The sequence below is a fragment of the Streptococcus hepaticus genome, assembly GCF_043656315.1.
Taxonomy (GTDB): Bacteria; Bacillota; Bacilli; order Lactobacillales; family Streptococcaceae; genus Streptococcus; species Streptococcus hepaticus.
In genome coordinates this window covers 57,672-115,342 of the sequence record NZ_JBINIY010000005.1, presented here as the reverse complement: position 1 = coordinate 115,342, position 57,671 = coordinate 57,672, and the positions used below count along the sequence as shown (strand labels likewise).

The 57,671-nt window shown below is 41.0% G+C and carries 55 protein-coding genes and 1 pseudogene (2 of these 56 cut by a window edge); 9 read left to right on the top strand and 47 right to left on the bottom strand.

Going from position 1 to position 57,671, the window contains the following annotated elements; translation table 11 throughout:
• From ACHUFA_RS06145 to ACHUFA_RS06125, 5 genes are all read right to left on the bottom strand, one after another.
• A protein-coding gene (locus tag ACHUFA_RS06145) for a BglG family transcription antiterminator (RefSeq protein ID WP_394405202.1) crosses the window boundary here: on the bottom strand, positions 1-786 show its 5' portion. The gene continues 1,167 nt to the left of window position 1, outside the view; 786 of the gene's 1,953 nt are visible here — the first part of the coding sequence; its start codon is at positions 784-786; the stop codon falls past the left edge of the window.
• Positions 787-819: 33 nt separating this feature from the next.
• Positions 820-2,565 carry a PTS mannitol transporter subunit IIBC gene (locus tag ACHUFA_RS06140; RefSeq protein WP_394405201.1) on the bottom strand — a complete coding sequence of 582 codons (1,746 nt, stop codon included), beginning with the start codon at positions 2,563-2,565 and terminating at the stop codon, positions 820-822.
• 289 nt (positions 2,566-2,854) lie between these two features.
• Positions 2,855-3,694, bottom strand: a complete 840-nt coding sequence (locus tag ACHUFA_RS06135; protein ID WP_222348904.1) for an amino acid ABC transporter substrate-binding protein — start codon at positions 3,692-3,694, stop codon at positions 2,855-2,857.
• A gap of 10 nt (positions 3,695-3,704) precedes the next feature.
• Positions 3,705-4,337 carry an amino acid ABC transporter ATP-binding protein gene (locus ACHUFA_RS06130; protein ID WP_222348905.1) on the bottom strand — a complete coding sequence of 211 codons (633 nt, stop codon included), beginning with the start codon at positions 4,335-4,337 and terminating at the stop codon, positions 3,705-3,707.
• Between the two features lie 8 nt (positions 4,338-4,345).
• Positions 4,346-4,987, bottom strand: a complete 642-nt coding sequence (locus tag ACHUFA_RS06125) for an amino acid ABC transporter permease (protein WP_222348907.1) — start codon at positions 4,985-4,987, stop codon at positions 4,346-4,348.
• 121 nt (positions 4,988-5,108) lie between these two features.
• Here ACHUFA_RS06125 and ACHUFA_RS06120 point away from each other — a divergent pair, with 121 nt between their 5' ends.
• Both ACHUFA_RS06120 and ACHUFA_RS06115 read left to right on the top strand, forming a co-directional pair.
• Positions 5,109-5,486 (top strand): transposase, encoded by a 378-nt coding sequence (locus tag ACHUFA_RS06120; protein ID WP_394405200.1) that lies wholly within the window; start codon positions 5,109-5,111, stop codon positions 5,484-5,486.
• Positions 5,483-6,370 (top strand): IS3 family transposase, encoded by an 888-nt coding sequence (locus ACHUFA_RS06115; RefSeq protein ID WP_394405199.1) that lies wholly within the window; start codon positions 5,483-5,485, stop codon positions 6,368-6,370. The genes ACHUFA_RS06120 and ACHUFA_RS06115 overlap by 4 nt, the downstream gene beginning before the upstream one ends.
• A gap of 86 nt (positions 6,371-6,456) precedes the next feature.
• Here ACHUFA_RS06115 and ACHUFA_RS06110 read toward each other — a convergent pair whose 3' ends face one another.
• The 4 genes from ACHUFA_RS06110 to ACHUFA_RS06095 all read right to left on the bottom strand — a co-directional run bounded on the left by ACHUFA_RS06110 (position 6,457) and on the right by ACHUFA_RS06095 (position 11,535).
• The gene (locus ACHUFA_RS06110) at positions 6,457-7,986 is read right to left on the bottom strand and encodes a hypothetical protein (RefSeq protein ID WP_394405198.1); all 1,530 of its coding nucleotides are present in this window, start codon (positions 7,984-7,986) and stop codon (positions 6,457-6,459) included.
• Between the two features lie 3 nt (positions 7,987-7,989).
• Positions 7,990-9,195: a hypothetical protein gene (locus ACHUFA_RS06105; RefSeq protein WP_394405197.1), complete on the bottom strand. Its 1,206-nt coding sequence runs from the start codon at positions 9,193-9,195 to the stop codon at positions 7,990-7,992.
• Between the two features lie 105 nt (positions 9,196-9,300).
• Complete coding sequence (locus ACHUFA_RS06100; RefSeq protein WP_222350008.1) at positions 9,301-10,575, bottom strand: PTS sugar transporter subunit IIC; 1,275 nt, start codon at positions 10,573-10,575, stop codon at positions 9,301-9,303.
• Between the two features lie 36 nt (positions 10,576-10,611).
• The gene (locus tag ACHUFA_RS06095) at positions 10,612-11,535 is read right to left on the bottom strand and encodes a DUF7916 family protein (protein ID WP_222350009.1); all 924 of its coding nucleotides are present in this window, start codon (positions 11,533-11,535) and stop codon (positions 10,612-10,614) included.
• Positions 11,536-11,698: 163 nt separating this feature from the next.
• Between ACHUFA_RS06095 and ACHUFA_RS06090 the strand changes: the two genes are divergently transcribed.
• Positions 11,699-12,418 carry a GntR family transcriptional regulator gene (locus ACHUFA_RS06090; protein WP_222350010.1) on the top strand — a complete coding sequence of 240 codons (720 nt, stop codon included), beginning with the start codon at positions 11,699-11,701 and terminating at the stop codon, positions 12,416-12,418.
• A 189-nt stretch (positions 12,419-12,607) separates the two neighbouring features.
• Positions 12,608-12,721 (top strand): annotated as a pseudogene (locus ACHUFA_RS06085) (transposase); the annotation flags it as partial.
• A gap of 206 nt (positions 12,722-12,927) precedes the next feature.
• Here the strand turns inward: ACHUFA_RS06085 and ACHUFA_RS06080 are convergent.
• The 5 genes from ACHUFA_RS06080 to ACHUFA_RS06060 all read right to left on the bottom strand — a co-directional run bounded on the left by ACHUFA_RS06080 (position 12,928) and on the right by ACHUFA_RS06060 (position 16,986).
• Positions 12,928-13,233 (bottom strand): PTS sugar transporter subunit IIA, encoded by a 306-nt coding sequence (locus tag ACHUFA_RS06080; protein WP_394405196.1) that lies wholly within the window; start codon positions 13,231-13,233, stop codon positions 12,928-12,930.
• 1 nt (position 13,234) lies between these two features.
• On the bottom strand, positions 13,235-13,549 hold the full coding sequence (locus tag ACHUFA_RS06075; protein ID WP_394405195.1) for a PTS sugar transporter subunit IIB: 315 nt from the start codon (positions 13,547-13,549) through the stop codon (positions 13,235-13,237).
• A 131-nt stretch (positions 13,550-13,680) separates the two neighbouring features.
• Complete coding sequence (gene glmS, locus ACHUFA_RS06070) at positions 13,681-15,492, bottom strand: glutamine--fructose-6-phosphate transaminase (isomerizing) (RefSeq protein WP_222350013.1); 1,812 nt, start codon at positions 15,490-15,492, stop codon at positions 13,681-13,683.
• A gap of 267 nt (positions 15,493-15,759) precedes the next feature.
• Complete coding sequence (gene lepB, locus ACHUFA_RS06065) at positions 15,760-16,302, bottom strand: signal peptidase I (RefSeq protein ID WP_394405194.1); 543 nt, start codon at positions 16,300-16,302, stop codon at positions 15,760-15,762.
• A 66-nt stretch (positions 16,303-16,368) separates the two neighbouring features.
• On the bottom strand, positions 16,369-16,986 hold the full coding sequence (locus ACHUFA_RS06060) for a GDSL-type esterase/lipase family protein (protein WP_394405193.1): 618 nt from the start codon (positions 16,984-16,986) through the stop codon (positions 16,369-16,371).
• Positions 16,987-17,061: 75 nt separating this feature from the next.
• Between ACHUFA_RS06060 and ACHUFA_RS06055 the strand changes: the two genes are divergently transcribed.
• A complete protein-coding gene (locus ACHUFA_RS06055; protein ID WP_394405192.1) occupies positions 17,062-18,174 on the top strand; it encodes an NAD(P)/FAD-dependent oxidoreductase in 1,113 nt (370 codons plus the stop codon).
• A 24-nt stretch (positions 18,175-18,198) separates the two neighbouring features.
• On the opposite strand, the gene nox is transcribed toward ACHUFA_RS06055, so the two are convergent.
• The 5 genes from nox to ACHUFA_RS06030 form a co-directional block, all read right to left on the bottom strand.
• The gene (gene nox / locus ACHUFA_RS06050; RefSeq protein ID WP_394405191.1) at positions 18,199-19,572 is read right to left on the bottom strand and encodes a H2O-forming NADH oxidase; all 1,374 of its coding nucleotides are present in this window, start codon (positions 19,570-19,572) and stop codon (positions 18,199-18,201) included.
• A 190-nt stretch (positions 19,573-19,762) separates the two neighbouring features.
• The gene (locus tag ACHUFA_RS06045; RefSeq protein ID WP_394405190.1) at positions 19,763-20,596 is read right to left on the bottom strand and encodes an SDR family oxidoreductase; all 834 of its coding nucleotides are present in this window, start codon (positions 20,594-20,596) and stop codon (positions 19,763-19,765) included.
• Positions 20,597-20,605: 9 nt separating this feature from the next.
• Complete coding sequence (locus tag ACHUFA_RS06040) at positions 20,606-22,129, bottom strand: ABC transporter permease/substrate-binding protein (protein ID WP_394405189.1); 1,524 nt, start codon at positions 22,127-22,129, stop codon at positions 20,606-20,608.
• Entirely contained in the window at positions 22,122-22,850 is a 729-nt protein-coding gene (locus ACHUFA_RS06035; RefSeq protein WP_222349987.1) for an ATP-binding cassette domain-containing protein, read from the bottom strand. Before ACHUFA_RS06035 ends, ACHUFA_RS06040 begins: the two co-directional genes overlap by 8 nt.
• A 9-nt stretch (positions 22,851-22,859) precedes the next feature.
• A complete protein-coding gene (locus ACHUFA_RS06030) occupies positions 22,860-23,303 on the bottom strand; it encodes a MarR family winged helix-turn-helix transcriptional regulator (protein WP_222350000.1) in 444 nt (147 codons plus the stop codon).
• Between the two features lie 300 nt (positions 23,304-23,603).
• On the opposite strand from ACHUFA_RS06030, the gene ACHUFA_RS06025 reads away from it, so the two are divergent.
• On the top strand, positions 23,604-24,053 hold the full coding sequence (locus ACHUFA_RS06025) for a NusG domain II-containing protein (protein WP_394405188.1): 450 nt from the start codon (positions 23,604-23,606) through the stop codon (positions 24,051-24,053).
• 370 nt (positions 24,054-24,423) lie between these two features.
• Here ACHUFA_RS06025 and menA read toward each other — a convergent pair whose 3' ends face one another.
• The 5 genes from menA to ACHUFA_RS06000 all read right to left on the bottom strand — a co-directional run bounded on the left by menA (position 24,424) and on the right by ACHUFA_RS06000 (position 30,087).
• Entirely contained in the window at positions 24,424-25,380 is a 957-nt protein-coding gene (gene menA / locus ACHUFA_RS06020) for a 1,4-dihydroxy-2-naphthoate polyprenyltransferase (RefSeq protein ID WP_394405187.1), read from the bottom strand.
• The gene (locus ACHUFA_RS06015; RefSeq protein ID WP_394405215.1) at positions 25,370-26,410 is read right to left on the bottom strand and encodes an FAD:protein FMN transferase; all 1,041 of its coding nucleotides are present in this window, start codon (positions 26,408-26,410) and stop codon (positions 25,370-25,372) included. The genes menA and ACHUFA_RS06015 overlap by 11 nt, the downstream gene beginning before the upstream one ends.
• A 138-nt stretch (positions 26,411-26,548) precedes the next feature.
• Positions 26,549-27,058 carry an FMN-binding protein gene (locus ACHUFA_RS06010; RefSeq protein ID WP_222349991.1) on the bottom strand — a complete coding sequence of 170 codons (510 nt, stop codon included), beginning with the start codon at positions 27,056-27,058 and terminating at the stop codon, positions 26,549-26,551.
• A 94-nt stretch (positions 27,059-27,152) separates the two neighbouring features.
• Positions 27,153-28,136: a polyprenyl synthetase family protein gene (locus ACHUFA_RS06005; protein ID WP_394405186.1), complete on the bottom strand. Its 984-nt coding sequence runs from the start codon at positions 28,134-28,136 to the stop codon at positions 27,153-27,155.
• A 97-nt stretch (positions 28,137-28,233) separates the two neighbouring features.
• Positions 28,234-30,087 (bottom strand): FAD-dependent oxidoreductase, encoded by a 1,854-nt coding sequence (locus ACHUFA_RS06000; protein ID WP_394405185.1) that lies wholly within the window; start codon positions 30,085-30,087, stop codon positions 28,234-28,236.
• A 146-nt stretch (positions 30,088-30,233) separates the two neighbouring features.
• Here ACHUFA_RS06000 and ACHUFA_RS05995 point away from each other — a divergent pair, with 146 nt between their 5' ends.
• Entirely contained in the window at positions 30,234-30,782 is a 549-nt protein-coding gene (locus ACHUFA_RS05995) for a Gx transporter family protein (RefSeq protein ID WP_394405184.1), read from the top strand.
• 430 nt (positions 30,783-31,212) lie between these two features.
• A complete protein-coding gene (locus ACHUFA_RS05990) occupies positions 31,213-32,700 on the top strand; it encodes a DUF1846 domain-containing protein (RefSeq protein ID WP_222350003.1) in 1,488 nt (495 codons plus the stop codon).
• A 43-nt stretch (positions 32,701-32,743) separates the two neighbouring features.
• Here the strand turns inward: ACHUFA_RS05990 and ACHUFA_RS05985 are convergent, their stop codons facing one another.
• From ACHUFA_RS05985 to pyrR, 8 genes are all read right to left on the bottom strand, one after another.
• Positions 32,744-33,328: a sortase gene (locus ACHUFA_RS05985; RefSeq protein WP_222349998.1), complete on the bottom strand. Its 585-nt coding sequence runs from the start codon at positions 33,326-33,328 to the stop codon at positions 32,744-32,746.
• A 1-nt stretch (position 33,329) separates the two neighbouring features.
• Complete coding sequence (locus tag ACHUFA_RS05980) at positions 33,330-33,593, bottom strand: hypothetical protein (RefSeq protein ID WP_394405183.1); 264 nt, start codon at positions 33,591-33,593, stop codon at positions 33,330-33,332.
• Positions 33,594-33,921: 328 nt separating this feature from the next.
• Positions 33,922-34,278 carry a DUF1304 domain-containing protein gene (locus ACHUFA_RS05975; protein WP_222349907.1) on the bottom strand — a complete coding sequence of 119 codons (357 nt, stop codon included), beginning with the start codon at positions 34,276-34,278 and terminating at the stop codon, positions 33,922-33,924.
• A 72-nt stretch (positions 34,279-34,350) separates the two neighbouring features.
• A complete protein-coding gene (locus tag ACHUFA_RS05970) occupies positions 34,351-36,885 on the bottom strand; it encodes a M1 family metallopeptidase (RefSeq protein ID WP_222349904.1) in 2,535 nt (844 codons plus the stop codon).
• A gap of 127 nt (positions 36,886-37,012) precedes the next feature.
• On the bottom strand, positions 37,013-40,189 hold the full coding sequence (gene carB / locus ACHUFA_RS05965) for a carbamoyl-phosphate synthase large subunit (protein WP_394405182.1): 3,177 nt from the start codon (positions 40,187-40,189) through the stop codon (positions 37,013-37,015).
• A 356-nt stretch (positions 40,190-40,545) separates the two neighbouring features.
• Positions 40,546-41,634, bottom strand: a complete 1,089-nt coding sequence (locus ACHUFA_RS05960; RefSeq protein ID WP_222349898.1) for a carbamoyl phosphate synthase small subunit — start codon at positions 41,632-41,634, stop codon at positions 40,546-40,548.
• 48 nt (positions 41,635-41,682) lie between these two features.
• On the bottom strand, positions 41,683-42,609 hold the full coding sequence (locus ACHUFA_RS05955; RefSeq protein WP_222349896.1) for an aspartate carbamoyltransferase catalytic subunit: 927 nt from the start codon (positions 42,607-42,609) through the stop codon (positions 41,683-41,685).
• A gap of 41 nt (positions 42,610-42,650) precedes the next feature.
• The gene (pyrR, locus tag ACHUFA_RS05950; RefSeq protein WP_222349894.1) at positions 42,651-43,175 is read right to left on the bottom strand and encodes a bifunctional pyr operon transcriptional regulator/uracil phosphoribosyltransferase PyrR; all 525 of its coding nucleotides are present in this window, start codon (positions 43,173-43,175) and stop codon (positions 42,651-42,653) included.
• 291 nt (positions 43,176-43,466) lie between these two features.
• Here pyrR and ACHUFA_RS05945 point away from each other — a divergent pair, with 291 nt between their 5' ends.
• Positions 43,467-43,742 (top strand): hypothetical protein, encoded by a 276-nt coding sequence (locus ACHUFA_RS05945; RefSeq protein WP_394405181.1) that lies wholly within the window; start codon positions 43,467-43,469, stop codon positions 43,740-43,742.
• 22 nt (positions 43,743-43,764) lie between these two features.
• Here the strand turns inward: ACHUFA_RS05945 and ACHUFA_RS05940 are convergent, their stop codons facing one another.
• The 15 genes from ACHUFA_RS05940 to rpmA form a co-directional block, all read right to left on the bottom strand.
• Complete coding sequence (locus tag ACHUFA_RS05940; protein WP_394405180.1) at positions 43,765-44,391, bottom strand: Pr6Pr family membrane protein; 627 nt, start codon at positions 44,389-44,391, stop codon at positions 43,765-43,767.
• A gap of 41 nt (positions 44,392-44,432) precedes the next feature.
• Entirely contained in the window at positions 44,433-44,768 is a 336-nt protein-coding gene (locus ACHUFA_RS05935; protein ID WP_394405179.1) for a zinc ribbon domain-containing protein YjdM, read from the bottom strand.
• A gap of 78 nt (positions 44,769-44,846) precedes the next feature.
• On the bottom strand, positions 44,847-45,470 hold the full coding sequence (locus tag ACHUFA_RS05930; protein ID WP_222349887.1) for a TVP38/TMEM64 family protein: 624 nt from the start codon (positions 45,468-45,470) through the stop codon (positions 44,847-44,849).
• Positions 45,471-45,614: 144 nt separating this feature from the next.
• A complete protein-coding gene (locus ACHUFA_RS05925; RefSeq protein WP_222349884.1) occupies positions 45,615-46,502 on the bottom strand; it encodes an RluA family pseudouridine synthase in 888 nt (295 codons plus the stop codon).
• On the bottom strand, positions 46,486-46,950 hold the full coding sequence (gene lspA, locus ACHUFA_RS05920; RefSeq protein WP_222349882.1) for a signal peptidase II: 465 nt from the start codon (positions 46,948-46,950) through the stop codon (positions 46,486-46,488). Before lspA ends, ACHUFA_RS05925 begins: the two co-directional genes overlap by 17 nt.
• Position 46,951: 1 nt before the next feature.
• Positions 46,952-47,857, bottom strand: a complete 906-nt coding sequence (locus ACHUFA_RS05915) for a LysR family transcriptional regulator (RefSeq protein WP_222349880.1) — start codon at positions 47,855-47,857, stop codon at positions 46,952-46,954.
• Positions 47,858-47,940: 83 nt separating this feature from the next.
• On the bottom strand, positions 47,941-48,756 hold the full coding sequence (locus ACHUFA_RS05910) for a formate/nitrite transporter family protein (RefSeq protein ID WP_394405178.1): 816 nt from the start codon (positions 48,754-48,756) through the stop codon (positions 47,941-47,943).
• Between the two features lie 107 nt (positions 48,757-48,863).
• Positions 48,864-49,724 carry a GNAT family N-acetyltransferase gene (locus tag ACHUFA_RS05905; RefSeq protein WP_394405177.1) on the bottom strand — a complete coding sequence of 287 codons (861 nt, stop codon included), beginning with the start codon at positions 49,722-49,724 and terminating at the stop codon, positions 48,864-48,866.
• A gap of 171 nt (positions 49,725-49,895) precedes the next feature.
• Complete coding sequence (aguB, locus tag ACHUFA_RS05900; protein ID WP_222349874.1) at positions 49,896-50,771, bottom strand: N-carbamoylputrescine amidase; 876 nt, start codon at positions 50,769-50,771, stop codon at positions 49,896-49,898.
• Between the two features lie 11 nt (positions 50,772-50,782).
• The gene (gene aguA / locus ACHUFA_RS05895; RefSeq protein ID WP_222349871.1) at positions 50,783-51,865 is read right to left on the bottom strand and encodes an agmatine deiminase; all 1,083 of its coding nucleotides are present in this window, start codon (positions 51,863-51,865) and stop codon (positions 50,783-50,785) included.
• Positions 51,865-52,992 (bottom strand): carboxynorspermidine decarboxylase, encoded by a 1,128-nt coding sequence (gene nspC / locus ACHUFA_RS05890; protein WP_394405176.1) that lies wholly within the window; start codon positions 52,990-52,992, stop codon positions 51,865-51,867. The genes aguA and nspC overlap by 1 nt, the downstream gene beginning before the upstream one ends.
• Entirely contained in the window at positions 52,992-54,251 is a 1,260-nt protein-coding gene (locus ACHUFA_RS05885) for a saccharopine dehydrogenase family protein (RefSeq protein ID WP_222349856.1), read from the bottom strand. Before ACHUFA_RS05885 ends, nspC begins: the two co-directional genes overlap by 1 nt.
• The gene (speE, locus tag ACHUFA_RS05880; RefSeq protein ID WP_394405175.1) at positions 54,248-55,108 is read right to left on the bottom strand and encodes a polyamine aminopropyltransferase; all 861 of its coding nucleotides are present in this window, start codon (positions 55,106-55,108) and stop codon (positions 54,248-54,250) included. The genes ACHUFA_RS05885 and speE overlap by 4 nt, the downstream gene beginning before the upstream one ends.
• 2 nt (positions 55,109-55,110) lie before the next feature.
• On the bottom strand, positions 55,111-56,568 hold the full coding sequence (locus ACHUFA_RS05875) for an aminotransferase class I/II-fold pyridoxal phosphate-dependent enzyme (RefSeq protein WP_394405174.1): 1,458 nt from the start codon (positions 56,566-56,568) through the stop codon (positions 55,111-55,113).
• Positions 56,569-57,631: 1,063 nt separating this feature from the next.
• Positions 57,632-57,671, bottom strand: partial view of a 50S ribosomal protein L27 gene (gene rpmA / locus ACHUFA_RS05870; RefSeq protein WP_222349845.1) — the 3' portion only. Its footprint extends 254 nt past the window's final position; the window shows 40 of its 294 coding nt (coding positions 255-294); its start codon lies off the right edge, out of view — the gene reads right to left on this strand; its stop codon occupies positions 57,632-57,634.

Below are 57,671 nucleotides of genomic sequence, written 5' to 3'. Positions count from 1 at the left end.
TTCATCCAAGATATTAGCAAAATAGACAATTTCCTGAATATTATAGAAATGTTTGGTCGTCTTTGCCAAATCTGCAAACAACTTCTGAGAAATATCTAGCGCATCTTTGGAGACATTGACCTGTGAATGCAAATCTCCTTGATTGTCTGCTAAAGCCAAGAGAATAATCAAAAATTCTTTTAACTTGACATCCAACTCTCCCAAGGCTACTTGATGTTCTTCAAATACCTGTCGAATTTGTTTGGTAATTGCTGGATGGAGCACTGCAAAATTTGGAAATTCATCATGCCAAAAATCATGTACCGAGATAGCATTTGTCAGAAGATTTGCTAGAAAACGTCTGCGAGCAGCAACTCCCCCTTCAACCTTGTAGCCCTTACCACGAACCAATTGCAATTCAAAATCGCCCATGCGTTTCTCCAAGGTCGCCATGTCTTGAATAATGGTCACATTGGAGACTAGGAAAATATCCTGAAGTTGCTCGTTGGTCATAGGATAAGGATTAGTCAGAAGAGTGTAGGCAATCCGCAACTGCCGTTCACTAGCTGAAAATTCTTCTACAGATGAAGCCAGCTGTAAAGTATCCAAGTTTCCAGACAGATGGTATTTTTTCCCTTCCTTGACGATAAAAATGTCTTCTGTTGCCAACGTCACTGTCAAATCTGACAAGGTTCGATAAACCGTCCGACTAGAAACTTGCAAAATTTCAGCCATTTCTTTCAACGAAAGCTTTCCCACTTCTAGGAAAGCTTTCAATAATTGTTCTTCACGTTTTGTTAATAGCATAGTTACATTATACTATATTTTGCTTGCTAAGTCTTAGAGCGTAGCTACCAACTTGTCATAGTCAGGTGTCGTCACAAGACTGTCAACTGCAAGGATACGAGTTGCTGGAGCGATTGCTTTGACATCTGCTTCTTTGTCAGTTGTTACAACGACCAAGACAGATGAGTTGTTCAATTGAGCCAAGTCAGTGTAGGTTACTGTTTCAACTGGGATCGCAACATTTTTGTTTTTGAAGATAGCTTTCAATGTTTCACTACCCATCGTTGCTGAACCTTGTGCTTTATCGTAGGCAAAGACAACTTTTTCCACGCCAACCAGGCTTACTTCTGCTGTCGCTCCACCTACTGCTTCAGACTTTTTTTCAACTGGTACCTTATCTGCCAATTTTGCAACGATTTCATCGTATTTTGGTGAAGTTAAGAAATTATCAACGGATACGTGAATGGCACGTGGAGTGCGTTGTTGTGCACGTGGAGTCAATTCTTCTTGGGTAACAATCAAGGTCAAATCTGTATCTTCAAGTGTTGAGATAGCTTTATTTGTAACAGGAATATCAAGGCCTGCTTCTTGTACTTTTTTGCGAAGAAGAGATGCCCCCATTGCTGAGCTACCCATACCCGCATCACATGCAAAGATGATTTGTTTTACTGCATCAGCTGAAATTTCTGCTGAAACTGGAAGAGCTTGACCTTTAGATGCTGCTTTAGCTGCTTTTGTTGCTGCTTGTGCTTTTTGCAAATCATCGCCTTCAGATTTGTCTGCTTTCAAGATCACTGCTGCTACAAGGAATGATACCACTGCTGCGACAAGCACACCAAGGAAGACATTAACGTGTGGCCATGCGCCTTTTGGTGCCATCAATTCAATCGCGATGATTGAACCTGGTGAAGCTGGACCTGACAAACCAGAACCAAGAACAACGTTTGTAAATGTACCAGCAATACCACCGGCGATTGCTGCAAGGAAGAGAGCTGGTTTCATCATCACATATGGGAAGTAGATTTCATGGATACCACCGAAGAAGTGGATAATCATAGCACCCCATGAAGAAGATTTTGCTGAACCTTTACCAAATACTGCGAAGGCAAGAAGAATACCAAGACCTGGACCAGGGTTTGCTTCCAAAAGGAAGAGAACTGATTTACCAGTGTTTAATACTTGTTCAGTACCAAGCGGTGTGAAGATACCGTGGTTGAGGGCGTTGTTCAAGAAAAGAACTTTAGCTGGTTCAATCAAGATATTTGCAAGAGGCAAGAGGTGGAGATCAACCAAGAATTGTACACCATGACCGATTGCTTCAGTCAATGTTGCCACAACTGGACCAACCAATTTGTTAGCAATCAAGAGAAGAGCGAAACCAATCAGACCAGCTGAGAAGTTATTGACCAACATTTCAAAACCTGCACGGATTTTTGATTGGAAAGCATCGTCAAATTTCTTAATGCACCATGCTCCAAGTGGTCCCATGACCATCGCACCGATAAACATTGGAACGGATGAACCTGAGATCGCACCAAATGTTGCAATAGCACCAACAACCGCACCACGTTGTCCGTAAACAGCGTGACCACCAGTATAACCAATCAAGAGTGGCAAAGCATAGGTCAACATTGGACCAACTGCTTCAGCAAAGTGTGCATTTGGCAACCAACCCGTTTCGATGAAGAGCGCTGTCAACACACCCCAAGCAATGAATGCCCCAATATTAGGCATAACCATGTTTGATAATGTCGTTCCGAGTTTTTGAACCCGAACTTTCCAAGAAGAACCATTTCCCATGTCTTCTCTCCTCCTAAATAATAAGATGTGAGCCCGTGAAAACTCGAAGGAAAAATAGGAAACCTGACACAGTGCAGCCAACACTTGGAAGGTTTATCTTTTTTCCAATGAGTTTAGGGCGAACTCAATTCCCCAAGTGAGCCCGTAACAACTCACTCATTTTGATAAGTCTATTATAGCTTGCTTTTTCTGTCAAAAACACTCAAACTTTGTCACAATTTTTGTGCCAAACAATATCTTGTCATAAAATGGCATGAGAAAAAGACCAGACATAGTCCAGTCTTTCCTATTATTTCTTAATATCATCTGCAGCGACGTCTTCTCCAAACCATTTGTCAGAGATTTTTTGAAACTCACCAGCTGCATATAATTCTTTGAAAGCCTTGTTGATGTTTTTCACCAAGGTCTTGTCTGCTTTACGAGCACCGACTGCGAAAGCTTCACTCTCATAACCAGCTTCTGCTACATTGTAATCTAAAAGAATGCCTTCTTCTTTCAAATAATAGTTTGCATAAACACGGTCAATCAGAAGACCATCAATACGGTCATTTTGCAGGTCAATCAAAGCTTCATTAAAGGTTGAATACTGAGTTGCATCATTGTCTTTAACAATGTCTTTCAAAATCGCAGTTTGATTTTCAAAAGCAGCATAGCCTGATGAACCAGCTTGGGCACCTAAAATCTTATCTTTCATACCTGACACCTTATCAATGCCTGAAGACTTTTTAGTGACCAATACTTGCGCATTTGCCATGTAATTATCAGTGAAGAGAACTTTCTTCTCCCGCTCAGCGGTTGCTGTATAACCATTCCAGATAAGATCAATATTACCGTTATTTAACTCGGTTTCCTTCAAATCCCAGTCGATTGGCTGCCAGTTTACCTTGATATCATACTTAGCAAATACTGCTTCTGCAAGATCAATATCAAAGCCAACATTCTTACCTGACTTATCTTCATAGCCCATTGGAACAAAAGTATTATCAAAGCCAATGGTGATCTTCTTAGCTGATTGGATAGTTTCCCAGCTATCTTTTTTTGTATTCGCTGATTTGGAAGAACCGCAGGCTGCTAAGGCAATACCCGCAATAAGTACCGTAGCACCTAATAAGATTTTTTTCATGTTCATAAGCAAACTCCTAGTGTTTGGGTTCAATTTTGATGATTTGATCTGCAATCGTTTCAGCAAACTGCATATCATGTGTGACAACAATTTGGGTAATCCCTGTGTCCTTATTTTTCAGGATAAGATTTTCTACTTCCTTGCGCAATTCAGGATCCAAAGCTGAAGTTGGCTCATCGTATCCAATAATCTCTGGATCAATCATCATGGCACGCGCCAAGGCAACACGCTGTTTCTGTCCGCCTGATAAGGAGAATGGATAAGCAGTCGAATGATTGGCCAAACCTAATTTTTCTAGCAGAGTCTTGGCTTTTTTCTCCGCTTCTGCTACCGTCATCCCCATCGTTTTAATAGGAGACAAGGTCAGATTTTCCAACACGGACAAATGTGGAAAGAGTTGAAAATCTTGGAAGACAAAACCAAGCAAGTTCCGTTTTTCCAATTCATCCAGTGACAATTCCTCACCATTGTAAAGAATTTGCCCCTCATCAATGGTTTCTAAACCAGCCAACATACGAAGGAGAGTCGTCTTTCCTCCACCAGATTGACCAACAATGGCAATGATATTTCCCTCTGGAATGACCAAGTCATAATGGGAGAAAATCTGCTTATTGCCAAACTTTTTTGAAAGATTTCGTAATTCTAACATATTTCCTCCTACTTATAATAGTCAAATTTCTTCTCAACCCATCTTGAGCCCAAAGTTGCAATCCCAATCATAATCAGATAAATAGCTCCTGCGATAAACATAGGTGCTAGACTAGCATCGCGATTGGCAGCTGTCTTACTTGCCTGCAGCAAGTCACCCACACCTAGGATATAAACCAAGGAAGTATCTTTGACAAGAGTAATCACTTCATTGAAAACACTTGGTAAGACAACCTTGATAACCTGTGGCAAGATGATGTAACGAATTGTCTGTAAATGGCTAAACTTCAAGACTTTCGCCGCTTCATACTGACCAGCTGGAATAGCCTCAATTCCCCCGCGGAAAATCTCTGAGAAATAAGCCGCGTAGTTGAGGGTAAAAGCAATGATCACTGCTGGCATACGGTCAAAGGTCACTCCCACAGTTGGCAGAACATAGTAAATGAAAATCAACTGCAAAAGTAAAGGGGTCCCACGCATAATCAAAACATAAATATTGAGTAGCCAGTGTAGGGGGGGAAAATGAATCCGCATCAAGAAAGCAACAACTGCTCCCAATGGTAAGGAAAGTACCAAAACCATGCAGAATACTTGAATTGTCACGCTTGCACCACTCAACAATCTCGGTAAAACTTCTAAAATATACTCCATAATAACCTCTTCATTTTATACAAAGTTTATTATATCACACTTCTCTCATTTTTTGTCTACCAACTTGTTTTTTTGTATATATATGCAAAAAAGAGAGAACAACTGAAAAGAACCGCTTATAATGGACAGTATAAAAAAGTTATATACTGCTCTTATAAGGATAAAGAGGTTCTTTTCTCATGGAAAAAAAGGAAGCAAGTTCACCAAATATCCACCCGAGTTCAAACTACAGGTAGTTGAAGACTACCTCAGCGGAAAGAGCGGAGGGATGCCTTCTATTGTCAAAAAATATGGGTTAAAATCAGACAACCAAGTTTTAACTTGGACAAGAAAATACCGAGAAGACCCTACTTTACTCTCCCAAGATTTACGAGGTAGAAAGTCCACTGGTCGTCCCAAAACAAGGAATCTAGAAGAGATGACCCTTGAGGAACAGAATACTTATCTACGAATGGAGAATGCAATTTTAAAGACCTTAAGGACTCTCCTCAATCCGTGAGAAGAGTCCACCTCTATCAAGTCGTGGAGCAGTTGAAAGATTGTTACTCTGTCTCCTCTTTATGCGCCTATTTCGGCTTCCCCAGGTCTTCTTACTACCTTTGGTTGAGCAAGGGGAGACCGGTCTATAAACAGTTTGATGCAAACTTAGCCCAAAAGATTACAGCTATCTTCCATGACACTCAAAAAGGCTATCGCTTCATCTCTTATCAACTGAGAAGACACTATCAACTTTCTCCTAACCCTAAGACTGTCTTGCGTTATATGCGTATTCTTGGTCACCAGTCTCCGATTCGGAAGAAGCGGTATCAATCCTGCACGCAACGAGAGATAAATGAAAAGGCAAGACATGTCCACTACAACGTGCTTGCCCGAAACTTTAAAGCAGAACGTCCTCTCCAAAAACTGACGACAGATGTCAGCTACGTTTACCACAAACAAGGGAGGAGGTTCTTAAGTGTCATAAAAGATTGTTATGACAATTCCATTTTAGCCTATACGCTATCAGATTTCAATGATAACAAGTTAGTTTTTGACAATATAGACCTGGTTTTTCACGATTCTTGGGATTCAACCAAAGTCTGTATCCTTCACTCTGACCAAGGTTTTCAATATACTAATCAACAGTATCTTCGAAAATTAGATCAATATGGTGTAACCATTTCTCATTCTGGCAAGGGAAATTGTTATGATAATGCGGCATATGAGAATTTCTTTTCCCACTTGAAGAGTGAGTCCTTGAGACTGTTTCCGCCTGAGGATAGAGAAACCCTCGTCCATCAAATCAGGAAATACATCGACTGGTATAATGACCACAGACCACAAGAAAAATTAAAAGGTATGACTCCCTTAGAATTTAGGGAAGCATACCTTCTAAAAAACTAACTTTTTTTAACTGTCCATTTTATCTGGGGCTTGACAGAACGGTCACTCTCTTTTTACATTTTATTCAACTGTAACAATCAGAATGACTATGGTAATTGTACGTCTCCTAAAATAAACCATTCATCTGTTGTCTGTTCATTAAAATTTGCTAACCGAATATACGGTTGAAAATTTTTCTTCTCATTTACTAAAGCGACCGCCAGCTTATATTGCCCATTTTCAATATCTAGACCTAATTTCATAGTATGACTATGTTTGATAATTTGGTCTCTTTCAAAATCACCAACATTTAACTCATCGGTTGATAAAATATCCTTATACGCTACACTCCCATCCTGATTCAAGAGGGCAAACGCAATTTTTATTTTATTGCCCCATCTTTTATTTTTATTTGGGACAATTCCCTCGCCTAAGTTTTCCCACTCACTATCGATGGCAATATTTCTCTCATTTTCAGAGTGTAACGCATATGATAATTCATGCAAGGAGATACGATATCCTCCCTCACTCGTAAATTTATCTAATAAATCTTTACCATAGTAAGTGAAAAGTTTACAATCCTCCAAGGTGCGTAAATCCAATGTATTGGCCCTTAAATCAACAGCGTCATCCACTACCTTCTTCATCATAGCATGCATTGTATAAAATGGATCATCACCACCATACTCCCTAGGACCTCCACCAGTCGGAAGGTCAATCGCAGTTGACCATCGAAAATCACGTGATTGAAAATGGTGGTAACAATTCTCAGCAAATAGAGGTATTCCCTTACTACGCAAATCGCGAATCACCTGTTTATGGGGGTTCAAATAAAGGTCCGAACCAAAAGCATCACGTCGCATCACAAAATTTGCACCATCTATATCGAATGATTTTTGAATAGTCCTTTGACCCTTCAGACTCATCAGTTGTCCACCAAGAAGAACATGATGAAAGGAGTTTTCATAAATACTTTGCAGTCTTGCAACTACTTTATTCATATCGGCAAACGTAGAGGTATACATTTGGTTATTCATTTCCCCCCACTCTCCATGACCATGACCATCAATAAATGCCGTATCTTCGTTATCAAATTGATTTGCAAATGCTTGAATAAATCGCTCAAATTTCTCTATAAAAATCGGATCATCTAAATAGGGTTCATTAGTTCTACCGATATAGGCTCCTGCATCCACATTGGTCCAACGGGCGCCACTATCAAAAACAAATTGGGGCGTTGCCTGACGACCTCCACTCGCAGAATTCGTTAAAACTCGAAAAGCTAATTGGATATTCCTCCTCCTAGCGCCTTCAATCAACCCTGATAAGGCGCTGTCTGGATTATCCCAAGCATAATGACCTTCTGTTGGTTCAAACCACGACCATGGTTGACGGATATAAAGTATATTAAGAGGCATCCCTGCATCAACTAGTTGATCCATTTGGCGCCAATATTCTTGAGCATCGCTTGCCGTGTCAATCTGTAAACTCAGTCCTTTATTTCTTGCATTGGGATTGTGTACAGTCGTTCCATATAAATTATAAACAGAAGATTCAAATCCCTCCACATAGGCAACCCAACCAGTTGCAGGATTTCTTAGGAAACTTCTCCTATCGCTCATAAGTTTTGCATACACTTTTCAGTCATCCTTTGCGGGAACAGTGACGGTTATCTCATTCGTCTCAGACTTTTGACCATCTGAGGCAGAAACTTCATAAATAAGTTTGACTTGCTCCTCATTCGTCGAATGATGGATTTTTTGATCAAGAGAAATCACATTTTCTTTGGATGATGACTTTAGATGAAAGTGATAATTTTCTAATGGAATTCCTTCATTTTTCAACCAATTTAGCTGTAAGCTTTCTGAATCTGTAAATATTTGATCGACATGATCAATGCTATCAGCTACAGAAACCGAATTTGTTTTCTGTAGGCCAATTGCGTTGAACTCTGTGATGATTCCCTTGTTCCATGTCCCATTAAAACTGATGCTAGCCTTTATCTTATTTGTAAAAATATTAGGCAATTGAATCATGAAACTCTGACGTCGCTGGGCTTGTTCTGGAGCATAATTAGCCAAACTAATCCACTCTTTGGTTCGTAAATCTTTATAAGATAGCTGAATTGTTTTAATCCCCTGACCATTTGAAAAGTTTGAGGCGATAGCCAATTGAGTCAATTCGTAAGCTTGACCTATCGGTGCTGTAATCTCTAGAGTTGTTTCCGTTGGCAATTCAACAGCCGTTTTTATAGTTTGATCCAACATTGGATAAACATCTACTATTTGACTATTTATTTGAAAATTAGCATCCCGAAAAACATTCTGACGGTATACTTGTCCGAACACCTCAACTTTATTGATTGAAATAGTATTTGCAAAATTTATTTTAAAAGCATGTGATAAATAATTTCCTGGGATAACTATTTCATAGAACCTCCCAGTCGTATCTTCAACTAATTTATAGTCAAATTTTTGTATTTCATGGTAGCCAGTATCTTGACGTAGATCTACAGCTATACTAAATCGAGGTCTCGTCGTTACATTCCCGCTGTCAGCAAATATTTTTATTTTTTCAAAACTTGCTAAGACTCCAACATAATGATTGATGGTTGAAAAATGCAGTACCTTGGTCTCAACAGGTTCTCCTCCGTCTTTTAATAATTCTAGCTGGTGCTCTCCATTTTCTAGGGTAAGATCTAATCCTTCATTAATTAATCCAGAGATATTTTCTTTGGGTAAGGTCGCAGGATCAATCTCTGTCGCTCCCCCCTTTGGAGCAAATACAGCCACTGAACTGAGTAACAATAAAGCAATAGAGACAGCATATAATATCTTTTTATTCATAGAATTTTTCCCTTATTTAGCAAGATTTCTGCAAAAAATTCACCCTATCCTCAGTAACTCTACTAAAAATAGGATGAATTTTGAGCTTATTATGAAAGGATACGCCTATTTATTTTGGGCTGCTACTTCTTGCTCTTTGTGTAATTTTTCATTATCATCCATCTTAAAGAACGGATAATAAATCAGCATACTTACAAGAATAGTCACGATTTGGATAACCGCTCCGCTAATTTTATTTCCTGAAGCCAGGTAACCAGCAATAACTGGCGGTGTTGTCCATGGTACCACAGCACCAATTGGTTTAGCTACCCAACCAAAGTACATTGCGTAATAGGTAATGAGAGTTGTTACAACTGGTGCCATGACAAATGGAATCACCATGCGGAAATTCAAGATAGTTGGGAAACCGAAAAGAAGAGGCTCTGCAACTTGGAAGCTGACTGGCGCAATAGAAAGTTTCCCAAGTGCTTTATTTTCCTGACTCTTAGAACGGAAAAATACTAGAATTGCAAGCGCCATAACACAACCAGCACCGCCAGAAAATACGAAATTGTAAAGGAACTCATATGTAATAATATTTGGAACTTCTTGACCTGCTTGGAAAGCTACACGGTTGGCATCTGAATTTAGAATCAAAAGTGGTTCCAAAATTGGACCTGTTACCTGAGCTCCGTGGATACCAAACATCCAGAAGAAACATTGAATCAAAATCACTACAAGAATACCAGGTAAGGTTTTAGTCAATACACTAAGTGGTTCTGCAATTGTGTTGGCAATAAGTGCATGGACATTGTCGATACCACAAGCTTTAAAAATCATCAAAATAACAAACCACATAGTAATGATAGCGCCGCCAGGAATAATAGCTGAAAAAGCTTTAGCAACATTTGGTGGAACGGTATCTGGCATCTTAATGACGATATTTCTTTTAACAAAGAATTTAAAGATTTCTGTTGATACCAAGGCCGCAATAATACCTACAAACAAACCAGAAGTACCGAGATAGCGAAGCGGGAAACCATTCCCAGCGTCACTAGTCAAGACAGGTGTTAACAATACAAAGGATGCTAACGAAATCATACCCGCTGACATACGGTCAATATTATAGTGCTTGGCCAAATGATAAGCCACTGCAAATGTAACAACCAATCCCACAATACCAAATGTAGCATCGGTAGCCTTGTTTAAGAAGGCAGAGATACCAATGGTTTCTAGCCATTTTGCAAAAGCTTCCACTGGGAAGTTTGCAATTAACATAAACACGGAACCGATAATGATGAGGGGCATTGCTGTTGCCATCCCATCACGTAGAGCAATCAGATGTCGCTGATTAGAAATTTTTCCAGCAAACTTCTGAATTTTACCAATGTTGAACTTCATGTGATTTCCTCCTAAATAATTTTTGAAGTGTAGTAATTACCGACTATTTGAACGGGCTAACATGGTTAATTGGTGACGACGCCCACGAATAGCTTGGCCCATGCAGAAAATATTTTCTGGAAGAGCCATCCCATTAAATGAATCACCAATGTGCTGAATATCTGCACCGCAAGCTTTGGCAGCTAGGGAAATTTGGCGGATAGTATCTATGTCTGCCGAATCTTGACTAGTCCCATTTGCTGACATGACGAGGACCTTTTCTTCAATCGTTTTTCCCTTATTAAATTCTTTAACATAGTCAACAATTTCTCGTAAGTCTTGCTCCATAAAATGTGGAACTGTATAAGGAGCTGGAACCAGTAAAATATCGATTCCTGATTCCACTAACTTTTCAGCAATTTCCAAATTCATCACAGGTTCATCCACTCCTGCACCATGCATTTTGCCAGCAATTACTAAACCTTTAAAATATTGTTTCGCTAAATCTATTGAATGGAAAATAGAGTCGTTAGATACTCCTGTTCCTGGATTTCCTGTTAAACAAATAAAATCAAAACCTAAATCATTTGCCATCTTCAATGTTTTAGGTGATACCAATCTTCCAATCGAAATTTCTGCCCTATTCTCGTTCATTGGCGCATTCGGATCAACCGGTTCCAAATTGATCCCGATACTACGACCAACTGCTTTTTTCACCCAAGCGATTGGATTCTGTTGCGCTTCTTCTGGTGCACCATTGATTTTTGGATGCAAAACATCTAAAGCATTAAACAAAATCAAGTCAGCTCCTGCTGCACGTTCTAACTCTGCATTCGTAACACCCATTAAAAATTGGGGATGTGTTGGAACATTTTCGGCCATAATCGTTCTGCCTTCTGAAGCAAGGATAGCTTGCTTCAATTCTATCGGACTAACTTCTAAAAAGTCTTTAGCAGAAAAATCTAATAATCGTTTTCCCATAATTCACCTCATTATTTGTTATAACAACTTATCTTTAGACAGATTGTACACCTTTCTGTAAGCGGTGTCAATATTCTTTTTTAACTTTTTTCAACTTTTTCTTGACTATTTTTTGTTTTTATTTAAAAATAATGTTATAACCATATACAAGGGAGTCTATTCAATGCTAGATAATTCCAATAAGCAGCCCTTATATTTTCAATTGTTTGAGAGTCTGCTAAGCTATATTCAAAATGAACTGAAACCAAATGATAAATTACCAACCGAAAAAGAAATCGGAGAAGAATATGCCGTTAGTCGGATGACTGTTCGACTTGCAATGAAAGAATTGGAAAAACGGGGCTACATCTTCCGTGTCCAAGGAAAGGGCTCTTTTGTTTCTCAAATAAAAAATGAACACTCCAATACCTTCCTAATGTTAGATTTAGAAAACCATTTTGATAATACAAAGCAAGATGATTTTTCATCCGTGGTATTTGGCTATAGTTTAGAAACAGCTAATCAAAAACTGCAACAACAAATGCGACTTTCAAAGGGAGCCAAGGTTCTTCGCATAAAAGTCCAACACAACTTGAAAGACACAGCCATTGCTACTGAAGATCTCGTCTTAAAAGATGACCTCTTTCATAACATATCTCCTGAAACCATTGAAAAACATACACTAGATACAATTCTGAAAGAAAAAAATATCCGTATCAAAGCGATTGAAGAACAGTATACCCTTAGTCCTTTAGGGGAAAAAATCGCTCACCATTCTAAAAGTGAGCAGGTCTTAACGATTACAAAATTCGTCTATGATCAAGACAATAATCTGGTACTGATTAGTCACCAAAAATTATTAACCAACAAGCCTATTTACAAAAACTTTATATGGTCAAATTAAGCGTAAAAGCCTGGATAAAAAATCCAGGCTTTTACCATGATATTATGTGACTTTTAGTCGTTTTCGCTCCGAAGGTGCGAAACAATAAACCACCCGCTATGCGGGTGCGCATCGGTTGTTATACAAAAAATCTCCAATCGGAGTACAATAAAGGTGCTCAAGCCTATTGTAAAGCGAAAGGAGAAAAATATGGTACAAAAGGCACATAGTTTATCACACACAAAGTGGAGGTGTAAATATCACATTGTGTTCACCCCTAAGTATAGACGAAAAATCATCTATAATCAATACAAAAACATGATATCGCACTAGATAAACTAAGTGTGAAAGAGTATGAAGATCCCTTTAGGGATAATGGCAAGTAGTACCAATGCTTCTTTGAGAAGCTGGTGACGAGTCAAGAGCAGTGAGGCTTGAACAACGTGAAAGCCAACGTCTTTAGCGATGGCTGGTATTTTGGGCTTATAGCCCCTGTTCAAACTACCCGTCTAACGGGTGGTTATGATTTTCTATTTCAAATACAGATCAATCAATTCTTCTGCAAATAGTTTAATCGTTTCAATACTAGCCATCTGATCTTCAGCATGCATGAAAATAAGGGAAAAGTCCAAATGCTCTCCTGCTGCTTCTTTTTGAATCAATTGGGCATGAATTTTGTGAGCTTGCATAAATAATTTACTCGCTTCTTCCAGTTTGGATTCCGCTAATTCGCTATTCCCTTTTTTAGCAGCTCTTAGAGCCTCTACATAGCAGGTCTTTGCCATACCACTATTAGAAATAATCTGGAAACAAATCAACTCAAATTCTTCAGTCATCTTAATCTCCCATTAATTCACGGGCGTGTTTAAGAACATTAGCCCCATTCATCATACCGTAATCCATCATATTAATGACTGCAAATGGAACTCCGTTTAACCGTGGGTCGTCTTTAAATTCATATTCCATATAACCAACTTGTGGGCCTAACAAGATAACATCTGCTTTTGTTTTTTCTAACTCCAAGATTAATTCCGAGACAGATACGGCAAAAATGGTCGCTGGATAATCTTGACTAGCTGCTGCTTCTTGCATTTTTGTGACTAGAAGACTGGTACTCATACCAGCTGAACAAGCTAAAATAATCGTTTTCATGTTATTTCTCCTTGGAAATGTTTGTTTCTTGATAAGTTGTTATAACAATTATACATCCTTAGCTTTATTTTGTAAAGCGCTTTCTTTTAAAAAATTTAAAAAGGCTTGGAATTTCTTCCAGCCTAGATAGTTTATTCAACTGTAACAGCTTTTGCAAGGTTACGTGGTTTATCAACGTCAAGCCCTCGTTGGAGTGATGCATAGTAGGCAATCAACTGAGTTGGGATAACCATTGAAATGCTTGACAAGTATGGGTGTACAGGATTCATGACAAGGTCATCACCTTCACGTTCCACACCTTCTTCTGAGATAATCAATGTGTGGGCACCACGTGATACAACTTCTGCGATATTACCACGCGTATGAGCTGCCACTTTTTCATTGGCAGAAAGGAGAGCGATAACCGGTGTTCCCTCTTCAATCAAGGAAATAGTACCGTGTTTCAATTCACCAGCTGCAAAACCTTCTGTTTGGATATATGAAATTTCTTTCAATTTGAGGGCTGCTTCCATGGTTACATAGTAGTCATTGCCACGACCGATATAGAAGGCATTGCGAGTTGTTGCCAAGAGTTTCTCAACTTTCTCCGCAATCACATCTTTTTCAGATAGAGTTGACTCGATGGATTGGGCAACGAGTGACAATTCATGCACCAAGTCAAAGTCAATTGCTTCTTGTTTGCCATTTGCTTCACCGACAGCTTTTGCCAAGAAGGCAAGTGCTGCAATCTGAGCTGTGTAGGCTTTTGTTGAAGCTACGGCAATTTCTGGTCCAGCATGTAAGAGCATAGTGTAAGTTGCTTCACGAGACAAGGTTGAACCTGGTACATTGGTGATGGTCAAACTTGGGATTCCCATTTCATTCGCTTTTACCAATACCTGACGGCTATCCGCTGTTTCACCAGATTGGGTCAAGAGAACGAAGAGTGGTTTCTTGCTAAGAAGTGGCATGTGGTAACCCCACTCTGATGCTACTCCTAATTCAACTGGTGTATCTGTCAAGGCTTCTAACATATTTTTAGAAGCAAAACCAGCATTGTAGGAAGTTCCAGCTGCCAAGATATAAATACGGTCAGCCTCTTGAACAGCCTTGATGATATCTGCGTCAACGATCATTTTGCCATCTTCATCAGAATAGGTCGAAATGAGTTTACGCATAACGGTTGGTTGCTCATCAATTTCTTTGAGCATGTAGAATGGATATGTACCTTTACCGATATCAGACAAGTCTAGTTCCGCAGTATATGAACCGCGCTCGATTGCGTTTCCATCATAGTCCATCACTTCAACGCTATCTTTTTTCACGATAACCAACTCTTTATCATGGATTTCCATGTACTCACTAGTTTCGCGAATCATAGCCATGGCATCTGAGCAGACCATGTTATAGCCATCGCCAAGACCAATCAAGAGTGGTGATTTATTTTTAGCAACGTAGATTGTTTCTGCATCTTCAGAGTCAATCAAGGCAAATGCATATGAACCTTGGATGATATGGAGAGCTTTTTTAAAGGCTTCCAAAACAGACAAACCGTCTTCAACGAATTGACCGACCAAGTGAACAGCGATTTCTGTATCTGTTTGACCTTTCAAAGTATGACCAGCAAGATAGGTGTTTTTGATATCCAAATAGTTTTCAATCACGCCATTGTGAACCAAGACAAAACGACCTGTTTCAGATGTATGAGGGTGAGCATTATCTTCGGTTGGTTTACCATGTGTTGCCCAACGAGTATGACCAATACCAATTGTATCTTCTGTGTGCTCGCCAACTTTTGCTGCCAAGTCTGCAATACGACCAACTGACTTCACCAAGCGACCTGTTCCAGCTCCTGTTACGAAAATACCTGCTGAATCATATCCACGGTACTCCAACTTTTCAAGCCCTTGAATCAAAATATCGGTTGCACTTGTATTTCCTACAACACCAACAATTCCACACATACTGTAATACCTTTAACCTTTCGATTACTTTCATCTATAAATTAGAAATTGGTCTAGTTATATTTCCAACTAAAAACCTCAATGTGTACAGTATATTACAAGTCTTTTTACTTGTCAAGAAATAAATTGGTATAGTCTATTAGGAAGTTGTCTACATAAAGACAGATACGGCAGTCCATCTTACATATAAAAATATAAGTTCAATAACTCTTCTGACCAGCCCCAGCTCTGCTTCGCAATCGTTAAGGGGCATAGAAAAAACTAGCTCTACTGAGCTAGTCCGGTTTCGATAAATCCAAATTTTTTAAGCGGGCTAAGTCTGAAAAAGACTTGGCCAATAATATCTTTCTTTGCAATCAGTCCGAATTGGCGGCTATCACGTTTGTCTGAACGGTTATCATTGAGGAGCAAAAATTCATTTTTAGGAACAGAGACATGCTCTCCTTCTGTTAAGGTGGCAATGGTTAAGTCCTCTGTGAAGTACTCTTCTGGGCTTTCTGTCTTCAAATACTGTTCATCAATGATTTTATTATTCCGATAGAGGACATCATCCATATAGGTCACAGTATCACTCTGAGCAGCAATAATTCGTCCTACATATTTTTTACCATCTACCTGATACAGAACAAAATCACCATAAGTCAATTTTGAACTTTTAGAAGCAACTACTAGACTGCCTTTTTCCAAATACTGATTAGCCATTTGGCTATTTACTGTTACCGGTTCAAAGAACCATATCCGCAATGCAACTAGACCGATGACGACTAAAATCCCCGTCACAATCTGCGCAATCAAATCTCGCTTTACCATCAAACTCTCCTAAACAATCTCTTTCCTACAATTATAGCATATTTTTCCAAAAAAATCCTTGACCCTTTACCCTAATAGATGAGAAAAAACGGTCTGCGCTACTAGTTGGTTCCCTAGGGGAGTCAGATGAAGGCCGTCACTATAATATTCTTCTCTTCCTTCTGTTAAAGGATAAAGATTGATGGCTGTCACACCAAATTCTTCTGCAATTTCTGGGATAAGTACTTGCAGTTCATCTCGAATAATCGCATTATTAAGCCCAAAACGACTGGTTGGTACAAATGGTGGAACTACCAAAAAAACATCTGGATGACTTGGTAAGTTTATGTAACGCTCTACCATTTTTCGGTACTCGCTGACAAATCTTTCCTTATTCCAATAGGGACCTCGACTGTCATTACTGCCAATCATAATGATAACAATATCCGCATCGCTTTCTAAAGAAAGTTGCGCATTTTTTTCATTAAAATAAGGAAAATCAGCTGTTGATTGCAAGGAACGACCGCTAAGCCCAAAATTGCTAACTTGATAATGACTTCCTAGCAAATCCGCTAAAATAGATGGGTAGGCATCTTCTTCTCGATTCCCTAATCCATATCCATAGGTCAAACTATCGCCAACCGTTGCTACCTTTATAGCGCCAGCCCCTTTTACTAAAACTTGAGGGTACAACTCTTCTGCCATTTTTCTCTCCTTTTCTTTATTGTACCATGTTCAGCCAGATAAGAAAACCGACTTGATTTGTGCTATAATTGTCCTATGAAAAAAGATATCGTCATTATCGGAGGAGGGATTGTTGGCTCTACTGCTGCTTTTTACCTCTCGCAAAAACAAGAATTTCTGATAACTTTGATTGATGAAGGAATCGGAACAGCAACTCGTGCCGCGGCTGGTATCATATGCCCTTGGCTGTCGCAACGTCGCAACCAAGATTGGTACAAACTGACCTCCGAAAGTGCCGCCTTTTATCCTCTGCTCATGATGGATTTAGAAAAGGCTGGCTTTTCCGAATCAGCTTACAAACAAACAGGTACTCTTGTCTTCAAAAACAAAGATAAACTGTTGCAAAAACTGGAAAAAATCGCTTTAGATAGACGAGAAAATGCTCCAACGATTGGGCAATTAAGTCTATTTACTGGTCAAACAGTCCAGCAGCTCATTCCCCAACTTTCAACAGACCAAGGTGCCATCCTAGCTAGTGGTGGCGGACGGGTAGATGGTAATAAACTGCTGGAACATTTGCAGACTGCTTTTGTGAAAAATGGCGGGCTACTGCTGAAAGGAAAAGCAAATTTAATAGATACGCACACTGTCTCTCTGAGAGAACAAGTTCTCAAGGCGGATCAGATTATTCTAGCTGCTGGCGCATGGTTGCCAAACTTGCTTACTCCTCTAGGCTATTCAGTGGATGTTCGTCCGCAAAAAGGACAGCTCTTGGAAGTGGAAACTGACTTTGCCACAGAGGACTGGCCAGGCTGTATGCTCCACGGCGAAATTGATATTCTTCCTTTTGAAAATGGCAAGTTGGTCATTGGTGCTAGTCACGAAGATGATATTGGGTACGACTTGAATTTAGATACAGAAATCATCTCCCACATGAAGAAAACAGCTGCTGAATTTATTCCGCAAATTGCTGAACTTCCTATTTCTGCTACGCGAATTGGAACACGAGCCTATACTTCAGACTACGCTCCATTTTATGGTAATCTATCTGACCAGTCACACATCTGGGTAGCAAGTGGACTAGGCTCTTCTGGATTGACTTCTGGACCTTTTATCGGCTGGCAAATTGCTCAAGAAATTCAACAACTAGAAAACGAATTCGACCGACAAGCTTATTCACCTGATAAATACATTAAAAAAATCGACTAACCTGTAGTCGATTTTTTATCTTGCTTATTTAGCTGAGATAGCTGCTTTAGCAATGTAGTTCAATGGTTGGTTGAAGTGTGGCAAGAAGAACAAGTCAAGGAGAGCCAAGCGGTCGATTGTTACGCCTTCTTGGATTGCCAATGAGAACATGTGGATACCCATAGACATGTCTTCACGAGATACCATTTGTGCACCAAGCACTTTGCGAGTATCTTTATCGTAAACGATTTTCACTGTTACTTCGTGGTTATCTTCTTCCATGAAGGAAGCTTTTTGAAAGTCAGTTGACTCAACGACAACTGGATTGAAGCCAAAGCGTTTTGCTTTTTCTTCTGTCAAACCAGTTGAAACCATGTTAAGACCGTAGATTGAGATACCGTTTGAACCTTGAACACCGAGTGATTCAACTTCAACACCAGCAGCATTGTGACCAGCTACCACACCTGAACGAAGAGCGTTTGATGCAAGAGCGATGTAATTCACATCGTTAATAGCATTGTCAAATACTGTCGCACAGTCACCAACTGCGTACACGTCTTTGATGCTTGTTTCTTGTTTTTTGTTTACAAGGTAAGCGCCGTTGCGGAATGTTTCCAATTTACCAGCACCAAGAGCTGTATTTGGACGGAAACCTACTGCAAGAACGACCATATCAACATCGCGGCTTGTTTTGTCAGTTACGATGCGTTCAACTTTACCGTCACCTTCGATAGCTTTAACAGTCTCACCAAATGCCAATTCGATACCGTTGTCAGCCATGTTTTTGCTCATCATGTCTGAAAGGTCGCGGTCATAGTAACCAGCCAAGCAAGTATCCACAACGTCAATCAAGATCACTTCTTTACCATGACGTTGGAAGGCTTCAGCAAGTTCAACACCGATATAACCAGCACCTACAACTGCTACGCGTTTGATATCTTGTGATTTGTCTTCCAATTTATCGATAACTTGTTGTGCATTTTGGAACAATTTAACGAATTGAAGGTTTTCAAGAGTTGCTTCAAATTCAAGTGAACCTTCTTTAATTTCTGCACCAGCGATTGGTGGCAAGATTGGTTGTGAACCTGTTGCCAAAATCAATTTGTCGTAGGTTTCAACATGCTCTTGACCGTCAACCAAGGCAGTAACAGTTTTTGCATCATAGTCAATTGATTGAACTGGTGAGTTCATGTAAATGCGTGCGCCTTTTGCTTCAAGCATTTCTTTGTTTGCGTAGAAAAGACCTTCTGAACCAGAAATTTGGTTACCAATCCAAAGAGCCATACCACAGCCCAAGAAAGAAATGTTAGAGTTTTGGTCAAAGACAACTACTTCATTTTGTGAACCGTAGTTATCCAAAAGTGTATTGATACTTGAAGTACCGGCGTGGTTTGCACCAACAACAACGATTTTTGCCATAGAAAAATCTCGCTTTCAAAATATTATTTTATACCATACATTATAACTTACTCTGTTACCGATTACAAAAAATATGCTCATTATTTCACAATATTTTTATTTATGTAAATATCGACTCAAAAAATAGATTTTCGCTTGCAAATCGTACTAAAAAACGGACCTCATAAAAGTCCGTTGTGTTTTGATTATTCTAGTCAAGAGTCTTGACGTATTCTGACAAGGAGGTCGCTGGACATCCTAAAACACGCTCAATGTCTGATGAGACACCTTCCTGTTCACCGACTGAAATGGCTGTGTAGGTCGATACCCAGCTGTCGTATTCCCAGGCTTCTGCTGGCCAGACCTTGCGCGATTCATAGGCTTCTTCTACTGTTTCACGGATATAGGCAATGTTGCGACCAAGTTTGCTAGCCATGAGGTCTACAATTTCCTGCATGGTGAGATTTTCTGGTCCAGTCATGTCTAGAATTTGATTTTCCCATTGGCTAGGATTTTTCAAAATTTCAACAATCACTTGGGCAACATCTTGCCTCAAGACAGCTGATACCTTTCCATTTCCAGCTGGACCACGAATTTCATCATATGCTAGGCACAATTCTACAAAAAAGTCCATGTAAAAATTATCCCGCAAGAAGGTATAGGTAAAACCCTGTTCTTTGATATAGTTTTCAGTCTTGGCATGGTCTCGTGACAAAGTAAAGGTTGCGGTCTCGCTAGCATTATAAAAGGAAGTATAAATGATATGATGCACCCCCGCTGCCTTGGCTGCATCAATGAAGTCCAAGTGCTGTTGCAGGCGGTTTGGATGCTCCTTCCCTGATACCATAAAGAGAATATCTACTCCTGCCAAGGCTTGACGGCTTTCCTCTGAATTTTCATAGGCGGCACGGACTAGCTGGGCAGATTCATATTTTTTCGCTCTTTCTGGACTTCTGGCAAGATGACGACTGGTGATGCCTACTTGGGCTAGCTTTTCAGCAACAAAACTGCCTAAATTTCCTGTTACACCTGTAATAGCAATCATAATTTCTCCTTATTTCTTGATGAGATTTTCTTTTTCCAAATAATTTCTAGCAACTTCCGCTGCAGATTTTCCTTCTACACCGACTTGGTAGTTCATTTGGCTCATATCCGCTTCACTGATTTTCCCTGCTAATTGATTGAGAATTTTCTTCAGTTCTGGATGTTTTTTCAGTAAGGATTGAGATAAGAGCGGAGCGCCTTGGTAGGGCGGAAAGAGTTCTTTGTCATCTTTTAAGACTTGCAAATCATACTGGGTAATTTCGGGGTCCGTTGAGTAGGCATCCGTCAACTGAATGTCTCCTAAAGAGATAGCTTGGTAACGCAAGGCTGGCTCCATAGTGGAAACCTGTAAGTTCAAGCCATAGATAGACTGAAGCCCTTTATTTCCGTCCTCACGGTCATTAAATTCTAAAGTAAAACCTGCCTTGAGCTGACTTTCAAGTCCTGCTAAGTCAGAAATGCTTTTCACGCCATACTGCTCTGCTATTTTCCGAGGAAGGACAAGCGCATAGGTATTCTGATAGGCCATTGGCTTTAAGAGGACCAACTTATCCTGTTGTAAAATACCATCACGCGCTGCTTCATAGACCTGCTGGGCATCATTTGACACCACTGGCGACGACTGGAGTAAGGACGATGTCACCGTACCCGTAAACTCTGGATAAAGATCAATCTTTCCAGACTTTAAGGCCTCATATAGGAAGGTTGTCTTCCCAAAATTCGGCTTTAATTCCACCTGCAAATCGCTATCCTGCTCGATCAATATCTTGTACATATTGATGAGGATTTCTGGCTCAGGACCCAGCTTTCCTGCAACCGTAATAGTTTCTTTGGCTTGCATTTTTGGGAAAATAGCTGGCGCGTAGGATAGAAACAGTCCCAGTACCAAGACCCCAAAACTCGCAAAAATAGTCCGAGGTCGCGCCTTTTCTAAAAATTTGAGTAAAAAGTTAAAACCAATTGCTAAAATCGCTGACGAAATCGCCCCGATCAAAATCAAGCTAGAATTATGACGATCAATCCCTAGCAAGATAAAGGAACCCAGTCCACCTGCACCGATAAGAGCCGCTAAGGTTGCTGTCCCAATAATCATGACAGCTGCCGTCCGAATTCCAGACATAATAACAGGCATAGCAAGAGGCAATTCAAATTTTTTGAGACGCTCCCACCTGTTCATCCCAAAGGCAATTCCGGCCTCTTTCAAACTCGGGTCAATCCCAGCTAGTCCTGTCAAGGTATTTTGCAAGATAGGAAATAAGGCATAAATGACCAAAGCTGTTAGAGCAGGTAAGGTTCCAATCCCCATTATCGGAATAAGCAAACCCAAAATCGCTAAAGACGGAATGGTCTGAAATACACCTGCGATCTGTAAGATCAGCTCTGCTATTTTCCGATGAGGACTAAGAAAAATCGCTAAGGGAAGAGCCAATAATATAGCCAAGAGAAGCGTCAAAAGAGATAGCTGCAAATGCTGAGCGAGGGCTGTCAGCCAATCGCCCAATCGGCTCTCAAAAGTCGACAACAAACTAGTCATGACAGCCACCTCCAAACAAGTCCTTCACAAAGTCATTGGCTGGCGCTTCTAAGATTTCTTTCGGACTGGCCAGCTGGACGATTTCTCCCTCATGAAGTACAGCAATCCTATCCGCCAAAGTCAAGGCCTCATCCGTGTCGTGGGTCACAAAAATAGTCGTCATCCCAAATTCCTCATGTAACTCCTTGGTCAAGACCTGTAATTGCTTCCTAGAAATAGCATCCAAGGCTGAAAAAGGCTCATCCATGAGCAGTATGCTAGGCTGGGCAATAATCGCCCTCAAAATCCCAATCCGTTGCTGCTCACCACCTGATAAATCCTTGGGATAGCGATGACCATATTCAGCAAATGGTAATCCCACGCGTTCCATTAAGGCGGTCATTCTCTCTTGCGCTTCTAACTTCTTCCACTTTTTCATCTCAGGAATTAAGAGAATATTTTCTGCAACTGTAAGATTTGGAAAGAGTGCAATCTGTTGCAAAACATAACCGATTGATAGGCGGAGGTCACGCAGGGGTAGACTGGTCAACTCCTTTTTGTCTAGAAAAATCTGACCACCCGTTGGCTCAATTAAACGATTCACCATTTTCAGTAAGGTCGTTTTACCAGAACCACTAGGACCGACTAGAACCATAAACTCACCTGACTTGATTCGTAAGTTGATTTCTTTGAGAATAATTCCCTCACCATAGGTCTTTTTTACTTCTTTAAATTCAATCATCGTCACTCCCTATTTTCTAGAAGCTGCTTGCAGATTTTTTAAAATCCGCTCCATATACGCTTCAAAGTCAGCTATTTCTCGCTCTGAAAATCCTGTGTAAAAAATGTCTGCCAACTCTTGACTAACCTTGTCGCCAATCTTTTCCTGAGACCAACCAAGTTCTGTTAAAGTAACAAATTTCTTACGTTTATCATTTGGATGTTCTTGAAAGATTAGCAACTTCTGCTCTTCCAAACGCTTGAGCATGTTGGTTAATGTATTATTGGCCAAACCTGTCTTAAGCGCTATGTCTGTTGCTGTCAGACAGCCTTCATTGGACCACAGAGCCGACAAGATTTTTCCTTGCTCACTACGGTACAAAACATCTGGTTCCTTGTTCAATAAACTTTGAAAGAGCCGTCCATTCAACAAGTGGACTTGCATGTTCAAATATCCACCCTTACTTTTTTCAATCATATGCCACACTTATTTCTATATAGAACTATTAATTAGACATATATTACCATATAGAATTATTGAGGTCAAATAAAATAACTCGAAATACAGGGAGCTCATTAACAGTTCAAAAGAGGACGGAAATGGACAAGGATACAAGTCTATTTTTAACTTTTAATAGCCTTCCATACGAAAAAAGCAGCAACAGAGAATACAAAAATCTCGAACTCTCTGTAATCAATCTCTTAAATAGGAAATTTCACAAGCAAGTCTAGATATGTTATAATAGTAGGAATTATGTTTGGAAATGAGCGAGTAATGAAAAATATTTTAAAATTATTTCGGCCTTTTGACTATATTCTGATTGGATTAGCCATCCTCTTCTCTTTCACTCCTATGATCATCTCCACCTATTTTTACCAACAAGACCTTGCAAAGGATACGAGTCGGTTAGTAGCTATTGTCAAAATTAATGGAGAAATTATAGACGAACTTCTCCTTGATGAAAATGCTGGTTCAAAATTAAAGACCTACTATCCCAACGAAGGTCAATACAATATTGTTGAAACCAACAGCGGATGGATTCGTGTGAAAGAAGATAATAGCCCTGATCAGATTGCTGTCAATACAGGCTGGATCAATAAAGAAGGACAAATTCTAGTTTGTCTTCCCCATCAATTTGTCATTGAAATTCATCGTAAAGGTGAGATAAATGATAAAGACCAAGATAAGGAAGACGATGAAGACGAGTTAATTTTACCTATTTAACAAGATATAGAAAAAGGGAGTGGGAAATAACTCATAGCAATCAACAAAGAGTTCCCCTCGCTCCCTTATTTATAAGCTCAGGCAGAAAACGTCCACTGGACCTTTTCTCTCCCACCCCCGCATAGCTCAAAAGGTTCAGTGAACCTTTTGAGGCTGGAAATGAAGCGAAATTTTCGCGTCAACATAGGCTATCTTTGAATGCCAATCAGCAGTGGTTGTCGGTGCTAAAGCACCCCGTCAACTGTGCAGGGGAAAGACTATACTATTAAAATAGCAAGGCTTTCTCCCAACCACTGCGTCTTGCAATTCTAGCTCAAATAAAATTAGAGTTGGACTTTTGGCCCAGCTCCTTTTTTCTATTGATTGCCCTCTACTTAAATAACAAGGCGAAAACAAGTACCATCAGATACATCGCCGAAAAGAGAACAAAGTTTTTAATAGAGTTGATAAAGGTTTCACGTTTGATTTGTTTGGCCTGAAAATTCTTCAGATTCTTTGTAAATGGCACAAGACCAATAAATCCAATCAGCGTCCAGATTGGCAACAAACCTGTCAAACCATAGATTACCCACAGTACCCAAGGAAGCCAGCTTAAGACTGTATACAGCACGACGCCCAGCTTAGGGCGGATATAGTGGACTAATGTAAAACGGTGATTCCGCAAATCCTGCTCATAGTCACAAAGATTATTGGCCAACATGATATTGGCAATCAAACAAATCAATGGAATGGTCATAAAGAAAATCTTGATTGTTTCGAACCAATTCCAAGCAATCGCTGCTGTGCCGAGTCTCAAATCCCAGCCGCTTGCTAAAATAGCACTTGGATTCTGGATATAGACCGCTAAGAAGAAAATACCGAATCCCATTGTCACACCTGAAAAAATTTCACCAAGTGGCAGTCGTGACAAGGGCATGGGACCAAAGGTATAGAAAATACCGATTAAAAAGCAAAGTCCTCCGATTGGCAGTAGCAATAAATCCGTTCTGAACACAAGAAAAACTGAAAAGAGAACAGCTATTCCCAACAGGATAAAAATAATCTGCATCATCTGTTGAAAGTCCAAGCCATGTTTTCCAATGACATTCTCTTGCGCCTTGTACTCCGCATCAACCGCTTTATGGTAATCCATCGCATTGTTGATAGCTGTTGTACACATATCAAAAGAGAGAACAGCTATAATAAACAAAAAAGTGTTGACCCAATTCAATGGTCCATAAGCATAGCTAGACCATAACAAACCGATCATCATGGGAAAAACACTAGCAACTTTTGTTTTTAATTCTACAAATTCTAAAAAAACTGGAAGAGTTAATTTATTCTGCAAGATGATACTCCTTATTTGTTAATTGAAATGTATCTTTCAACCCTTGACTGAGGTGAACACCGTGGTCTTTGTCAATAAAGACTGCTTCGACACCATCTAACTGATTGACATATGCTAGTCCGTCTTCTATTCCATAGATAAATAGAGTGGTTGATAGGCTGTCGCCTTGAGTAGAGGTCTTGGTAAAGACGGTCACACCTGAAATGCTATTCTCAACAGGATAACCTGTGTGGGGATTCAAAATATGATGATAGATTTTTCCATCTTGCTCAAAGAACCGTTCGTAAATTCCAGAAGTTACAATAGAACTATCTTTTTTGAAGACGTAGCCAACGGTTGCGCCTCGTGTCTCATCAGGATCCTGAACACCAACTTTCCAGCCCTTAGAATGATTTGGTGAAGTTCCCATAACAACGACATTTCCACCAAGATTGATAATGGCAGTTGTGACGCCGTCTTTTTTCAACACTTCTTTGACACCATCTGCAATATAGCCTTTTGAAATTGCTCCAAGTTCTAAACTCATGCCTTTTTCAATATAGACAGTTCCTTTTTCCTTGTCTAAATGAATCTTTTTATAATCTACATGTGGTAGGGCCGTTTCAATTTCTTGCTCAGCAGGTTTACGTGCATCCTCGGAACCAATTTTCCAAAGCTGGTTAATCACGCCAATTGAGACATCAAATCGACCTTGACTCTCTTTAGAAACTTGAATAGAACGTTCGATGAGTTCAAAGGTTCTAGGGTCAACTTTTACAGCTTCTTTACCTGCGGCTTGATTGATATTATAAACATCTGCCCCCTCTTCATTCGCTGATAAAAGGCGTTCCATTTCTTTGATATAGGCAATCGCATCCTCTATCGTTTTCTCTTGATTTTCATGATAAATACTTAACTGTACAACAGTATGCAAGAGTGATTCGGTCCTCATCAAGGGAGTTTTTACGACAGGAAGACTTGTTGTTTTCTGTGCTGACTTGTGACATGCTCCTAGAAGAGCCACTGTAATAAGGAGCACCACACAAGCCATTAGTTTATGAAAATATTTCACTTTTTTCTCCTTCAACGAAAAAGGAAGCTGGGACCATCGTCAACAGCTTCTCTTTTTATGTTCTAGCATTTCTTTCGATATGTGACCGAAACCACACATCGTTTTAGAAATCAACGATTATTTGCTGAAGTCAAACATAACTTTGTCAGTTTTACCTTCTGCAGCAGCTGCAAGAAGAGCTTCTGTAGCTTTAACAAAGTTTTCTGATGTATGAGTTGCACCTGATACAACTTCTACTGATGCTGCATCTTGAGTATCAACCAATTGTTTGTTCAATTGTTCTGTAGCTTCTTTTGAAGATACACCTGATTTTTCTTTCATCATTTTGTTGTATTCTTCATTGTCAGCTTTCAATTTACCATCTTTATCTTCATAGTTGAAGTTTGAAGCAGTAATTTTACCGTTTTCGATAGTAATTGAGTGAACAACTTTGTAGCCTTTATCATCAAATGCTGACTCACCCGTGTAAGTACCGTCTTGCCATTTGATATCAGTTGTTTCAACTTTTTCAGTTTTAGCTTCTGAAGATGCAGAGCTTTCTGTTTTAGAAGCGCTGTTTCCGCAAGCTACCAATGCAAGAGTTGCGCTGAACAATACAAGTCCAGCAAAGACTTTTTTCATTTTCATGAAACATTCTCCTTTTTAAAGCGTTTTCCGCTGATTGATTTTATTATACTACTATTTATTGATAATGTCTACATTTTTTGTGACTTTTTTCACTTCAGAAGCTTCGTTCCATGGTTTTTTTCAGAAAAATAAGCAAATGCGACTGATTAGGAAGCTGCATTTTTTCTGCAAAATTTCCTGCTTTTTTTAAATAACGTTCAATCAGTTGATTGGTTCGCTGATAAGCAGCTGTCTGGGAAATTTCCTTTTGAAGCCTATCCAATTCATCTACACTAAATGATTCTTTGCCCAAATATTCTCTCAAACTGGCATTTTCTTCAATCGCAAATAAGAGCGGTGCTGTGTAGATGCGATTTTGAACATCCTGTAACCGAGGCTTGCCCATTTGTGATTCTGGTACTTGGTAATCAAGTAAATCATCTGACAACTGAAAAGCCATGCCAATAGCTTGACCAAAATTAAAGGCCAAACGTGCATTGCGTTTTGATTCCTGCTTGGTCCAGGCACCTAACTGACAAGATAAGGCAAATAGAAAAGCTGTTTTTCCTTTAATTTGCTTCAAGTAATCTTTTAAGCGCATGTCCTTACGTCCTTGGTTGAGCAATTGAGCTAATTCTCCAGCAAGGATGCGTTCAATAATGTTATTATCAAACAAGTCTTCTGCTTCTTTTGACGCCTCCATTAAGGAAATTCCTTTTTTTAGCAAGCGACTTGAATACGCTAATAAATAATCACCAGCATAGATAGCAATGCGATTAGACTGTGTTTTATGCATGGTTACGATACCACGCCGTGTGTCCGCCTCATCAATAACATCATCATGAATTAAGGTTGCTAAATGTAAAACTTCTACTGACGCTGCAAAATAGAGCTTGGCTGGCTGAATGTCTGTTTCTTTAGCCTGTGCCAACATGAGCAATAAACCAGCCCGTAAATATTTTCCCGAAGCGTCCAAGTATTCATCGATTTTTTCTTTTACCTGGGGATGCGGTATACGTAACTCGCTTTTTATGATTGCTCTTACTTCTTCTAATCCACTTTGCACTGTGGGATTATCATTCCAAATTGGGTGAACCACCGTAACTCCTCATCTCCTTCAAAAAAAGTTAGGCTTAACCATAATAGTTAATATCAAGGTTAATCCTAACTTTATCACGTATTATAGCAATTTCTGCTTATTTTTTCAATCGATAGATATGATTCGGTTTCCCATAAATCCATCGATCCAGTTTGTTTCCAATCCAAGGCATTACCCAATAGTCCAAACCGAAGGCGCGTCCAGCACCGTTCATCAAAGCGATGGCAGCTGGTACAAACCACATGTTTACCCAGTAGAACATACCTGACAAGCTAAACATTGCAACCAATGCAACTGTCAAGGCACTTACAAGCCATACGAAGAGACCAGCAATCAATGCTAAACCAATCGCAATTTCAAGGAAAGTCATCATTTTTTGCATGAAGAGGGCAACTTCTTGGTTTGGCATCATGATTTTCATAATGGCTTCAAACCAACCTGGCATTTTACCAATAACTTGCATTGGCTCTTCACCATATGTAAAGTTCAATGAGAAGACTTGTTTTACAGCTTCTGTAGTACCTTCTGATGCTGATGCACCAGATACAGGCTCTTTCAACCATTCAAATGGGAAAACAATCTCGTCTCCCAACCATGATGTTGTACCAAAGAGACCGAAGGCTTTTTTCAACCCTTCAAAGAGCCACATTGATCCGTAGTAAACACGAAGTGGAATCATCCAGAGATTATTTCCTTTGCTTGATGTCATTCCACCAAAGATATTACGTTTGTCTTTAATGTCAAAGAATTCATGACGGATGTAAGCGCCGATATTGTAGAAGCTACGGATACCGAAGAAGTAAATCAAGTTGACAAAGTGTTTCACTGCCATTGCAAGGAAACCTGACATATGGAATTTATCGTTCAAGTAGGCAACCCCGTACTTAGAACCGATAGAAACCATAAAGCCGTCATATTTACCTTTATAGCTGTGTTTTTCACCACCTGAAATAGCTGCAATGATATTGGCAGCTGCAGTGTGTCCCGTTTGCTCAGCGGCTTGAACGATTTGTGGAGTTGGTTTTCCAGCTTCTTCAAAGTAAACCAAGTCACCAGCCACGTAAACATTTTCTTTGCCTTTGGCTTCCATGAATTCGTTGGCAACTAAACGACCAGCACGCGCTTGTTCGATTTCAAAATCAGCTGCATCGGTATTGGCTTTCACACCAGCTGTCCAGATGGAAGTATAAGTTGGAATGACACGACCTGATGCCAAGTTCAAAGCATGTTCATCAACGCTTGTTACACCATCAGCCAAGACCAATTCAACACCTTTTTTCTCAAGGTATTTGCGAGCTTTGACTTGTTCTTTTTCAGTAACCATGTTCAAGATGTTTGGCATAGCCTCAACGACTTTGAGTGAGAATTCTTTCTCATCCAACTTGAACTCTTTGGCAAGAATTGGCACCCAATCAATCAACTCACCGATCATCTCGATACCAGTGAAACCTGCACCAATAACTGTGAATGTCAAGAGAGCACGACGTTTTGCTTCATCGTGTTCATTCATTGCACGTTGACAAGCTTCCAAAATATGGTCATGCAACCGTTCAGCTGCTTCGATTGACCATAATGTAAAGCCGTTTTCTTTAACTCCAGGTGTACCAAAGTCATTTGCTTCACCACCCATTGCTAAGAGAAGGTAATCGAATTTCAAAGTATTGTGTTCAGCAACAACTTCTTTTTTATCGTAATCGATGTTGACAACTTTATCTGTTACCAATTGTACTTTTGGATATTTCTTGAAGATGCGTTGCAAATCATATTTAATCGCATTTGGTTCAACACGACCCGCAGCAACTTCATGCAATTCCGTCATATAAGTATGGAAGGAATTTTTATCAATCAAGGTGATGTTTACATCTTGATTTTTTTTATATTTTTTTGCTAATGTCTGAGCTGCTGAAATACCAGCATAGCCAGCACCAACAATAACAATTTCCTGTGACATAGTGTTCTCCTTTTTATCTCACTATTTATTAGTATAATGGATTGTGAGAATTTTCGCAAGATGTTTTGTAAATTTTTACTAAATCTTCTGAAATAATCAGAAATATGATACAATAAGATGGTATATTTTCATACAAAGGACTCTTTATGAACAAACATTATCAAAAGATGACCTTTATCACCATGTTGGCAGCTCAAGCAATTGTAATCTCTGTTATTGAACGTGCTATCCCTTCTCCGTTTACTTTTGCACCTGGTGCAAAACTCGGTTTGGGAAATCTGATTACAATCATCTCAATTTTCACCTTGCCTCCAAAGGATAATATAAAAGTCATCGGTCTCCGCCTTCTCATATCCACATTTCTGAGCGGGACTTTCTCTACTTTTCTATATGGATTATCTGGGACTATTGTCAGCTATCTGGTCATGTCACTCACAAAATTACTGGGACCAAAACGAGTCAGTGTCATTGGTATCTCAACTCTTGGAGGGATCAGTCATAATTTCGGCCAATTGATTGTCTTCTCCCTTATTGCTCAATCTTGGATGGTCTTGAATTACCTTCCTATTCTCGCTTTCAGCGGAATTCTATCAGGATTTTTGGTCGGGGTAACTGGCAACTATCTCCTTAAAAAAATAAAAGTTCTACATGTCTATCACGAAGAAGTGCTAACTGACTGGGGCATGGATCTGTAAAATACGAGGTTTGGTTTTGGTAGCCAAGCCTTTTTTCTTGCGCTCCTTCTTTCGTTGAAAATAATTCTTACGGGTAATAGGAAGAAAATGTGTTTTACGTTTTTTCGTATATATTTTTGGATATTTTTGTTTTACAAATGATTTTTCGTATAGTATACTATTTATAAAGGAGGACGTCATGAACGAACTAGAATTAAAAAAATTGATAGAAGAAAAATATGGTAGTGTTCGAGCGTTTTCAATTGAAAATGATATTCCCTACACAACTGTGCGATCTATTCTTGAACGAGGTATTCTTAATGCCAAGGCTGATACAGTCTTCAAGATTTGCAAAATTTTGGGACTACGTCCTGAGATTTTTGACAAAAACAATACCCCAGCTCAAGCTCCTACTTCAATTGCCTCAAACAAAACAGAAAGCTATTTTCCAATGACTAAAAAACTCGCATTTGACTCAGACAAATATTTGAACTTGCAACGTGACCACATTTTGGAACGCATCAGCCAATTTGAAGGGAAACTCTATCTTGAATTTGGTGGAAAAATGCTGGAAGATTTCCATGCTGCTCGTGTATTGCCAGGTTATGAGCCAGACAATAAAATCAAACTCCTCCAAGAATTAAAAGAGCAAGTCGAGATTGTCATTGCCATTAATGCTAGCAATATCGAACATTCTAAGTCTCGTGGTGACCTCGGCATCTCTTACGACCAAGAAGTTTTCCGTCTGATTGACAAATTTAAGGACTTGGATATTTTTGTTGGCTCTGTTGTTATCACTCAATATAGCGGTCAACCGGCTGCTGACGCCTTCCGTAAGCAATTAGAGAAAAATGGTATCGCTTCTTATCTCCACTATCCAATCGACGGCTATCCAACCGATATGGACAATATCATTTCTCCAAACGGTCTTGGGAAAAATGACTACATCAAAACTAGCCGTAACCTCGTTGTTGTGACAGCTCCTGGACCTGGTTCAGGTAAATTGGCAACTTGTATGTCTAACCTCTACCACGATCAAATCAACGGTGTCACATCTGGTTATGCCAAATTTGAAACCTTCCCAGTATGGAATTTACCTCTCCACCACCCCGTCAACTTGGCTTATGAAGCTGCGACTGCTGACTTGGACGATGTCAACATGATTGACCCATTCCATTTGGACGCCTATGGCAAAACAACAGTCAACTACAACCGTGACATCGAAATTTTCCCAGTCTTGAAACGCATGTTAGAGCGTATTCTTGGTAAATCACCTTACGCTTCTCCAACAGATATGGGTGTCAACATGGTAGGCTTTGCCATTGTAGACGATGAAGCTGCTATCGAAGCTTCTAAGCAAGAAATCATTCGCCGTTATTACCAAACCGTTGTTGATTTCAAGGCAGAACGTGTTTCTGAAAATGCCGTTAAGAAAATCAAACTTCTCATGAACGACATCAACGTCACGCCAGCTGACCGCAAGGTGACCGTTGCAGCTCGTGAAAAAGAAGAAGTGACGGGTAATCCTGCTCTCGCTTTGGAATTACCAAATGGAGATATTGTAACAGGTAAGACCTCCGAACTCTTTGGTCCTTCTGCCGCTGTCATCATCAACGCGATTAAACGCTTGGCAAATATCGACAAATCAACTCACTTGATTGAGCCAGAATATGTCAAACCAATCCAAAACCTCAAGATTGGGCACCTTGGCAGTAAAAATCCACGCCTCCATTCAAATGAAATTCTCATGGCATTGGCTATCACTGCTATGAACAACGATGAAGCACAACTGGCTATGAACCAACTTGCTCACCTCAAAGGCAGCGAAGTCCACTCAACAGTGACTTTACCAGAAGAAGACAAAAATGTCTTCCGTAAATTGGGCATTCATGTAACCTTTGACCCAGTCTACGAACAAGATAAATTGTACCGCAAATAAAACAACAAAACCCACTGGAATTCCAGTGGGTTTTGTTGTTTTATCAAATCCGTTGGCAGCGAACAAGGACACGCGCCAAACCACTTTGTGTACAAGTAAAGAGACTCAAGTCCCAGTCATCATCCTGACCAGCCCCTTTATAAACCTTGTCTACTGCTGCCGGTTCAATCACTTCACGGTTGGTCACCACGTAGTCAATTTTCTCACCAGTTACAGTTTCCAAAGTCAACTTGCTTCCAATAGAAATGTTTTGCAAAGCAAAGAAATGAGCAAAGCTATCGTGACCACAAATGACCAAATCATCTGTCTTATAGGAACCTAGATAGCGAGTTGGTGTCTTATCCATCTGTTCAAAACTGTAATCTGCAGCAATCGGAAGATAGAGATTTTCAGTAGGGATAGACAAAACGCCCATATACTTTGTCTTGTCAATAGTCTCAACAGGCAGCTGGTCTTCTTCCAATTGAAAGCCTTGTTTTTCAGTCAAGGTCAAACGCGATAAAATATGGTCTGAAGCCCGCTTGGCAATGTAGTTTCCCCTCACATTCCAAACCAACCAACTAATTGAAACCAAGATGCAGGCAAGTCCAATAAGCAACAAGCACCGACTTTTTAGATTATTCCTCACCTTAACCTCTTTTCTGACTCTTACGAGATAGGTAGATACAAATAATTCCTACAACAAACAAAAGCGGTATTGGCCACCACAGTTGTCCTGTAAATGGTAAGACTCTTTGTTTTTCTATCTTACTCTCGCTTATATTTTGAGGTGGAGTTCCTTCTTGTTTACGATTCATCTTTTCAGTAACTGTCAGAAGATAGTTGTCATCTGTCGGTAAACTGAGTAAAAGTGGGCTCAGCGGTTCAAATCCGTCTACCGCCTTTGTCTGCACAAGGAGGTAGAGACCTGGTTCTCAAAATGACGATTCTCTAGCTCTTTTTCTAATTCATTGATCCGAGCCTGCTGCTCTTCAATCACATTTTGCTGTTCCAGCATCAATTCTAACAATTGTGCTCTTCGTAAAAATTTTAATTCTTTTGTGTTCATTTCCCTAATTTCAATTAGTATACTTAATTGGGTATATTAACACTAAACAAGAACAAAGTCAAACAAATAAGCTCTCAAAAATCTTTACAATATCATGTTTTTTAAAACATTTATCTTTTCTTAATTTAATATAAATAAAAAAACTAGCAAGTACATCTTGCTAGAAAATCAATCTAAAATAAAAGCGTTAACAAGGTTAAAATTGCCAGACCACCTTGCTTCAAAATAATCATCTTGTCACTTGTTATCCCACCATAAATAGCAACTAAAATAACATAGGATACTAAAAGCCCCAACCAAGTCGCACTTGGAAAAATATAAATGGCTATTAAAATCAGAACGCCAATCAACAGATTGTAAACACCCTGATTTTTAAACAAGGTCGTCACATTTTTTTGTTGCAACTCTTCTTGACTCATCTTAAAGACACGACCAGTCGCTTCTGATGTTGTTGCAATAGTTTCCAAATAAAAAATATAGAAAAACTCGAGAGTCACTAGGCTTCCCAAAACAATTGTAATAATTGACATAAAACTTCCTCCATTGCAATAGTCTACCAAAAGTGGCCTTAAAAAACCAGAGATTGACTCTGGTTTTTTGACTTATTTCAAAAGTGCTTGGCTAACAGCTGCTTTTTCTCGTTGAATAAAATCAACACGCGCCGCAATTTCCTTAACACCCATGTTGATATTTCTGCTAATTGCCATATCAGACAATTGTGGTTCAAAGAAAGCCTTGTATTCTGCCAAACGCTCAGCTGTCTTGAACATATTCGCTGGATAGATGACAAATTTATCAAAGCTCATGTCCCCACCAAGAGCAGACTTAATCCAGTCCCAGTTTTCTTGCGCCCAAGACCAGACTGTTCCTTGCGTAAAGTCATGGCGGAGGAAGTTTACATACCAGATAGACAAATCTTGCGGTTTAACTACGTATTTGTCTTGCCAATTGACCAAAAGACCTTCAACTGTTTCTTGATTTTTGGTGTTTGACAAGGCTGCCATGAGTTGACGTTGGTAGTTACCGTCATTTGTGGCAATGTACTCTTCTACATAGCGATCTGTCACTTCCTTGCTTTCAAAGTTCTTGACTTGGTTAGAGAGAACTAGAGCACGAAGAGCAGCTGGTAATTTAGACAAGTTTTCTTGGTATTCTTGGTACAATTTAGCCGCTGCATCAATGGCTGACTGCTCACCAGCATAAATCATCCATGACCAAACTGTTTGACGAGATTTTTCATCTTCTTCTGCTTCGCCTTCTCGTTTTTCAAATCCTAAGCGTTCATAATTATAGCGTAGAGTTGATTTGACCAATTCCTTGTAGGCTGCTTCTTCTGCTGAATCTTCGTCAATCACTGTTTCAACTGCACCCAAAATGTTGTTTACTGCAACAATGACGATATTTTCTGTATCTTTTTCCAAGCTCGGTAAGAGTTCCAAAAGACTAGCTACTGAAACACGACCACTTTGTGACAAGAGATTGCGTTCTAAGACAATTTGCATCTTAGAAACCTTGTCCAATTCAGCTAATTCATCAACGATTGCTTGGTAAAGCTCTCCCTGATAGTTGGTAATATAGTGAGCTGTATTTTCTGTGTTGAAACGCAGTGCACCTGTATTTTGCGCAGCCAACTGGCTATAGTTCGGAATCTCCAAACTTGCACTTGTCAAGGTATCTGGAAGACCTGTCCAGTTACTATTGAGAGGAACTTGCCAGATACGACCTTTTTCCTCGTGTTCACCAATGAAGAACTGCTCTTGGCTGATTTTCAACGTATCATTTTCAAGAGAAACAGTCAGGACTGGATAACCAGGTTGTTCTAACCATGAATCCATAAAGCCTGCTACGTCACGACCAGAAGCTGCACCGAGAGCATTCCAAAGGTCTGTACCGACTGTATTTCCGTACTTGTGTTTCTCAAAGTAAGCAGCCAAACCTTTGGCAAAGTCCGCATCGCTCAACCATCGACGGAGCATGTGCATGAGACGGCTTCCCTTCGCATAAACGATGGCTGGGTCAAAGAGCGTATTGATTTCATCAGGGTGATGAACCGCTACGTGAACAGATTGGACACCGTCTGTCGCATCACGTTTGAGAGACAATGGCACACCTGACATTTGGAAATCATCGAAAATTTCCCATTCAGGCTTGATACTGTTGACACAGACATATTCCATCATGTTGGCAAATGATTCATTGAGCCAGAGGTCGTCCCACCACTGCATGGTTACCAAGTTACCAAACCATTGGTGAGCAACTTCATGGGCAATAACAAGTGCCACTTGTTGACGGCTCGTCAAGGTTGAATTCTCATCAACCACTAGATAAACTTCACGGTAGGTCACGAGTCCCCAGTTTTCCATAGCACCTGCTGAAAAGTCTGGCAAAGCGACATGAAGTGATTGAGGAATTGGGTAAGCTACGCCGAAGTAGTCTTCGTAGAACTCGATAGACTTAACGGCAATTTCCAATGAAAAATCAAGACTTTCCATGGCATGGGCTTTGGTAGAATATGACCCAACCAAGGTACCGTTTTTAGTATGAGTTGTCTTACCTTGTAATTCTCCGCAGACAAAGGCCAAGAGATAAGATGACATGCGTGGTGTCGTGTCAAATGACCAGATACCTGTTTCCTTGCGGTTTTCTACATTGATTTCAGGCATGTTTGACAGGGCAATTTCTCCCTCTGCTTGGTCAAATTTCAAGCTTAAGTCAAAGGTTGCTTTTGCTTCTGGTTCATCGATTGACGGGAAAGCTTGGCGTGCAAAGTGACTTTCAAACTGAGTCCCCAAGAGCTCCTTCTTCTCACCATTGAGTGTATAGTATGACGGATAAATACCATCCATGTTGTCAGTGATTTTACCTGAAAAGGCAACTTCGAGAACAGTTTCACCAAGATAAGCTACTTCAAAGCTGACGGTTTCCAACTCATTGTCCACTTGGAAAGGCACTTCTTGACCAGCAACCTTAACAGCAGAAACCTCCAAATCACGTTGGTGAAGAGCTACAGTTTCCTTCAAGGCTTGACCAGAAATTTTCACCAAACCTGAAAAAGTCTTGTCTGCACGACTTAAATCCAAGAAAAGATTGTAGTTTTCAGGGACAAATGCTTCAATTAAACGAGCTACAGAATTCATTTTTTCTCCTTTATTTCCGTTAATTCTTCCTTTATTCTAACACAGATACAAAAATTTTTCAGAGATTTGGCAAAGACAAAAAACGAGCCTGATTAGACTCGTTTTAATGGGGTTTCTATTGACTATCTTAGATAGCCTGAGTTGTGAAGCTACGCCCTTCCAGCACACGCACCATGGCTTCAGCAGTATCGAGCGCTGTAAAAAGTGGCACACCTTGCTCAATGGCTGAGCTTCGAATGATTTGTCCATCCGTATCGGCTGTTCTTTTGGTACCGACTGTGTTGACAATAGCCTGTACTTGACCGCTACGGACAAGGCCTGGAATATCATTTTCACCTTCGCCAATTTTCCCAACCGGATGGGCTTCCAAACCATTTTCTGCGAAGAATCTTGCTGTTCCAGCTGTAGCAAAGATTGCATAGCCAATGGTATCGAAGCGTTTAGCTAGAGCTAATGCCTCTTCCTTAGTATCATCTGCAATCGTAAAGACAACATTTCCAAATTCCGGCATATGGAAATAGGTAGCTTCAAAGGCTTTATAAAGCGCCTTTTCAAGAGTCGTATCGGTTCCCATCACCTCCCCTGTTGATTTCATTTCAGGTCCCAAAAGACTATCAACCTTGGCTAATTTAGTAAAGGAGAAGACCGGCGCCTTGACATGAACCAAGTTACTTTCTGGATAAAGACCATCTTCGTAACCTTGTTCAGCCAAAGTTTCACCCAAAATCAACTTCGTCGCAACTTGAGCCATTGGGATATTAGTAACCTTAGAAAGGAAGGGGACTGTACGGCTGGCTCGTGGATTCACCTCAATCACATAGACCACTTCATCCTTAATGACAAACTGGATATTCATCATACCGATACAGTTCAGTCCGATTGCCAAGCGTTTAGTGTAGTCTGCAATGGTATCCTTCACCTTTTGAGACAAACCTTGCGGTGGGTAGACAGCCATGGAGTCACCTGAGTGCACACCAGCACGTTCGATATGTTCCATTATGCCCGAAATCAGAACATCCTTGCCATCTGAAATAGCATCTACTTCACACTCGCGACCAACAATGTAAGAGTCAACCAAGACCGGGTGATCTGGGCTTGCCTTAACAGCGGTGCGCATATAAGAGCGAAGGTCTTCTTCATTCTCCACGATTTCCATGGCACGACCGCCAAGCACGTATGACGGACGAACAAGCACTGGGAAACCAACCTTACGAGCCGCTTCAACCGCTTCTTCTTCATTAGTTGCTGTATAACCCGGTGGTTGTGGAATATCCAATTCTTTAAGGGATTGTTCAAAGAGGTCTCTGTCTTCAGCGCGGTCAAGGTCAGCCACCTGTGTACCTAAGATTGGGACACCTGCATTTGACAAACTTTCAGCCAAGTTGATTGCTGTCTGTCCACCAAATTGGACGACCACACCTTTTGGTTGTTCCAATTCAATAACATTCATGACATCTTCAAAGGTTAGTGGTTCAAAGTAGAGTTTATCAGACACCGAGAAGTCCGTTGAAACTGTCTCAGGATTTGAATTCATGATGATGGCTTCGTAACCAGCAGCTTGGATGGCTTTCACCGAATGAACCGTTGCGTAGTCAAATTCCACTCCTTGTCCGATACGGATGGGACCAGAACCAAGCACGATGACTGATTCCTTATCAGATTTGATGGATTCATTTTCCCATTCGTAAGTTGAATAGAAATAGGGTGTTGCTGATTCAAATTCAGCCGCGCAGGTATCTACCATTTTGTAGACTGGTAAAATTTTATGAGCATGACGGAAGACACGAACTTCTTTCGTTGTCGTCTGCCAGAGCTCTGCAATTTTCTGGTCTGAAAAGCCATTGCGCTTAGCTTGTTTAAGAGACCAAGCATCTTTTGGATGACCAGCTAAATCTTGCTCAATTTCAAAGATATGCAGTAATTTGTCCAAGAAGAAAATGTCGATCTTAGTCAGCTCAGCCAATTCTTCAATAGTAAACCCTCGCCGAATAGCTTCTGATAGATAGAAGAGGCGATCATCTTGAGCCTTGACAATTTTAGCAACAAGAGCATCATCTGTTAGCTCAACCAGTTCAGGCATCTCATTGTGATGAACACCGATTTCAAGGGAACGGCAAGCCTTGAGAAGACTTTCTTCAATGTTACGACCGATAGCCATAACTTCCCCAGTCGCCTTCATCTGTGTTCCAAGACGGCGTTCACCATGTTCAAATTTATCAAATGGAAAGCGAGGAATTTTGGCAACCACATAGTCAAGGGCTGGCTCAAACATAGCAAATGTTGTACCAGTAACAGGGTTAATCATTTCATCCAAGGTCAAACCAACAGCGATTTTGGCAGCCAACTTAGCAATAGGATAACCTGTTGCTTTGGAAGCAAGGGCTGATGAACGAGACACGCGTGGATTTACCTCGATAACATAGTATTTGAAACTGTGTGGGTCAAGAGCCAACTGAACATTACAGCCCCCCTCGATTTTAAGGGCACGGATAATTTTCAAGCTGGCATCACGCAGCATTTGGTTTTCAATATCGGAAAGGGTTTGTGTTGGTGCAAAGACGATTGAGTCACCTGTGTGAATCCCAACTGGGTCAAAGTTTTCCATGTTACAAACGACCAGGGCATTGTCGGCTGCATCACGCATAACTTCGTACTCAATTTCCTTGAAACCAGCGATAGACCGCTCAATCAAACATTGGGTTACAGGCGACAACTTGAGGCCGTTTTCAGCAATTTCACGCAGCTCATCTTCATTGGTACACATCCCGCCCCCCGTACCACCAAGGGTAAAGGCTGGACGAACAATGACTGGATAGCCAATACTTGCCGCAAAAGCCACCGCTTCTTCAACGGTGTTGACAATTTCAGATTCTGGAATAGGTTGCTCAAGCTCTTCCATGAGTTGCTTGAAGAGGTCTCGATCCTCGGCTTGATCAATAGCTGATAATTTTGTTCCTAGGAGTTCAACACCTAACTCATCAAGAATGCCAGCTTTAGACAATTCCATGGCCATATTCAAACCAGTTTGACCACCAAGCGTTGGAAGAAGAGCATCAGGCCGCTCTTTCCGTAAAATACGTGTCACGAACTCAATGGTAATGGGTTCAATATAAACCTTATCCGCAATTTCTTTATCGGTCATGATGGTTGCTGGGTTTGAATTTACAAGAACAACACTGTATCCTTCCTCTTTCAAAGCAAGGCAAGCTTGTGTCCCAGCGTAATCAAATTCAGCAGCCTGACCAATAATAATCGGACCAGACCCAATCACCATAATTTTCTTAATATCAGAACGTTTGGGCATAATATTATGATACAAAAGGCGTTAAAAAATCCATATAAAAATAGGAGATTGACGCTGTGTCGATGACACGAGGAAATCTATCTTTTTTACTAGGATTTTAGCCTGTGTTCAAATAGACAAACTAACTGAATGTTACTTGAACTTGTATCCACTCCTTTCTATTCGCCATGTCTCTGCATGGCATTAAATAAATCTCCGACGATAGTTATAGCGAAACGATATTTTTCACTATAACTATCTAGTGTATGAGTTAGCAAAGGCTCAATCGAGCTTTGCAGCAACTAACAAATTGCTTTAGCAAGTGAAAGTCTTGGTCAGTGCTTTTGTTAGTCTATGTCTCTGATTAAGCTGAGTATTTAGTTGTTCATCTTTTCTAATTGAAAAGCGTCGATCATTTCCAAAAATTCATCAAAGAGATAAGAAGCATCATGTGGACCAGGTGCAGCATCTGGGTGGAATTGCACTGAGAAGGCTGGTAAGTAACGGTGACGTACACCTTCAACAGACTTATCATTGATTTCCTCGTGGGTAACAATCAATTCCTCTGGCAATGTCGCACGGTCAACTGCATAACCATGGTTCTGACTGGTAAAGTCAACACGACTAGTCGCAATTTCACGTACTGCATGGTTGAAACCACGATGTCCAAACTTCATCTTGTAGGTGGTTGCCCCATTTGCCAAACTGAAGAGTTGGTGCCCCATACAGATACCAAAAATCGGTATCTTGCCTTGTACACCACGAATCATGTCCAAGGCCTCTGGTACATCTTCTGGATTACCCGGACCGTTTGACAACATGACACCATCCGGATTGAGATTGAGGATTTCTTGGGCTGTCGTATCAAATGGCACCACCGTCACATTGCAATTTCTCTTCGAAAATTCACGCAGGATAGAGTGCTTGAGTCCGAAGTCCACCAAGACAATGTTTTTCCCCACACCTGGTGCTGGATAGGCTGTTTTTGTCGAAACTTGTTCAATATTATTGGTTGGAAGAACCGTCGCACGGAGCTGATCGCTCAAGTGCTCCAAACTATCTCCCTCATCTGCCAAGGTTGCTTTCATGGTACCGTACTGACGGATGATTTTAGTGAGTGCCCGCGTATCAATTCCTGAAATCCCTGGAATATTTTTGGCTTTGAGAAATTCATCTAAGGATATCTGATTGCGCCAATTGCTCGCGCGACGCGCATTCTCAGCAACGACCACACCCTTACAAGTCGGCTTGATCGACTCATAATCATCACGGTTGATACCATAATTCCCAATCAGAGGGTAGGTAAAGGTTAGAATCTGGCCATTATAAGACTGGTCCGTAATCGATTCTTGGTAGCCTGTCATACCCGTATTAAAGACGATTTCACCCGTCACATCAATATCGGCACCGAAGGCCTGCCCTTCAAAAATGGTCCCATCTTCTAAAATCAATAATCGTTTGGTCATGTATTTCCTTTCGTAAACCCTCTCTGGAGTTCTTTAACGTTGAATGTGCTAGGCTTTTCCGTTCAAAACCGCTTCCAGAATGGCCATACGGACAAAGACACCGTTTGTCATCTGACGAACAATCCGAGATTTAGGAGCTTCCACCAAGTGGTCATCAATCTCCACATCACGATTAACCGGTGCAGGGTGCATGACAATGGCACTATCTTTCAAGCGTTTATAACGAGCATCTGTCAAGCCATAGCGACTATTGTATTCTTCTTTTGAAAAACTTTCATTTCCATCATGGCGCTCATGTTGCACACGCAGGAGCATCATCACGTCCACTTCCTCAATCATATCATCAATGGCAATGTGTTGGCCGTAAACATCGAATTCCTCAGAATACCATTGGCATGGACCTGCAAAGTAAATCTCTGCTCCAAGACGTTTGAGAATCTGCATGTTGGACTTAGCCACGCGCGAATGGGTAATATCGCCAGCAATGACTACTTTTAACCCTTCAAATCCACCAAATTCTTCATAGATCGTCATCAAGTCCAACAAGGATTGGCTCGGGTGCTGACCAGAACCATCACCACCATTGACAATAGAAGTCTGAATGGTTGGGCTATCAATCAACTGCTTGTAGTAGTCTACATCCGGGTGACGTACCACACAGATATCTACACCGAGTGCGCTCATGGTCAAAATGGTATCGTAGAGGGTTTCACCCTTATTGACTGAACTAGTTTTGGCATCGAAGTCAATCATCCCCATCCCCAATTTCAACTCAGCCATTTCAAATGACTTGTGTGTACGAGTTGAATTTTCAAAGAAGAGATTGGAAGCAAAGTACTGTCTGTCTGTTTTGAAATCAGCTTGACCACGTTTGAATTGCAATCCACGTTGAATTAAACCTAGAACCTCCTCATTGGAGAGTGTTTCCATTGTAACCAAGTGCTTGAGTGAAACTTTACCATTCGTAACTGTCATGATGAATACCTACCCTTTTTATTGATGAAAATGAACTGTTTTTACTGTGCTGCTTCTACTAGAAGGACTTGATCTTGTCCATCTACCTCAGCAACGTGAACCACGATTTCTTCCAAACGACTGGTTGGAATGTTTTTCCCAACATAGTCTGCTCGAATCGGCAACTCACGGTGACCACGATCCACAAGAACCGCTAAATTCACACGCGCAGGTCGCCCAAGCGAAACCACATTATCAATGGCCGCTCGAATGGTCCGTCCAGTATAGAGTACATCATCTACAAGGATCACATCTCGGTCATTGACATCCGCTTCCATCAGCGTTGTATCTTCTTCAACCTTGATATCATCACGGAAAGGCTTGGTATCCAGTTCACCAATCGGAACATCAATGCCTTCTAATTGCTTGAGCCGTTCTTGAATACGGCGAGCGATGTAGACACCTCGTGTCTTGATTCCTGCTAACACAATATTGTCTAGCTGTTTATTACGCTCAATAATCTCGTAAGTAATGCGAGTAATGGCGCGCTTCATTGTCATTTCGTCGACAATTTCCTTTGTTTTCATCTGCTCCTCCACTTCTCCTGCAAAGCAAGAAAAAAATCTCCCTTTTCAAGGAGATTTCAGCAAAATCTAGGCAGACGAAAAAGTCTCCCTATTCCACAGGATACTCCTTGCCTGTCTCACGGGACAGCTCTTAAAGGATTTTATTGACTATAGTATAGCAGAAGTTTTCTGCCATGACAAATATTTTCCTAAAAATAAGAAAAATATTCGGATTTTGCTCTAGATAATAATTTGACATCCCATTTGACTTTTACTATACTGAAGAAAAAGGACTCTATAGGAGGTTACAGTATGCAAAACATCAGAAAACTTGGTCAAGACTATGCCAATTATCTAATTGGACTCGGTCTCATTATCTGGCTATCTGCTATCTTCTTTCCCAATAGCCTCTTTTCTCAACAAAACTGGGACTGGTTTCTAACAGTTGTCACTAGGATTCTACCAGTCTATGGAGCTGCCTGCCTCATTCTATCTATAGTAACAGGTAGGAAATTATTAGCATTCTTTAGCATCTTATTTCTACTTTCCTTCTTCCTAACCTTTGCGGTTATCTTCTCCACGCCATAATAAATGAGAGCGTCTCTGGCTCTCATTTTTGTATGTTCTTAAAAGAAATTGATTTGAGGCCTAGCAAGGCAAAACCTGCTAAGAGATACACCACAAAGATACTTCCAGCGTAGGTTAATACATATTTCCAGCCATACTTGGTCACATTCAGGAAGAAATAGGCAAAGGGACTATCTTTGGCATCTGGAATTGGAATTTTGATAAAGAGCCCATTGATCAAGCCAAAAGCCATGTAAAACAAGGGCAGTGCTGTCCACCAACAAGGGTCAAACCACTTGTATTGTTTTTGTTTATCGACAAAAAGGGTATCCGCAAAAAAGTAAAGAGGAACGATATAGTGGCAGAGGATATTTTCCACACGCCAAAAATCAGTCGCAATCGGTGCCAACAACAAATGATAGATCACAAAGGTAATCATAATAGACATGGTCACCGCTGCCTTCAAGCGTAAAAAATTCGGTGACTGCAAATCCCTTTTCTGCCACATAGCGTAAACCATATATAGGGCAAAAATGGATACCAAAAGATTAGACTGAACGGTATAGTACATGAGCATGCCGATACCGTGCTTCGCAATTTCCAACGACGTTCCTAATGCTGCCAAAAATGCCAAAAGACATCTCGACAGAAATAATAGTTTGAATTTCATAGTATTTCTCCTTAAAAAGAAAGAGGCGAAGCCTCTTCAACTTAAATTTTCTTAACAAACTCAGACTTGAGTTTCATAGCACCGAATCCATCAATTTTACAATCAATGTTGTGGTCGCCTTCTACGATACGGATGTTTTTCACACGCGTACCTTGTTTCAAGTCTTTAGGTGCACCTTTTACTTTCAAATCCTTGATAAGTGTTACCGTGTCACCATCAGCCAAGCGGTTTCCATTAGCGTCAATGGCAACGACACCTTCTTCTTCAACGACCTCAGCTGGGTTCCATTCATAGGCACACTCTGGGCAAACAAAGAGGGCGCCATCTTCATATACATATTCTGATTGGCATTTTGGACAATTTGGTAAATGTTCCATGTCATCTCCTTAAATAAATAATACAGGTTATAGTATAGCATGAAGGGGCTCTTTGAGCAAGATGACAATGTTTTCATCTTAGCCAATTCCTAAAAAATGTTTCAATAGCGAGGTCAAACCCAGACTATAAATTAAGAGTGAAGCAGGTTTTCCAAGTAAAATAATCCACGTAAAGGTCTTGTAGCTCATACTAGTCGTCCCAGCTATATAGCACAGCAGGTCATCTGGCGCTATGGGTAGAAAAATCGCCCAAGCAAAATACTTGGTAAAGTTGCTCTCTGTATTGGTATGTTTTTCATAGCTTGCAACAGTTTCTGGTTTGAAAAAAGCATGTAAAATTGGTCGACCAAAGACCTTTGCAATGTGAAATCCTAAAATAGAACCGATACAGATACCAATGTAATTCCAGACGAAGCCCCAAAAATTACCAAAAATCATGACGCCAGCTAAGGTTGTCACACCTCCTGGTAAAATGGGAATGGCTACTTGGACAATTTGCACCGCTAAAAAGAGCAATGGCCCCAAAATCCCTGCTCTGCTGACAACTGCTTGCAATTTTTTAGCATCCGTCAAGTACCCTTGGAAAAAGAGATGCAAGACCAGTAAGGTCGTCAAAAGCAGCATCACCCAGCCAATTATTTTCACAACTAGACGAATTTTCTTTAATTTTTCTTCGGATTTTAAGATACTTACTTTTTTCATAATTTCATTGTATCATAGCTATAGGACAAGCACCTCAGTCTTTAGGCGGATATCTAGCTTGAACTGGCAGAAATGCCTTGGTAGGTGGAACACCCTCTGTTTCACTATAGCAAAAAAGCTGGGCACATCTGTCCCAACTTCTATTTATTGACGTAATTTTTCTAAGGTTTCTTGGAAAATAGCTGGCGCTGGAGCAGTAAAAGTTACCAGTTCACCAGTTCTTGGATGCGTGAATCCAAGCGTCTGCGCATGGAGAAATTGACCATGTCCTTTCAAGGTTTTGCGTGGACCGTAAACCTCATCGCCAGCCACTGGATGACCGATATAAGCCATGTGGACACGAATCTGGTGCGTCCGCCCCGTTTCCAAAGTCAACTCAACCAAGGTATAATCTCCAAAGCGTTCCAAAACTTGGAAGCGAGTAACTGCTTCTTTGCCTTTTGCAGTGACTGCCTGTTTCTTACGCTCCTTGTCTGAACGACCGATAGGCGCCTCAATCACACCGCGGTCATTTGGTAGATTTCCATGAACGATAGCTACATACTTACGAAGAGACTTTTTCGCTTTTAATTCTTCCGCCAACTTAGTATGTGCCTCATCACTTTTGGCGATCATGAGCAAGCCTGAGGTATCCTTATCAATCCGATGCACAATACCTGGACGCATGACACCGTTGATACCTGATAAGTCCTTAACATGATAAAGCAAAGCATTGACCAAGGTTCCTGATGGGTGACCTGCTGATGGGTGAACCACCATGCCCTGCGCCTTATTGACCACAGCAACATCCGCATCCTGATAGATGATGTCAAGAGGCAAGTCTTCTGGCAGGTACTCTATCTCTACTACTTCTGGTACTTGATAGGTAATCACATCGCCTTCTTGCACACTGTACTTGGCTTTTTTGACTTGACCATTTACCAAAACCTGACCAAGTTTGATCTGTTCATTGGCAAGGGCGCGTGATAATTCTGTCTCATCCGCCAAAGCCTTGTCCAAACGAACTCCACCTTGTTTAATTCTTACTTCCATATTCCTCCTCTCGCAATATACAAATAAATAATAGTGCCACACCAACCGTCAAGCAGGCATCTGCTACGTTAAAAACTGGGAAATCAATAAATTCCGTGCGGAACATATCCACCACATATCCAAGTCTCAAGCGATCAATGAAATTTCCAAGACCACCCGCAATGATCAAGGACAGAGCAAATAACTGCCACAAACTGCCCCTGATATTTTTCACAAAATACCAAATCGCACCTGTCATGACGACAATGGTAATAATGGTAAAGAGCCACTGCTGATGTTGCAGCATAGAATAGGCAGCACCGTAATTTCGCAAATAAGCCAAACTCATAAAACCTGAAATCCATTCTCGACTGGTATCTAGCTCAATATTACTTACCGTCCACCATTTTACCAGCTGATCCAGGCCAATTAAACCTGCCATCAAAACTGGAAAAGTAATTTTTCTCATCTTATCCCTTCTTCTTATCAAAATAGGCCTGCATAGAAGCTACAAAATCTTGTGCACACTGACTCAAGTCTGTTTCTTCTCGCTTGACATAGACCATCCGATTTTCCAACTCATCGACTAAAGGAATAACCGTAATCCCATGCACACTCTCGCTATCTAAGAAACCTGAACCAGTCGCGTAAGCATCCGTCCGCTCCAAGATACCATTTAAAGTCGCCCGGTCTGTCACATCATAGGTCACTGACGAATCCGATGTATCAAAGAAGTTTTCAGAATAATAAAGGTACTCTTCCTTTTCTTGAGTAAAACGAACAGTCGGTAAGCCCTTTAAATCATCCAACTTAATCTCTTTATGACTAGCTAATGGATGCCCCTTACGGATATAAATGTGAGTTTGAAAATGAATCATCTCCACCACATCCAGATGCAACTTACTCAACTTTTGCATAATCCCTTTGGTATTGCGTGGATTGAGGTAAATGATTCCTAACTCACTGTGCCCTTGTGCGACTTCATCCAAAATTTGCACCGTTGTGGATTCAAAAATACGGAAATTACGGTATTCAGGAAAATTCTGTGAAAACTCTGTAATCAATGGTGGCAAAAAATCATAATGCTGGCTAGAGATGGAAAACTCTGGTCTTTCCTCTTCAGGTTGCAAATAAAGATGTTCAAAGCTATCAAATCCTTTGACCAACTGCTGTGCTTTTTCGTAAAATTCCATACCACGGCGCGTCAAAAAAGTTCCTGAACTTGTTCGACTAAAAATTTTAAAACCTAATTCTTTTTCCAAATCACGAACTGAAATAGAAAGACTTGGTTGAGAAACAAACATTTTTTCAGCTGCCTCACGAAAAGTTCCACTATTGGCAATCGCTACAACATAGCGTAATTGTTGAATATTCATAGCATTCTTCCTTTATAAAGTCCTCCTTATTATACCATAAAATGATAGAAAAACGAGACTCACAAGGAATCTCGTTAGGAACTTTAATCTAAGTATAAACTACTTTTTTGATTGAGCCAACTATAGGTAACTCCCATCACTACACCACCACCGACATAATTTCCAAGACCTGAGAAAAGGAAATTAGACAGTACAGAGGCTAGTGTCATCCCCTCAACAGGGCCTCCATTGACAAAATAAGCTAATGAAAATGTAGAGAAATTAGCAATAACGTGTTCATAACCAAGAAAGGCGAAGATGAAAATGATGAAAATCGTTGCAATGATTTTACCAGCATCATCCTTCATACGCAATGCAGCTAAAACGGAAATATTGACCACAATATTGGCAAAAATTCCTTCTACAAACTGTGTCAGCGGTGTCTTGCTCAACTTAAGGGTTGCCATTTCAAGAATGGCACTATGGGCGTCCACATGACCTGTTTGGAAAGGACTCGTCAGAGACAAGAAATAACAGACAATGACAGCACCAACAAAATTAAAGAAAATACAAGAAAACAGAATTTTCAAGGCCGTTTTGGTAGGAATCACCTTTCGATGAATGGCATTAGTCATGTACATCATATTGGATGTTCCAAGTTCTGCATTCATATAGACAATCATCGTCAAGCCCCAACCAAACATAATGGCATAGCCAAATTTACCAATGCCATCAACGACATGATTGAGCTTGTCCATCACATAAACAGAAATGGCATAACCAAGCGTCAGATATAAAGTTGCTAACATAGCTCGAACTGCATAAGCGCCATAACAATTTTCAATTAACTCTGCTTTTTTCTTGATACTCTTGTCCAAAGTTGCTAACAATGGACTCCCTTTTTCTGTGTAATCTGCCACTTTTATTACCTCACATTTTAATTGTGAATTTCATCACGTACCGTACTAGTATATCAAAATTTCAGAAAAAGAAAAGGCTTTCTTGAAACTTTTTTGATATTTTTTACTTAAACTGACAGGTAAGTGATTTCGGTCAAAGCTTGAAAACCTAAATGCTGATAAAGAGACTTGGCAGGTGTATTCTCCTCATCAACTGCTAACTGGAAGACTCGCTTATCGCCATTTTGTATACGGTCATTTACAACGGTCTGAACCAGATAGGTGCCTAGACCTTGATGACGGCATTCTTCAGCCACTGCTAAGCCAAAAAGATAGTCCTCATCCGTCGCCGTGTCCACAGTACAAGAGGCCACCACTTCACCGTGACGAATCACAATATAGAGTTGCTGCTCTGGGTTCTCCACTGCTTCCCTCGCGTAACGCACACGATCATCGCTTTCTCCCTGACCAAAAGCCTGAGCCTGGAAATCAGCAATAGCTTCCACATGGTCCATACTAGCTAAAGTCACCATACAGTCTTCTCTTTTTTCTATGGAAAATGGCTGGCGTTGTCTTTCCATAAGAATCTCTACATCCCCTGTTGGCTCTAGGCCCCAAGCCTTCAGAAAATCTGGATGTTTCTCTATGAAAATCGATTCCGTCACAAAATATTCGGTTTGCAAATCAAAAGCAGCTGTTGCATTTTTATATGCTTGATACAGTTTTCGAGCAATCCCCTGTCTGCGGACATCTGGTCGCACATAAATGGACAATTCTGGCTCCGTATCGTCAGCGTACACCGCTAAAAACCCCAACAATTCCTTGTCTTCATAAGCTAAGAAAAAAACTGGCATTGTCACATCAAAATTCAGATTATTGGACAAATACGGTTCTCGAAAAGTCTTGTCATATCCTTGGCAAATTTTCACTAGTTTTCGCATGGCTTCTACACTTGACGGGCCTGGTTTTTGATACTGCTTAATTTTCATCTTTCTACTCCTTTTTATTATTTTATCAAAAAGGGACCTAGAAAAACAGCTCTAGGTCCGTTATCAATAAGAGTTTAGCAATTAAAGATTAGCAATAACTACCGCTTCAACCCTAGGGAGAATGAATTGACTCTTCTATTTGCTACTAAACGAACAATTTTAGCGATATCTTTACTTGGTAATCCGCCCATACATTTGTGGTCTGCGGTCTCGGAAAAGGCCCCAATCTAGGCGCTCTTTGACACATTTATCAAGGTCAAAGTCGGCTAGTAAAATGGTTTCGCTTGTTCGGTCCGCTTCAGCTACTTTCAAACCTGTCTCATCGGCAATAAAGGACGAGCCATAGAAATTAAGCTCTGAACTCTGCTGATTATTGCCCTCAGTTGGTGACACGCGCTCCAAACCAACGCGGTTAGCCGCAATGACTGGCATGATATTGGCTGCGGCGTGGCCCTGCATGACACGTTGCCAGTGGCCGCTAGAATCCGTGTCCAAAACGGGCTCTGACCCAATAGCCGTCGGGTAGAGCAGCATTTCAGCACCATTCAAGGCTAGACAACGCGCGGTTTCTGGGAACCATTGGTCCCAACAAATGCCAATCCCAATCTTACCAAAACGGGTCTCCCAAACGGTAAACCCAGTGTCCCCAGGGGTAAAATAGAATTTCTCTTGGTAGAAATGGTCATCGGGAATATGGATCTTGCGGTAAACGCCCAACAAAGTCCCGTCCGCATCCAAAATAGCAATAGAATTATAAAGGACATTGCCATCACGCTCATAGAAGGAAATCGGCAAAACCACACCCAACTCACGCGCAATAGGCGCAAAATGACGCACCGCATCATTCTCCTCAACAGGTTTGGCAAAGCTGTAAAAGTCATAATCACGCTCTTGGCAGAAGTAAGGACGCTCAAACAATTCTGGCAAGAGGATGACATTAGCTCCCTGACCAGCCGCCTCACGCACCAAGCGCTCTGCTGTTTTAAGATTTTCAGCCACCTCAGACTGACACTGCATCTGAATGGCAGCTACTCTAACTTGTCTCATAAGTCTCCAATCTATAAAGGAATCTGTTGGGTAATACAGTGAATATTGCCACCACCAAGCAAGATATCACGCGCCGGAATACCAACAATACGACGAAAAGGGAAGAGTTCCGCCAACAAATCACGGGCTGGCTTATCCTGGGGGTCATCAAATTGCGGCACCAAAACCGCATCGTTAGTGATGTAAAAATTCACATAGCTGGCCGCCAAACGCTCGCCAAGCTGACGCTCATCTTCCCCTTCCGCAAAGCAATAACCCGCCAAATCAGTTTCTTCAATCACTTGTGTTTTATCTGGGATACGCATTTTGTGGACCATCAAAGGGCGTCCCTTGGCATCGGTCTCTCGCTCCAAAACCTTGAGATTGGCCAGAGACATGTCATATTGCGGGTCGCTCTCATCGTCCGTCCAAGCCAGCACTACCTGAGCTGACCCCACAAAAGCCGCCACATTATCCACATGCTCATTGGTTTCATCCTCATAAATGCCGTAAGGCAACCAGATAACCTTCTCAGCCCCCAAGCATTCCTTGAGCTGGTCCTCAATCTGCTCTTTAGTCATATGAGGATTGCGCCCAGGACTAAGCAGACAGCTTTCCGTCACCATAACCGTTCCATGGCCATCTGTATGAATGGCTCCGCCTTCTAGGACAAAAGGTTTGGCATCATAGACAGGAAGACTAAGCTGACGAGCAAAAGCTAACGCTACCAAATTATCATCCTCATAGTCTTCATAAAGGCCATCAAAAGCACCGCCCCAAGCATTGAATTCCCAATCAACTGCTAGACGACTGCCATCAGCATGAGCCAGAATGGTCGGACCCGTATCACGTGCCCAAGCGTCATTAGTTGCGATGTCCAGATAGGTCACTCGGTCCCCCAGCGCAGCCTTTGCCTCAGCCAAATGCGCCTCATCCACCAAGAGATAAACCCGCTCACTCTTGAGAATTTCTGTAATAATGCGGGTAAAGGCCTCCTTGGCAGCCTTGCCGTCATAGGGCCAAGAGCCCGAACGAGTCGGCCAAATCATCAAAGTACCATGATGGGGAAAATACTCCGCAGGCATGCGATAGCCCATAGCTTTAGGTGTCTGCATTAAGATAACCTCCCCTTGAAATCTTGATAACCAAAGGATTTGACGATACGGCAATCTCCTTGGGCCTCCATGAGGGCCAAATGTGGCAAGCCAATCCCGTTGAAAGTATTGTTTTTAACAAAAGAATAGATGGCCATGTCTTCAAAATACAACTTATCACCAATCTCTACTGGCTTTTCAAAACTGTAATCGCCAATGATATCCCCTGTCAAGCAAGTATTGGATGACAAACGATAAGTATGTGCTTTGTCACCAGCCTCAAAACCATCTTTCAATGGCGGACGGTAAGGCATCTCCAAGACATCTGGCATATGGCAAGTGGCTGACGCATCCAAAACGAGAGTCTCCAGCCCATTTTCCACTATGTCCAGCACCTCAGTCACCAAGTAGCCTGCATTGAGAGCAATGGCTTCGCCAGGCTCCAAATAAACCTGAACACCGTAAGTTTCCTGCAAGTGACGAATGCATTTGACCAGACGGTCTAGGTCATAGTCCTCTCGTGTGATGTGGTGACCACCACCCAAATTCAACCAAGACACTTGGTGCAAATACTGACCAAACTTGTCTTCAAAAGCTTTGAGAGTTGTCTCCAAATCATCGGAATTTTGTTCACAGAGGGTATGGAAGTGCAAGCCATCCAAGTCTGTCAACCAAGCCGGATTAAATTTATCTGCCGTCACGCCAAAACGAGAACCGTAGGCACAAGGGTCATAAATGGCATGGTCGCCCTGCGTTGAACATTCAGGATTGATGCGCAAGCCGATGCTCTTCCCAGCTGCTTGACACTTTGGCAAATGTTTTTCCAGCTGACGCCCCGAGTTGAAAACCAAGTGGTCACAGATACTTAAAATCTCGTCAATCTCGCTGTCTTTGAAGGCTGGGGCAAAAATATGAACCTCTCCCCCCATCTCCTCATAGCCCAGCTTGGCTTCATAAAGGCCGCTAGCTGTTGTGCCTGCCAAGTACTTTTTGATCAAAGGGTAGGTGGCAAACATGGAGAAAGCCTTCTGCGCCAGCAAAATTTTACAACCTGTCTCCTTCTGAACCCAGTCTAAAATCTGGAGATTTTTTTCCAGTTTCGCCTCATCAATGACATAGCTGGGTGTTGGTAGATCGTGAATCTTCATTAGTCCACCATTTGAGGGTTTTCAACCACAACCCATGGAAGACCGTACTCATTTAGAGCTTCCATGAATAGGTCTGGATCCAATTGTTCCAAGTTGAAGACACCAGCTTCTTGCCAAGTGCCGTCCATGACCAATTTAGTTCCAATCATGGCTGGGACACCTGTGGTGTAAGAAATAGCTTGTGAGCCAACTTCAGCATAGCATTCTTGGTGGTCGCAGACATTGTAGATGTAGATCGTTTTCTCAACACCGTCTTTAACACCAGTGAAAATACAACCGATATTGGTCTTACCAACCGTGCGTGGGCCAAGGCTTGCTGGGTCTGGTAGAAGGGCTTTAAGGAATTGAATCGGAACGATTTCTTGGCCTTGGAAGTTGATGGTATCTGTGCGGAGCAAGCCAACATTTTCCAAGCATTTCATGTGGGTCAAGTAGCTTTGGCCAAAGGTCATGAAGAAGCGAATGCGTTTAACACCTGGAATGTGTTTAGCCAAAGACTCAATTTCTTCATGGTGAAGGAGGTACATGTCTTTTTGCCCCACCTCTGGGAAGTCATACTCACGTTTGATTGACATAGCTTCCACTTCCACCCACTTGCCATTTTCCCAATAAGAACCTGGTGCTGACACTTCACGAAGGTTGATTTCTGGGTTGAAGTTAGTCGCAAATGGGTAACCATGGTCCCCACCGTTACAGTCCAAAATATCGATGTAGTGGATTTCATCGAAGTAGTGTTTGAGGGCATAAGCTGAGAAGACGCTTGTCACCCCTGGGTCAAAACCTGAACCAAGTAGGGCTGTCAAACCAGCTTCCTTGAATTTTTCTTGGTAAGCCCATTGCCATGAGTAGTCAAAGTAAGCAGTGAAACCAAGTTCCTCACAACGTTTTTCATAAATGGCACGCCACTCAGGGTCTTCAGTGTTTTCAGCTTCATAGTTGGCAGTATCGATGTAGTGCACACCAGTTGCCAAGCAGGCATCCATAATAGTCAAATCTTGATAAGGAAGGGCAACATTAAGCACTGCTTTTGGTTGGTAGCTTTCGATAAGGGCGATAACCTCTTCCACCTTGTCAGCATCAAGGGCAGCTGTCTCGATTTTGGTACTTGTTTTACCTTCCAATTTAGCTTTCAAATCATCACATTTTGACTTGGTACGGCTCGCAATCATGATTTCAGTGAAAGTCTCACTGTCCTGACAAATTTTGCTGATGGCAACTTGGGCAACGCCCCCACATCCGATAACTAGTAAACGACTCATTTTTTCTTCTCCTCTGCTTCTAAAATGTCTTCAACGTATTTTGGCAACATAAAGGCGCCGATATGTAAATTGGCAGTGTAATATTCGGTAAATAGCTGGCGCGCTTTCCAGCCGTCCTTATCAAAATCATCAATGGGATGGTATTTTTTAGACACAAAGCCAAACAACCAATAACCTGCTGGGCTTGTTGGAATATGGGCTTGGTAAACACGACTAATCGGGAAAGACTGAATAGCCTTGCGGTGCATGCTTCGGCAAGCTGATTCATCCTCATCGAAGAAGGGACTACCATGCTGGTAAATCATAATCCCATCTTCCTTGAGGGCGCGGTAGCTATTGCCATAAAATTCTTTGGTAAAGAGCCCCTCAGTGTGCCCAAATGGGTCTGTCGCGTCATTAATGATGATGTCATACTCGTCCTCACAATTACGCAAGAAACGTAGACCATCTTGATAATAAATGTTGACGCGAGGGTCATCCAAACCTGCTGAGAAATCTTGGAAAAATTGACGACAGACCTCCACCAACATCTCATCTGGCTCAACAATATCAATCTGTTCCAATTCAGGATACATGCCCAACACTTGAGCAACCCCACCGTCACCACCACCAAGAACTAAAACCTTCTTGGGATTAGGATGAACAGCCATGGGCACATGAACTACCATCTCATTGTAGACGAAATCGTCTGCGTCTGAAAAAAGCACATGCCCATTGAGGGTCAAAATCTTACCAAAAGCTGGGGTGTCAAGGACAGCAATGTCCTGCCACTCACTCTTGCCAGCGTACAATTGTTTGGACGTTCGGAGGGAAAATTTTACATCTGGTGTATGAACTTCTGAGAACCACATTTCCATTCTTAATCAACCTCCTTTATAACATTGATAAAGTTTACCTCAGGATCTTCTGTCCCTTGGAGAGAACAACCACGCTCTTTAGCGAAGATGATGTAATCAATCAAGTCTTGGGTAATGCGTTCACCTGGTGCTAAAATTGGGATACCCGGCGGATAACACATGACAAATTCACCACAAATACGACCAACCGTGTCTTGTAAGGACAAACTTTGACGCTCTGCATAGAAAGCTGCTTGAGGACTCAGCACCATTTCTGGTTGAATATATTCTCCCGACATCAAGTCCTTACCATCACGCGCATAGAGGCGTTTAATATCAGCCAAGGCCCCCACCAAACGCTCAATATCCTGTAAACGGTCACCAATAGAAATATAGGCCAAGATATTGCCAATATCCCCGAATTCAATCTGGATGTCATACTCATCGCGGAGCAGGTCATAGACCTCAATCCCCGTCAGACCAATGCCTTGGGTATAGATAGACAACTTGGTCACATCAAAATCACAAACCGTCACCCCATCAATCAACTCTTTAGAATAAGCATAGTAACCACCAATAGCATTGATTTCACGGCGAGCATACTCGGACATCTCAATTACTTTTTCAAAAGACTCCCGACCACGCAATGCTAAGTTTCTGCGAGAAATATCTAGACTGGATAAGAGTAGATAAGAAGCACTTGTTGATTGTGTCAAGTTGATGATTTGACGGACATACTCTGGATTGAGTCCTTCTCCCAACAATAAAATCGAGCTTTGAGTTAAACTACCACCTGATTTATGCATAGAAACTGCTGACATATCAGCCCCTGCTTCCATGGCTGACATTGGTAAATGCTCATTGAAAAATAGGTGAGCACCATGCGCTTCATCTACAAGGACTTTCATTCCTGCTTCATGAGCCATTTCTGTCAGCACTTTTAAGTCAGAACAAATGCCATAATACGTTGGATTATTGATGAGAACAGCCTTTGCATCAGGATGCTCCTTGATAGCTTGAGCAAACCGTTCATTCTCTAAACCTAAAGCAATTCCAATACGATGATTCACACTCATCTCAATATAAATCGGGATGGCTCCACAGAGAACGAGGGCATTAATGGCACTCTTGTGCACATTACGCGGCAAAATAATCTTATCTCCTGCCTTACAAGTCGCAAGAATCATCGCTTGAACAGCTGAAGTAGTTCCTCCAACCATGAGAAAGGCATGCTGAGCACCAAAAGCATCTGCTGCCAATTCTTCTGCTTCCCGAATAATGGACACCGGATGCCCCAAATTATCCAAAGGCTTCATGGAATTGACATCAATTCCTACACACTGTTCTCCCAGAAGCTCTACTAATTCTGGGTTGCCACGTCCCCGTTTGTGCCCAGGCACATCAAAAGGAACAACACGCTGTTTGCGCAAATTGACCAACCCCTGATAAATAGGGGCACTGTATTGATCTAATCGATTCAATGATACACTCCTTATAAAAATAATATTTTCAGAAGATTCCGAAAATTATTCTCGGTTTTCTAGCACTTTTGCAGACCGGACTTCTTCTCACTCATCACATTAGGATTTCTCTAGCAGTACTCAACTCAACTGCAGGAAAATTAACTTTATAGATAAGAGCGAACGAAGTGAGCCAAACTCTGATATTTTCGCTGTAGTGGAATTATCAGTGACAAAGTCACTGATAACGGGATTTTTGAGAGAGAATAAGTCCAGTGGACTTATTCTGCCCGAGCCTTAAAATTGAGACGCGAGGGGGCTCACTCTTAGGAATGAAACTCCGTAGGAGTTTGCTTCCGTCCGCACTACTCCACGACATGGAATTTTCAAAATCAACACTATTTTGAAAATGGAATTAGTAAGGTAGCAAGGTAAGTCGCTATAGCGATTACCGTAGTTTATCAGTGTTTTTAATCATTGATAAACTTGCTACGTTAGAAAATATCAAAAATTAAATTTTGATTTTCAATGAGCGCTATCAGTCCTAGCTGACCAAGCAAAATTAACAAACAACTTCTTCAAGTGTTCATCTTTTATGAAAAAAGAGCAGGTTTTCACCTGCTCTACAATCGTATGACGTTTTTTGTCTTTGTTTCTGTTGAGTATTCCGTTCCCGATGTTTCCTAACTCTCTAGTTGCAAATATTACGTACTTTATTGACCGTTTCACAAGATGACGTGTGCTTTTACCACACTGCAATTTGGATATTAGGAAACTCTCTTCCTAGAATCAACTTATAAAATGTAGGCTTTTAACCCTATCAATAATGTGATCTTTCGACCACGCTTCGGCATTCAACCCTGCCTGTCCGTAGGCTTTTGTTTACTCGGGTTTATATTTGCTAGAAAACATCTTTTCTAAGCTTCTTAAGTTTAGCATGTAAGCCATATTTCGTCAATAGTTTTTTTGAAAATACTTTTTAAAAAATATTATTTGTTCGGATTTTGCCTACAGAACTCAAACTTTCAAAAAAAACAGGCTCTCCGAAAACTCGGAAAGCCTTATGTTATGCGGGTTTAGCGCATTATTTTGCGATTGGGTAAACAGATACTTGTTTCTTATCG

Excerpts from the sequence above, each read along its gene's own strand:
- ACHUFA_RS06040 (WP_394405189.1), bottom strand. The coding sequence starts at position 22,129 with ATGACTAGTTTGTTGTCGACTTTTGAGAGCCGATTGGGCGATTGGCTG.
- ACHUFA_RS06075 (WP_394405195.1), bottom strand. The coding sequence starts at position 13,549 with ATGAAAACGATTATTTTAGCTTGTTCAGCTGGTATGAGTACCAGTCTT.
- ACHUFA_RS05945 (WP_394405181.1), top strand. The coding sequence starts at position 43,467 with ATGCAAAACATCAGAAAACTTGGTCAAGACTATGCCAATTATCTAATT.
- lspA (WP_222349882.1), bottom strand. The coding sequence starts at position 46,950 with ATGAGAAAAATTACTTTTCCAGTTTTGATGGCAGGTTTAATTGGCCTG.
- ACHUFA_RS06055 (WP_394405192.1), top strand. The coding sequence starts at position 17,062 with ATGAAAAAAGATATCGTCATTATCGGAGGAGGGATTGTTGGCTCTACT.
- pyrR (WP_222349894.1), bottom strand. The coding sequence starts at position 43,175 with ATGAAAACAAAGGAAATTGTCGACGAAATGACAATGAAGCGCGCCATT.
- ACHUFA_RS06090 (WP_222350010.1), top strand. The coding sequence starts at position 11,699 with ATGCTAGATAATTCCAATAAGCAGCCCTTATATTTTCAATTGTTTGAG.
- glmS (WP_222350013.1), bottom strand. The coding sequence starts at position 15,492 with ATGTGTGGAATTGTTGGTGTTGTAGGAAATACAAGTGCAACCGATATT.
- ACHUFA_RS06000 (WP_394405185.1), bottom strand. The coding sequence starts at position 30,087 with ATGTCACAGGAAATTGTTATTGTTGGTGCTGGCTATGCTGGTATTTCA.
- ACHUFA_RS05925 (WP_222349884.1), bottom strand. The coding sequence starts at position 46,502 with ATGGAAGTAAGAATTAAACAAGGTGGAGTTCGTTTGGACAAGGCTTTG.
- ACHUFA_RS06100 (WP_222350008.1), bottom strand. The coding sequence starts at position 10,575 with ATGAAGTTCAACATTGGTAAAATTCAGAAGTTTGCTGGAAAAATTTCT.
- lepB (WP_394405194.1), bottom strand. The coding sequence starts at position 16,302 with ATGGTAAAGCGAGATTTGATTGCGCAGATTGTGACGGGGATTTTAGTC.
- carB (WP_394405182.1), bottom strand. The coding sequence starts at position 40,189 with ATGCCCAAACGTTCTGATATTAAGAAAATTATGGTGATTGGGTCTGGT.
- ACHUFA_RS06135 (WP_222348904.1), bottom strand. The coding sequence starts at position 3,694 with ATGAACATGAAAAAAATCTTATTAGGTGCTACGGTACTTATTGCGGGT.
- ACHUFA_RS06125 (WP_222348907.1), bottom strand. The coding sequence starts at position 4,987 with ATGGAGTATATTTTAGAAGTTTTACCGAGATTGTTGAGTGGTGCAAGC.
- ACHUFA_RS06025 (WP_394405188.1), top strand. The coding sequence starts at position 23,604 with ATGAAAAATATTTTAAAATTATTTCGGCCTTTTGACTATATTCTGATT.
- ACHUFA_RS05885 (WP_222349856.1), bottom strand. The coding sequence starts at position 54,251 with ATGAGTCGTTTACTAGTTATCGGATGTGGGGGCGTTGCCCAAGTTGCC.
- ACHUFA_RS06080 (WP_394405196.1), bottom strand. The coding sequence starts at position 13,233 with ATGACTGAAGAATTTGAGTTGATTTGTTTCCAGATTATTTCTAATAGT.
- ACHUFA_RS05960 (WP_222349898.1), bottom strand. The coding sequence starts at position 41,634 with ATGACCAAACGATTATTGATTTTAGAAGATGGGACCATTTTTGAAGGG.
- ACHUFA_RS05995 (WP_394405184.1), top strand. The coding sequence starts at position 30,234 with ATGAACAAACATTATCAAAAGATGACCTTTATCACCATGTTGGCAGCT.
- ACHUFA_RS05905 (WP_394405177.1), bottom strand. The coding sequence starts at position 49,724 with ATGAAAATTAAGCAGTATCAAAAACCAGGCCCGTCAAGTGTAGAAGCC.
- aguB (WP_222349874.1), bottom strand. The coding sequence starts at position 50,771 with ATGAGACAAGTTAGAGTAGCTGCCATTCAGATGCAGTGTCAGTCTGAG.
- ACHUFA_RS06060 (WP_394405193.1), bottom strand. The coding sequence starts at position 16,986 with ATGGCAGAAGAGTTGTACCCTCAAGTTTTAGTAAAAGGGGCTGGCGCT.
- ACHUFA_RS06035 (WP_222349987.1), bottom strand. The coding sequence starts at position 22,850 with ATGATTGAATTTAAAGAAGTAAAAAAGACCTATGGTGAGGGAATTATT.
- ACHUFA_RS06045 (WP_394405190.1), bottom strand. The coding sequence starts at position 20,596 with ATGATTGCTATTACAGGTGTAACAGGAAATTTAGGCAGTTTTGTTGCT.
- nox (WP_394405191.1), bottom strand. The coding sequence starts at position 19,572 with ATGGCAAAAATCGTTGTTGTTGGTGCAAACCACGCCGGTACTTCAAGT.
- speE (WP_394405175.1), bottom strand. The coding sequence starts at position 55,108 with ATGGAAATGTGGTTCTCAGAAGTTCATACACCAGATGTAAAATTTTCC.
- ACHUFA_RS06120 (WP_394405200.1), top strand. The coding sequence starts at position 5,109 with ATGGACAGTATAAAAAAGTTATATACTGCTCTTATAAGGATAAAGAGG.
- ACHUFA_RS06130 (WP_222348905.1), bottom strand. The coding sequence starts at position 4,337 with ATGTTAGAATTACGAAATCTTTCAAAAAAGTTTGGCAATAAGCAGATT.
- nspC (WP_394405176.1), bottom strand. The coding sequence starts at position 52,992 with ATGAAGATTCACGATCTACCAACACCCAGCTATGTCATTGATGAGGCG.
- ACHUFA_RS06015 (WP_394405215.1), bottom strand. The coding sequence starts at position 26,410 with ATGGCTTGTGTGGTGCTCCTTATTACAGTGGCTCTTCTAGGAGCATGT.
- ACHUFA_RS05990 (WP_222350003.1), top strand. The coding sequence starts at position 31,213 with ATGACTAAAAAACTCGCATTTGACTCAGACAAATATTTGAACTTGCAA.
- ACHUFA_RS05935 (WP_394405179.1), bottom strand. The coding sequence starts at position 44,768 with ATGGAACATTTACCAAATTGTCCAAAATGCCAATCAGAATATGTATAT.
- ACHUFA_RS05975 (WP_222349907.1), bottom strand. The coding sequence starts at position 34,278 with ATGTCAATTATTACAATTGTTTTGGGAAGCCTAGTGACTCTCGAGTTT.
- ACHUFA_RS06105 (WP_394405197.1), bottom strand. The coding sequence starts at position 9,195 with ATGAATAAAAAGATATTATATGCTGTCTCTATTGCTTTATTGTTACTC.
- ACHUFA_RS05915 (WP_222349880.1), bottom strand. The coding sequence starts at position 47,857 with ATGAATATTCAACAATTACGCTATGTTGTAGCGATTGCCAATAGTGGA.
- ACHUFA_RS06140 (WP_394405201.1), bottom strand. The coding sequence starts at position 2,565 with ATGGGAAATGGTTCTTCTTGGAAAGTTCGGGTTCAAAAACTCGGAACG.
- ACHUFA_RS06010 (WP_222349991.1), bottom strand. The coding sequence starts at position 27,058 with ATGAAAATGAAAAAAGTCTTTGCTGGACTTGTATTGTTCAGCGCAACT.
- ACHUFA_RS05970 (WP_222349904.1), bottom strand. The coding sequence starts at position 36,885 with ATGAATTCTGTAGCTCGTTTAATTGAAGCATTTGTCCCTGAAAACTAC.
- ACHUFA_RS05930 (WP_222349887.1), bottom strand. The coding sequence starts at position 45,470 with ATGAAAAAAGTAAGTATCTTAAAATCCGAAGAAAAATTAAAGAAAATT.
- aguA (WP_222349871.1), bottom strand. The coding sequence starts at position 51,865 with ATGCAGACACCTAAAGCTATGGGCTATCGCATGCCTGCGGAGTATTTT.
- ACHUFA_RS05955 (WP_222349896.1), bottom strand. The coding sequence starts at position 42,609 with ATGACAGTTACGAATGGTAAAGTTTCACTCAAGCACTTGGTTACAATG.
- ACHUFA_RS05940 (WP_394405180.1), bottom strand. The coding sequence starts at position 44,391 with ATGAAATTCAAACTATTATTTCTGTCGAGATGTCTTTTGGCATTTTTG.
- ACHUFA_RS06095 (WP_222350009.1), bottom strand. The coding sequence starts at position 11,535 with ATGGGAAAACGATTATTAGATTTTTCTGCTAAAGACTTTTTAGAAGTT.